Origin of the sequence: Catellatospora sp. NPDC049609 (assembly GCF_040675365.1) — a bacterium.
Taxonomy (GTDB): Bacteria; Actinomycetota; Actinomycetes; order Mycobacteriales; family Micromonosporaceae; genus Catellatospora.
In genome coordinates, this window is sequence record NZ_JBFAOU010000054.1 from 1 (window position 1) to 45,873 (window position 45,873).

Sequence of the window (45,873 nt, forward strand, 5' to 3'; positions counted from 1 at the left end):
GCGGGTCCACCCGGACCCGCCGCACCGGCCTCAGCAGGCCACCCCTCGGAGTAGAGATGACTGTGGTTGACAAATCCGCTCAGCTGACCCAGAAGGACCGCGGCCGCCACGCCGACCGGGTCTTCTGGGCCGTGTGCGTTCTCGCGGGCCTCGCGGTGCTGATCATTCTGGCGCTGATCCTGGTCACGATGGTGAACGAGGCGTTCCCCGCGCTCTCCGCGGACTTCTTCACCAGCACGGACTGGATCCCGAACGACCCGGACGGCGACGGCCCGCGCGGCCCTGTCTACGGCACGCTCGCCTTCCTCTTCGGCACGCTCGTGGTGTCCGCGATCGCCGTGGTGGTGGCCGTGCCGGTGTCGATCGGCATCGCACTGTTCCTGACCGAGCTCGCCCCGCCGAAGGTGCGCGCCGCGATCGTGACGCTGATCGACATGCTGGCCGCGGTGCCGTCGGTGGTCTTCGGCCTGTGGGGCATCCTGGTCATGGCGCCCGCCATCGTGCCGGTGTACCAGGGGATCCACGATCTCTTGGGCGGCGTGCCGGTGCTGGGCGCGCTGTTCGGCGAGCCGCGCAGCAGCGGCCGGACCTTCATGACCGCGGGCCTGATCCTCGCCGTCATGATCATCCCGATCATCACCTCCATCTCGCGCGAGGTCTTCGCGACCGTCCCCGACGCCGACAAGCAGGCGGCCTGGGCGCTCGGCGCCACTCGCTGGGAGATGATCAAGGGAGCGGTGCTCCCGCACAGCTTCGGCGGCGTGGTCGGCGCGGTCATCCTCGGCCTCGGCCGGGCGATGGGCGAGACCATCGCGGTCGCCCTGGTCATCGGCAGCTCCGTGCAGATCACCGCGAACCTGTTCGACAGCGGGTACGCGCTGCCGGCCATCATCGTCGACCAGTGGGGCGAGTCCACCGGCGACTTCCGGGCGGCCCTGATCGGCATGGGCGTGGTCCTGTTCGTGATCACCGTTCTCATCAACCTCCTGGCCCGGTTCGTCGTGCGCCGCGCGGAGATCCGCATGAAGGGAGCCCCGGCATGACCACCACCACCACCGCCGCCCGCGTCGCGGGGGCCGCCCCGGTCCCGGCGGACCTGCGCCGCTCCGCGCTGCCGCTGCGCCGCCGGTTCACCGACGGCTTCGCCAAGGGGCTCATGGGGCTCGCGCTGCTGGTGGCGCTGGTGCCGCTGGGCCTGGTCATCTACAAGGTGCTGCAGGCCGGTGCGGGCGTCATGAGCTGGGAGTTCCTCGTCGAGGACATCCCCAACTCGGCCCGCCGGGCCGGTGGCGGCATGGGCCCCGCGGTGGCCGGCACCCTGGTCATCACCGGCGCCGCCGCCGCCATGTCCATCCCGCTCGGCGTGCTCGGCGCGATCTACCTCAACGAGTACGGCAAGCAGAACGCGCTGGCCCGGCTCATCCGGACCATGTCGGACGTGATGACCGGCGTGCCCTCGGTGGTCATGGGCCTGTTCGTGTACGTGGCGTGGGTGCTGATCGTCAAGGAGCAGTCCGGCTTCGCGGCGGCGCTCGCCCTGGGCTGCCTCATGCTGCCGATCATCATCCGCAGCACGGAGGAGATGCTCCGGCTCGTCCCGGACGAGCTGCGCCAGGCCAGCGCGGCGCTGGGCGCCCGGCGCTGGAAGACCACGGTCTCCGTGGTGCTGCCCGCCGCCATCTCCGGCATCGTCAGCGGCGTCATGCTGGCGATCGCGCGCGCCGCGGGCGAGACCGCGCCCGTCGTGCTGGTCGCGGGCACCACGTTCGCCACGAACTGGAGCCTGTCCGGGGACAACACGACGCTGGCGGCGCAGATCTTCAAGAACGCCGGCGAACCCTTCCTGCCCGCGCAGGACCGGGCCTGGGGCGCGGCGCTCACCCTGATGGTGATCGTGCTGCTGTTCACCGTCGCCGCCCGGATGATCTCCAGCCGCTTCGCCATCAAGGAACGTTGAGGATGACCATGAGCACCGACTTCACCCTGTCCACCCTTCTTCCGGGAGCCGTGCCCGCCATGCCTGTCGCATCAGCACAGCCGGTGATGCAGCTGGAGAACGTCAGCGTCTTCTACGGCGACTACGAGGCCGTCCGCGGCACCACGATGGCGATCCGCGAGCACCAGATCACCGCGCTGATCGGGCCGTCGGGCTGCGGCAAGAGCACCGTACTGCGCTCGCTGAACCGCATGAACGACCTGGTGCCGGGTGCCCGGGTGGCCGGGAAGATCACCTTCCACGGGCAGGACCTCTACGCCGCCGACGTGGACCCGATCCAGGTGCGCCGCCGGATCGGCATGGTGTTCCAGAAGCCGAACCCGTTCCCGAAGTCCATCTACGAGAACGTGGCGTACGGGCTGAAGATCAACGGGATCAAGGACGACATGGACGACCGCGTCGAGCAGGCGCTGCGCGGCGCGGCCCTGTGGGACGAGGTCAAGGGCAAGCTGAAGTCGAGCGGTCTGGCCCTGTCCGGCGGCCAGCAGCAGCGGCTGTGCATCGCGCGCGCGATCGCGGTCAAGCCCGAGGTGATCCTGATGGACGAGCCGTGCTCGGCGCTCGACCCGATCGCCACCGGCAAGATCGAGGACCTGATGCACGATCTGGCGGGCACGTACACCATCGTGATCGTCACCCACAACATGCAGCAGGCGGCGCGGGTCAGCCACCACACCGCGTTCTTCACCGCCGAGCTGGACGAGGCGGGCGTCCGCCACGGCCGGCTGGTCGAGTTCAACGACACCGGCCGCATCTTCACCAACCCGGCCGACAAGCGCACCGAGGACTACATCACCGGCCGCTTCGGCTGACCCCGCCCGCCGCCGCCGCGCCCCACCGCGTGACAACTCTTGAAGACTTGCGGCCTCACGAGTTCCTGAGGCCGCAAGTCTTCAAGAGTTGCGGCATATGGCGGCGGGGCGGCGCGCGGGTCAGAGGGTGGGCATGTACGGGGTGGTGACGTCGCGGTGGGTCGTCAGCATGTCGGCGACCGACGGGTACTCCGCCAGCTCGCGCAGGGTGACCAGGGTGGGCGGGAGCATGGGCAGGTCGCCGGCGGCGTGCTCGGTGATCGCCTGCTCGGGCGTCACCCAGCGGGCCCGGTCGGCCTCGAACTCGGGCAGCGCCGCGTCCTGGCCGTCGGGCATGGCCGCCAGAAAGAACCAGGTGTCGAAGCGGCGCGGCTCGAACACCGGGGTCAGCCAGCGGTGCCAGGGCGTCAGCGCGGCCGGGAGCAGGGTCACCCCCGTCTCCTCCGCGATCTCGCGCACGGCGGCGTCCGCCGGGGTCTCGCCGGGCTCCAGCGAGCCGCCGGGGAACGCCCACATCCCGCCGAACGCCATGGCGCGCATCCGGCGGATCAGGAAGATCGTGCGGTCCGGCCGGATCAGCACCACGGTCGACGCCTCGCGCGGCGCCGCGGGCTGCCGGCCGGACTCGGCGAACTCGCGAGCCAGCCGCTCGAAGCGGGCCCGCTGCTCGGGCGGGAGCAGGTCGAACGGGTTACTCGACATGCACCAGCACCGCCTGTCCCTGCCCGACGCCGATGCACGCCGCCGCGATGCCGTACCCGCCGCCGCGGGCGCGCAGCGTGTGGCACAGGTCGACGACGACCCGGGGCGCGGACGCGCCGAGGGGGTGGCCGTACGCGATCGCGCCGCCGTCGACGTTGACCAGCTCGGGGTCGATCTCGGGCAGCTCGTGCAGGCAGCTGAGGACCATCGCGGCGAACGCCTCGTTCAGCTCCCAGGCGGCGATGTCGCCGAAGCCGAGCTTCGCCTTGGCCAGCAGGGCCCGGATCGCGGGGACCGGTCCGGTGGAGAAGCGCTCCGGCGAGACGCCCGCGACGGTGCTCGCCACGATGCGGCCCAGCGGCCGTACGCCGAGGCGGGCCACGGCGGCGGCGGAGCCGACCAGGGTGGCGGCGGCGCCGTCGTTGACGGGGGAGGAGTTGCCCGCGGTGACCGCGCCGTCCGGGGTGAACGCCGGGCGCAGCCTGGCCAGCGCCGCGGCGCTGGTGTCGGCGCGCACCGACTCGTCGCGGGTCACCCCGGCGACCTCGACCACCCGGTCGTCGAAGCGGCCCTGCGCCCACGCGGCGGCGGCGCGCTGGTGCGAGCGCAGCGCCCAGGCGTCCTGCGCCTCGCGGCCGATGCCGAACCCGGCGGCGACCTGCTGCGCGGCGACGCCCAGCGGCACCGTCCAGTCGTCGGGGAACAGCGGGTTGACCATGCGCCAGCCGAGCTGGGTGTTCCACAGCCTGGCCTCGCCCGGGAAGGCGACGTCGGGCTTGGCCATGACGAACGGGGCGCGGGTCATGCTCTCCACGCCGCCCGCGACGACCAGATCCAGGTCTCCGGCGCGGACCGCGCGGGAGGCCTGCACGATCGACTCCGCGCCGGACGCGCAGAGCCGGTTCACGGTCACTCCGGGCACCGTGACCGGTAGGCCGGCCAGCAGCGCCGCCATCCGGGCCACGTTGCGGTTGTCCTCGCCCGCGCCGTTGGCGTCGCCGAGGATGACGTCCTCGATCAGGGCCGGGTCCAGTTCCGGGTGCCGCTTGAGCAGCGCGACGAGCGGTGCGGCGGCGAGGTCGTCGGTGCGTACGCCGGACAGCCCGCCCTTGTGGCGGCCGAACGGGGTGCGGACCGCGTCGATGAGATACGCCTGCGAGGTCATGCCCGCAGGCTACGTCAACTGAGGGATCGTTCAGTAACCCAGGTTGGTGAAGCCGAGGAAGCCGCGCAGCTTCTCGGTGTGCGGGGACGCCGGCAGCGGGGTGCCGTCGATCGAGCGGAGCTCGGCCACGCCGCGCACGCTGGACAGCAGCCACACGCCGTCCGCGGCGGTCAGCTCGGCCGGGGTGACCATCCGCTCGGCGGCGGTCAGGCCCAGGTCGGCCGCGTTGTCCAGCAGGTGCCGGGCCGTCGTGCCGGGCAGGATGCCGGTCGTCTCCACGGGCACCGTGCTCAGCGTGTCGCCGGTGCGCCAGACCAGCGTCGACGTCGGGCCCTCCAGGGCGTACCCGTCCTCGGAGATCCACAGCGCGTCGTCGACGCCCTGCGCCTGCGCCCAGCGCTGCGAGGCCATGTTGATCGCGTACGACAGCGATTTCACGCCCCCGAGCAGCCACGGCGCGGCGGTGCGCGCGTCGGCGGGGTAACCCAGCGAGATGGTGGCGACGGAGATGCCGTCGCGGCGCGCGGCCAGCGTGGCCGCGCCGATCGGGTTCAGGGTGGCGAAGCAGGTCACCGGGCCGCCGGTGGCGGCGGTCGCCTCCGCGCCACGGGTGCAGACCAGGCGCAGCGCGCCCTCGACGTCGGTGGGCCACTGCGCGCAGGCCAGCGCGGCCAGCTCGCGCAGCGCCGCCTCGCCGGGCAGGGCCAGCTCCATGCGCGCCGCCGAGCGGGCCATCCGGGCCAGGTGCTCGTCGATCAGCCAGGGCGTGACGCCGCCGCGGCCGTCGGGGCGTACGTGCATCGTCTCGAAGACCCCGTCGCCGCGCAGCACGCCGAGATCGTCGGCACGGAGCACGGGAGTGTCGGCCGCCACCACGCCACGGCCCTGGATCACGAGAACTGGCTGCACCACGGCCGGAATGCTACGCGTCCCCCTCCCCTGGTTAGGAAGGGCACCTTCTACACCGACGTCCGTTAACAAGGTGCCCTTCCTTACCCCCAAGCGGCGGGGGAGGGCGGGGGCGGGCCGAACTATGATCGGACGATGCCCGAACAAGGCTCCGCTGAGCTGGCCGACCTCCTGCGTGATCGCGGCCTGCGGCTCACCCCCCAACGCCAGCTCGTGCTCGACGCGGTGCGTCAGCTCGTCCACGCCACCCCCGAGCAGGTGCACGCGGCGGTCTGCGAGGTCGCCTCTGGGGTCAACATCACGACCGTCTACCGGACCCTGGAGCTGCTCGAGGAGCTCGGGTTGGTGACCCACGTGCACCTGTCGCACGGCGCGCCGACGTACCACGACGCGGCCGTGGTGCAGCACGTGCACCTGGTCTGCCGCAGCTGCGACACGGTCACCGAGCTGGAGCAGAGCGAGCTGGCCCCGCTCGCCGAGCGGTTGCTGAGCACCCGCGGCTTCCGGATGGACATCGGGCATGTGGCGCTGTTCGGACTGTGCGGAGGATGTGCGTGATGGGTACGCCGGTGCTGGTCGGTCACTTCGATCCCGAGTCCGCTGACGCGCCCGTCGCGGCGCACCACGGCGATCCGCTGCGCGAGCAGCGCACGCTGCTGACCGCCGCGGGGCTGGTGGACCGCTCGCACCGCGGGGTGCTGGCGCTGACCGGCCCGGAGCGGCTGAGCTTCCTGCACAACCTCACCACCCAGCACCTGACCGACCTCGCCGACGGCCAGGGCACCCGCACGCTGGTGCTCTCCCCGCACGGGCACATCGAGCACGAGTTGTGGGTGTCCGAGCTCGACGGGACGCTGTTCGCCGACGTCGAGCCGGGCACCGTCGACGCGGTGACCGCGTTCCTGACGAAGATGCGCTTCTTCACCCAGGTCGAGATCAAGCCGGTCGAGTACGCGGTGCACAGCCTGGTCGGGCCGGGTGCGCTCGCCGCCGCCGGGCGGCTGGGCGTGGCCGTGCCCGCCGCGCCGGACGTGCTGCCCGTGCCGGAGCCGAAGTTCCACACCGGGGCCGTCCCGCCCCGCCCGACCACGGTGTACGCGCTGACCCCGCTGCCCGGCGGCGGCTTCGTCCGGCGGCACGCGCTCGGCGACGTGCCCGTGCTCGACCTCGTGCTGCCGCGGGAGAGCGCCGCGCAGACCCTGGCGTCGCTGGAACTGCCCCCGGCGGGGCTGTGGGCGTACGAGGCGCTGCGCGCGGCCGCGCAGCAGGCACGGGTGGGCGTGGACACCGACCACCGCACCCTGCCGTCGGAGGTGGACCTGACCGCTGCCGCGGTGCACCTGGAGAAGGGCTGCTACCGGGGCCAGGAGACAGTGGCCCGCGTCCACCACCTGGGCCGGCCGCCGCGCGCGCTGCGCCTGCTGCACCTGGACGGCATCGCCACCGACGAGCTTCCGGCGCGTGGCACCGAGATCAGGGCCGATGGCCGTACCGTCGGATTCATCGGCACCGCGGCCCGCCACGTGGAACTCGGGCCGATCGCCCTGGCCGTCCTCAAGCGCAATATTTCCGGCGACACCCCCCTCACCGCGGGAGAATCAACGGCCGCTATCGACCCTGACTGAAAATATGACAGGATGCGCCCATGACGAACGGCACTCTGATCACCGTCGCGCCCACCGGCGCGGAATCCGCCAAGGCTGACGTCCCGGCGCTGCCGGTGACGCTGGACGAGCTGGTCGCCACCGCCAAGGAGTGCGAGGCCGTCGGGGCGAGCGTGATCCACGTGCACATCCGCGACGAGCAGGCCCGGCCCAGTCTGGACCCGGTCCGGCTGCGCGAGACCGTCGCCGCGCTGCGGTCGAGCACCGACCTGATCGTGCAGCTGTCGTCCGGCGGCTCGGTGCACGACCCGGAGTCCGCCCGCCTCGCCGTGCTGGACGCCGGCCCCGACATGGCCAGCTGCACCATGGGCACCGTCAACTTCGGCGACGACGTGTTCCTGAACCGCTGGGAGTTCATCGTCGACCTGCACACCCGCATGCAGGAGCGCGGCGTCGTGCCCGAGTACGAGATCTTTGACCTGGGTCACCTCTGGGCGCTGCAGCGCCTGCTCGACAAGTACGGCCTGCCCGCCGGCGGGCACGTGCACGTCGACTTCGTCATGGGCGTGCCGGGCGGCATGCCGGGCACCGCCGCCGCGCTCGTCGCCTGCCAGCAGGCCCTGCGCGAGCTGCCCGAGGGCACCACGTTCTCGGCCACCGGCATCGGCCGGTTCACCCTGCCGGTGCTGCTCACCTCGCTCGGCTCCGGCGGCCACCTGCGCGTCGGCATGGAGGACACCGTCACGTACGCCAAGGGCCAGCCGGTCGAGTCCAACGCTCAGCTGGTGGCGCGCGCGTCCGCGTTCGCCCGGCTCGCGCAGCGCCCGCCGCTGACCGCGGGTGAGGCACGCAACCTCCTGGGCATCCCCGCGCGCTGAAATGTGAAACCCCGGTAGCGTTCCTTACCATGGGCAAGGTTTACGAGGGCGGCGTGCCGCTCGTCGAGGTGGAACGCAGCGGGTTCGTCGAGGGCGGTCACCGCGGCTCGGTGATCGTCCTGGACGCGACGGGCGCGCCGGTCGCGTCGGCGGGTGACGTCACGGGACCGATCTTCCCGCGCTCGTCCAACAAGCCCATGCAGGCCATCGGCATGCTGCGCGCCGGGCTGCGCCTGGCCGACCCGGCCGACCTGGCCCTGGTCGCCGCCAGCCACTACGGCGAGGACTTCCACGTCGCCCGGGTACGCGCCCTGCTGCGCAGCGGCGGCCTGTCCGAGGCGGCCCTGCGCTGCCCGCCCGACCTGCCGCTCGACGACGGCGCGAAGATCGCCAGCGGCGGCACCCCGCTGCGCGTCTACATGAACTGCTCCGGCAAGCACTCCGGCATGCTGCTCACCTGCCGCGCCGCCGGCTGGGCCGTGGAGGACTACTTCCAGCCCGACCACCCGCTGCAGCAGATCCTCGGCGAGACGATCGAGGAGTTCGCCGGCGAGTCGGCCGCCGCGACCGGCGTCGACGGCTGCGGCGCGCCCGTGCTCGCGATGTCGCTGACCGGGCTGGCCACCGCGTTCCGGCGGATCGCCGAGGGCGTGCCCGGCTCGCTGGAGCGCTCGGTGGCCGACGCGATGCGGGCGTACCCGGAGCTGGTCAGCGGCACCAACCGCGAGGACGCCCAGCTGATGCGCGCCGTGCCCGGCCTGGTCAGCAAGGTCGGCGCCGAGGGCGTGTGGGCCGCCGCCGTGCCCGGCAAGGGCGCGGTCGCCGTCAAGATCGACGACGGCGCCGCCCGCGCCCGCGGCCCCGTCATGGTCACCGCCCTGCGCCGCCTCGGCATCGAGGCCGCCGTACCCGCCCTGGCCACCCCCGCCCTCCTCGGCGCCGGCCGCCGAGTCGGCGCCCTCCACCCCCTCTGGTAACCCACCCCGCCATCCCCACCGGGTCCCCCCGCCGGGCGCCCGGCGTCCTCCCGTGCCCGGCGTCCCGCGTGCCCCGCGCCCCCCGCGCCCCCGCCTCGCTGCGTTGATCATGAACTTATGGCACGGCTCGGCGGCGTGTCGTGGCCCTAAGTTCCTGATCGTCGGCGTGGTCGGTGGGAGATCGCTGTCTCGTGTCAGAAGGTGTGGTGGCACTGCACTTTCCGACCCGAATCAACGATCATCGCGCGCGGTCTCGCGGTCTCGCGGTCTCGCGGTCTCGCGGTCTCGCGGTCACCCGGTCACCCGGTCACGCGGTCTCGCGGTCGCGCGGTCCGCGCGGTCCGCGCGGTCCGCGCGCCAGGGCGACCGGCGCGGTCCACGCGGGCGACGGCGGAGACCTGGGCGGCGGGTCGGACCGGGTGGTCCGGGTGGGGTGGGTGCGCGGGGTGATGGGGTGGTTTGCGGCGTGGCGTGAATCGCTAGCTGATTGTTAGCACTATGCTTGCAACTGCTAGCGGGCGTGGGTAGCTTGGTGGGCGTGCAGAGTCCCGATATCGGCGCGTTCATCAAGGATCTGCGGGAAAACGCCCGCATCTCCCTGCGTCAGCTGGCTGAGCAGGCCAACATCAGCAACCCGTACCTGAGCCAGATCGAGCGGGGACTGCGCAAGCCGTCCGCGGAGGTGCTGGCCCAGCTGGCGGCGGCGCTGCGGGTCTCCACCCCGGCCATGTACCTCAAGGCCGGGCTGCTCGGCTCTGACGACCACCAGAGCGTGCCGACCGCGATCGCGGCCGACCCGCTGCTGACGGTCGCGCAGAAACAGTCCCTCACGCAGATCTACGAGACGTTCGTTCGCGAGAACGCACGTGCCGAATCGGCAGCCGAAGCCGAGCCGGCCGCGTCCGCCCCGGCCACCGCGGCCGCGGAGCGGACAGGTCCGGGCGGGGCGGAGCAGGCCGCAGCGAAGGCGACGAAGCCCGCGGTCAAGAAGGCCGTCAAGAAGGCCGTGCGCAAGCAGGCACAGGAGGAACAGTGACCATGACCCAGACGTCGAGCAAGTCCGAGGACCGCACCTACCCGAGCGCGTTCTACGCCGCCGCCGGAGTCGGCGAGATGGCGTACGAGCAGCTGCGCAAGCTGCCCGAGCTGGCCGACAAGCTGCGCGTCAAGGCGTCGGAGCTCGCCGACCAGGCGTCGGCCACCGACGTGCCGCAGTGGAAGGCCAAGGCCAACGAGTACGGCGCGTTCGCCACCAGCAAGGCCGCCGAGTTCACCTCGAAGGTCGACGCCGCGGGCATCCGCGACTCGATCGTGGCCGGCACGCAGACCGCCGCCGAGAAGGCGTCGAAGCTCTACGACGCCCTGGTCGCCCGTGGCGAGCAGGCGTTCGCCGAGCAGCAGGCCGACGCGAAGGCCGCCGCGGAGCAGCCGGCCGCGACCGCCACGGCCGAGGCCAAGGCGGAGGACGTGCCGCCGGCCGCCAAGCCCGCCGCGAAGAAGCCGCCGCGCGCGGCCAAGTGACCCCTGTCCCGTCGCGGCGTGCCGGTTTCCGAGCCGGTACGCCGCGACGAGACGTATCAGGCATCGTCAGCGCTGGGATGCCGGGGCTGCGAGGTTCTAAGCTGTCACCCATGGTCCTTCTGGTCACCGAGGTGATAGCGCTCGCTCTCTGGTTCGCGTTCCTCGCGCTGCTGCTGTGGGCGTTCGTGGACTGCGTGTTCCGCCGCAAGGACGCCTTCGGCGCGATCGGGACCATGCCGAAGGGCGGCTGGCTGATCGTGCTGCCCGTGGCCGTGCTCGTGGTCTACATCTTCACGTGGCAGAGCGAGTTCATCGCCATGGCCGGCGGCGGCCTCGCCCTGTACTACCTCCTCGACGTCCGCCGCGGACTGCGCGAGGTCGCCGAGGGACACTGGTGACCTTGTGATCAACGATCTGCGCTGGCCGCCCCCGCCGGACGGATTCCCCCGACGCCTCGGCAAGCCGCGCAACTCCGCCCCCAACACCGGCCGCCCCGCGCCGCCCGCGCTGCCCACCGAGGTCGTGGACACCCCGCACGGCGTGCAGCTGGAGCGGCTCATGACCGGCGTCGGCACGCCGGTCACCGTGTTCGCGCACGGGCTGGGGCACGGCATCGCCGAGACGCGGCCGCTGGGCAGCGCCGTCGCCGGCAAGCGGGTGTTCTTCCAGTTCCGGGGCCACGGCGAGTCCAGCTCCCCGCGCGGCGCCTGGGACTACGGCGACCTGGCCCGCGACCTGCGCGCCGTCGCCGACATGACCGGTGCGACCCGCGCGCTCGGGGTCAGCCTCGGTGCCGGTGCGCTGTGCCGGCTGCTGGCCGAGACCCCGGACCGGTTCGAGAAGGTCGTCATGTTCCTGCCCGCGGTGCTCGACCGGCCGCGCCCCGAGGCGGCCCGGCGGCGCCTGGTCAACCTGCTGGAGGCGATCAACAGCGGGGACCTGCCGACCGTGGCCAACGCCGTGGTCGAGGAGATCCCGCCGTCGGCCCGCAACGGCGCCTCCGGCTGGGCGTACGTGCGCCAGCGCCTCAACACCCTGATGAACACCGGCCTGAGCAGCGGCCTGCTGACCCTGCCCGACCAGGTGCCGGTGCCCGACGTCAACCTGCTGCGCGACGTCAGCGCGCAGGTGCTGGTGATCGGCTGCATCGGCGACGACCTGCACCCGTCCTCGGTCGCCGAGCAGCTCGCCGCGGTGCTGCCCGATGTGCGGCTGCACATCTACAACCGGCCCGCCGTGCTCTGGCACGAGCGCGCCGACCTGCGCGAACGGATCTCGGCCTTCCTGAACGCGTAACGCCGCCGGGCGAGGCTGTCCCATCGGTTGACGTTGCCGCTAGGCTGCCGATTCGTGGCAGGTCAAGCAGTATCGGAGTTCTTCCTCGGCGTACGGCTGCTCCTACGCGGCATCCGGCGCTACGTACGCAGCCCGAAGCTGCTCTTGCTCGGGCTCATCCCGGCCGTGCTCAGCCTGCTGCTCTTCATCGGGCTGTTCTGGCTGCTGCTGCACTACATCGAGGACGTGTCGGCCGCGGCCACCTGGTTCGCCGACGACTGGTCGGAGGATCTGCGCTCGTCGGTGCGCCTGCTCGCGGGCGTCGCCATCGTCGGGGCGAGCGGGCTGCTGGCCGTGGTGTCGTACACCGCGGTGACGCTGCTGATCGGCGACCCGTTCTACGAAGCGATCGGCGAGGCGGTCGAGAAGGACTTCGGCGGCGTGCCCGACGCGGTGGACCTGCCCTGGTACAAGGAGCTGCGGCGCAGTGTCTTCGACGCGCTCCGGCTGCTCCTGGTGTCCGCGATGATCGCCATCCCGCTGTTCGCGGGCGGGTTCATCCCGGTGATCGGGCAGACCGTGATCCCGGTGATCGGCGCCGTCGTCGGCGGCTGGTTCCTGGCCCTGGAGCTGGTGGCGGTCGCGTTCAACCGGCGCGGCCTGCGGCTGCCGGACCGGCGGGTGGCGCTGCGCCGGCAGCGGGCGTGCGCGCTCGGCTTCGGCGTGGCCGTCTTCTGCTGCTTTTTGATCCCGTTCGGCGCGGTCCTGATCATGCCGGCCGCGGTCGCGGGCGGCACCCTGCTGGCCCGCCGGTCCCTCGGCCTGCCCATCGAATGAGGTAGCCACGTTGTCCCACCACCCCTCGCCGGCCGACACGGCCCCGGCTGAAGACGACCGGCCGGCTGTGCCCCGCGAGTCCGCGGCAAGCGGTGCGGCCACGATGACCAGCGCACCTGCGGTAAGCGGCAAGTCCGCTGAAGACGGCTCGGCTGCTGAAGACGGCTCGTCGGCCGTAGTCGGTCCGGCGAGCCTGCGTCCGGCGGGCGCCGTCGGGGTGGCCGGTAGCCCCTCCTCCTGGCAGCTCCGTGCGCTCGTCGCGCTGCTGTTCGCCGTCACGGTCCAGCTGCTGCGCGCCTGCGGGCCGCTGCTGGACCAGGTGGCCGGGCCGGTGGGGATCGTCAACGCGGCGCTGATCGCGCTCGCCGTCTTCGCGGTGCCCGGTCTGCTGCTGACAGTTCTCGGCCGGGCCGGGCTGCCACGCGCCCTTCCCATGATCGTGCTGGCGCTGGTGGGGTTGTGGGGTGCGGGTGGTCTGCTCGGCCGGTCGCTGCCGTTGACAGCGGCGGGCGCCGTGGTCGGCATGGTCGCGCTGGCGCTCGCGGTGCGGCAGCTGGGCGACCCGGTCTCCGCCGCCGTGGCGCTGCTCGCAGGCGGAGCACTGGACCTCGCCTTCCGCTCGATCACGGTGACGTGGGACCCGTTCTGGGGTGGGGAGTGGTCCGTCCTCCTCGGCGGTGTCATCGTCCTGGCCGTGGCCTACCTGGCGTTGCGCCGGCCCTCGGCCGTGGCGCCCGTGCGGCAGGGCCGCGTCTGGGCGCTGGGCGGCTATCTCGCCCTGTGGACGACGACGCTCGGCAACCCGGCCTTCGCCGCCTCGCAGTCCGGCGTCGCGCTGCAGCTGTGCCTGGTCGTGCTGATCGGCACCCTGACGGTCGCGATCGAGGTGGTACGCCGCCTGACGCTGGCCGGGGGCACGCACGCGATCCCGGAGCCGGACCACTGGATCGCCGGCTCGGCGGCACTGGCCGGGCTGGTGGGCGGCCTCGCGCTGGCCTGGTGGGGCAGCGGGCCGGCGGTGCTGCTCGGCCTCGTCCTCGCCCAGCTGTCGGCCGCCGTGGCCGTCGCGCGGGCGCTGGCCGCTCCGGGCAGCCGGGGCGACCTGGCGTACGGGCTGGTCTGGGTGCTGCCGGTGCTGCTGTTCCAGGTGCACTACGACATGCCGCTGCCGTTCGACAACCGGTGGCTGCCGATCGTGCTCGCGGTGGCCGTCGGGCTCGCCGGGATGGGCCGCCGCCCCGACCACCCGGGTGGCTGGCGCGTGGAGCTGCGCGGGCTCGCCGCCCGCCCCGCCCCGGTCGCCGGGGTCGTCGCGCTGGCGCTGGCCGTGCCGGTGCTGATGCACCTGACGCAGCCCGACGACGGCACGGCCAACACGAGCGCCGCGAGCGTCACCGTGCTGAGCTGGAACGTCAAGTACGGCCGTGACGACGCGACCGGTCAGGCGGACCCGCGACAGCTCGCCCGCGCGATCCAGCAAGCGAACCCGGACGTGGTCGTGCTGCAGGAGGTCAGCCGCGGCTGGGCCATCGGCGGCGGGGTCGACGTGGCCGAGTACCTGTCCCGCGAGCTGCGGATGCCGTACTGGTGGGCGCCTGCGGCGGACGGGCAGTTCGGCAACCTGCTGCTGACCCGGCTGCCGGTCAGCGCCGTCAGCACCGGCCTGCTGCCGTACGGGCAGGGACCGATGCACCGGTCGTACCTGAAGGCGACGGTCAGCCTGCACTTCGGGGAGAAGTCCCTGGACGTGGTCACCGCGCACCTGACGCACCGCAAGCCGAACACGCCGACCCGGCTGGCGCAGATCGACACGATGTTGGCCCGGGTCGACCCGGCCCGCCCGACGGTGGTCGCGGGCGACTTCAACTTCTGGCCGAGCTGGCCGGAGACGCGGTCGTTCACGGATGGGGGCTGGGTGTCGGCGCAGGACGTGACCGGCCACGGCGCCGCGTGGACGTCGCCCACCGACCGCCCCACCAACCGGGTGGACTGGGTCTTCGGCTCCCGGTCCGTCGCCTTCACCGACTTCCAGGTCCTCGACCAGGTCACCGCCAGCGACCACTTCCCGGTCCTGGCCACCCTGGCGCTGCGCTGACCCGCTGGCGGGATAGGGCGTTAAGAAGGGCACCTTCATCTACGCGAAGCGTTAAGAAGGTGCCCTTCCTTACCGTGAGGCGCGGTTTCTACGTCGTGCCGCGGATGACGAGCTCGGTGGGGAGGATGACCTTGTCGGCGATGGCTTCGCCGGCGGCCAGGCGCAGCAGCTGGCGGGCCATCTCGCGGCCCTGGCCGACGATGGGCTGGCGGACCGTGCTCAGCGGCGGCTCGGTGTAGCGGGCCAGCGCGATGTCGTCGAAACCGATCACGGCGACGTCGTCGGGGACGCGGCGGCCGGCGGCCTGCAGGGCCTGGAGCGCGCCGTGGGCCATCAGGTCGGAGGCGACGAAGACGGCGTCGAGGTCGGGGTCGTCCTCCAGGAGCTGGCGCATGGCGACGGCGCCCGAGTCGCGGGTGAAGTCGCCGACCGCGACGATCGAGCGCCGGTCGGAGCCGCGCAGCTCCTCGCGGTAGCCGGTGAGCCGGTCGATGCCGGCGACCATGTCCTGCGGGCCGGCGATGGTGGCGATCCGGGTGCGGCCGGTCTCCAGCAGGTGGCGCACGGCCGTGCGGGCCCCGGTGACGTTGTCGACCTCGACGTACGGCACGCGCACCTGGCCGAGCGGGCGGCCGCCGCACAGCACCGGGATGCCCATCCGGGCCAGCGTGCCGGGCAGCGGGTCGGCGCCGTGCATGGAGGCGATCAGCACGCCGTCGATGTGCCGGGCGAGCGCGTACCGCTCGATCCGGTCGTGGCTGGCCTGCGAGCCCGCGACCATCAGCACCAGCTGCTTGTCGGCGGAGTCGAGCTCCTGGCTGACGCCCCGGATGATGCCGGGGAAGAACTGGTCGTCGGAGAACACCCGGGACGGGCTCTCCGGCAGGATCAGCGCGTACGAGTCGGTGCGCTGGGTGACCAGGCTGCGCGCGGCCTGGTTGGGCACGTACCCGAGCTCGTCGATGGCGCGGCGCACGGCGGCGCGGATGGACTCGGCGACGGTCGGGGAGTCGTTGACCACGCGCGAGACGGTGGCCCGGGAGACCCCCGCCCGCTGCGCGACCTGCTCCAGGGTCGGTCGGGGCATGGCGGGCCCCGCTCAGCCGGTGCGCAGCGAGGCCAGCAGCGACTCGTCGCCGCTCACCTCGAGCGTGTCGAAGCCGATCCGGCCCCACAGCGCGAGCATCAGGTCGCTGGCCGGGCCGGACGCGTGCACGCGGGTGTCCGGGCCGTCGGCGTCGAGCAGGGTGTCCGTGTCGAGCAGCGCGATGCCCTCGCCGCGCAGCCGGACGAACCACTCCTGGCCCTCCTCGGGCGCGGTGAGCTGGACGACGCCGTACCGGTCGGTGGGGCCCTTGCGCTTGCCCGCGGGCAGCCAGCTGTCCAGCACCTCGGTGATGCCGTCCACGGCGAGGTGGTCGTCGAGCGGCTCGGCCATGCCCTGCGACATCTGGATGTCCCAGCGGTGCACCGCGGTCTCGTGCGCCATCCGGCGGTGCCAGAACAGGGCGATCTTGGCCTGGGGCGCCCAGTTCCACGCCGGCATGTTGGGGTCGAGCGCGTCGAGCAGCTCGATCAGGCCCTTGGCCTCCTCGTCGAACCAGGCCAGGGTCTCGTCGGCACCCGGGTAGTCGTGCCGCCGGGTCGCCGGATCGGGCGCGCTGGTGACGCCGCGGCTGGCGTGGCTGCGCACCCAGCGGTACACCCCGCCGAGGTGGTGGACCAGGTTGAGCACGGTCCAGTCCGGACAGGTGGGCACGACGGCCGTCAGGTCGGCCTCGCCGGCGACGGCGCGGAACGCGGCCGCGTCGGCACGCAGCGCGTCGAGCCAAAGTTCCTTGGTGCCGTGCGCTCTCATGGCCTCGTCCTCATCGCGTCTTCCCCACCTGGTCATTCGGGAACTGTGGCGGCACTAGTGTGGTGACGTGTCTGACAATAGCCTCGCCCGCCCCGCACTCGCCGACCTGACCACCCTAGGGCTGGGTGGCCCGGCCGGCAGGCTGGTCACCGCCGGTTCCGCGGACGAGATCGTGGCCTGCGTGCAGGACGCGACCCGGTCCGGCGAACCGCTGCTGCTGCTGTCCGGGGGCAGCAACGTCGTCGTCGGCGACGCGGGCTTCCCCGGCACCGTCCTGCTCATCCGCTCCTCCGGCGTCGACGTGGTCGGTGAGGAGGGCGACGACGTGTCGGTCCGCGTCGCCGCGGGCCACCCGTGGGACGACTTCGTGATGCGTACCGTCGCCGACGGGTTCTCCGGCGTGGAGTGCCTGTCCGGCATCCCGGGCGCCACCGGCGCCACGCCGATCCAGAACGTCGGGGCCTACGGCCAGGACGTCTCGCAGACGATCGAGTCGGTGACGGTGTACGACCGCACCGAGGGCGAGGTGCAGGTGTTCGCCCCCGAGGACTGCCGCTTCGAGTACCGGCACAGCATCTTCAAGTACACCGACCGCTGGGTGGTGCTCGACGTGACGTTCCGGCTGCGCCGGGACGCGAAGTCCGGCCCGGTCGCGTACGCGGAGCTGGCCCGCGCCCTCGGCGTGGCGGAGGGCGACCGGGTGTCGCTGGCCGACGCCCGCGAGGCCGTGCTCGGGCTGCGCCGCGGCAAGGGCATGGTGCTCGACCCGGGCGACCCGGACACCCGCTCCGTCGGCTCGTTCTTCACCAACCCGGTGCTCAGCGCCGCGGCGTACGCGGAACTGAACCGGCGCACCGTCGACGCCGAGCCCCCGGCCTGGCCCGGCGCGGACGGCGTGATGAAGGTCAGCGCGGCCTGGCTGATCGAGCGCGCCGGGTTCGCCAAGGGCTACACCCGCGGCCCCGTGGCGATCTCGTCCAAGCACACCCTGGCTCTCACCCACCCCGGCGGCGGCACCACGCACGACCTGCTCGCCCTGGCCGAGGAGATCCGCGACGGCGTCCACGACCGCTTCGGCGTCACCCTCCGCCCCGAACCCGTCCTGGTCAACTGCGAGCTCTAGCCCGCAAGGAAGGGCACCTTCTTCACTCTCCCGGTAGAGGAAGGGCACCTTCCTAACGCCGGTCAGTGGTCGCGGCGGCGGAGGCCGCCGGTCAGCCAGCCGAGGCCGCCGCAGACGGTGAAGAGCAGCAGGAGGCGGATCAGCTCGCCGCGGTTCATTCGGCCGACCGCCGGGCCACGACGACGGCCAGGACCAGCAGGAACACGCCGAGTAGGAGCAGCCCGAAGCCGAGCAGGACGGCCGGGCCCAGGCGCAGGCCGTTGAGCTGGTGCCCGTAGGCGAGCAACGCGGAGAATTCCGCATTCAGGTTCATAACGGACGTAACGACCGTCGGTCCCGGGAGGGATCAACACCGCGTAGTCGAAACTCCGTCCCGCCTGCGACAACGGCTCGGACGGGGCCTGCTCATGACGCAGGAGGGGCGGCGGGCCAGGGCAGCGTGACCTCGCCGAGCCGCCAGCGCGCCGGGCCGTCCAGCACCGGCCAGCCCGCCGCGCGCAGCCGCGACACGGCGTCCAGCCAGCGCTGGCGGGGACCGAACACGGCCAGCGGCGCCGCGTGCCGCCACGCCTCGTCGAACGCCTGGAGCAGGTCGTACACCGGCTCGCCCGGCACGTTGCGGTGGATCAGGGCCTTCGGCAGGCGCTCGGCGAAGGTGGCCGGCGACTCCAGGGTGGCCAGCTTCGCCGCCAGGGTGAGTGAGACCGGGGTGGCCGACCCGGCCGGCAGGGCCGCCCAGCTGCCGAGCCGGCCCAGCTCGTCGCAGGTGCCCTCGATCAGCCAGCCGCCCGGGGCGAGGTTCGCCGTCATCGTGGTCCAGGCGGCGGCGACGGCGCTCTCGTCGTACTGCCGCAGCACGTTGCAGGCCCGGACCACCACGGGCCGCAGCCCGGCCAGCTCGAACCCGCCCCGCGCGAAGGTCAGGCCGGGCGGGTCCGCGGCGGGCTGGGCCGCCGCGACCCGCGCCGGATCGATCTCCAACCCCACGACCCTGACATCCGGGCGTACGCGCGCCAGCCGCGCCCGCAGCTCCACCGCCGTGATCGGCGTGGCGCCGTACCCCAGGTCCACCACCAGCGGCTCCCCGGCCGCCGCCAGCGCGTCCTCGCACCACCACGCGATCCACCGATCCACCCGCCGCAGCCGGTTCGGATTGGTGGTCCCCCTGGTGATCTCCCCCTGCGGCTTCACCGCCTGCCCCCTCCCGCCGCGTCGATCATGAAGTTATGCCGGCGACACGCCGTCGAACCGTGCCATAAGTTCATGATCAACCCAAAAAAGGGGGGTTAGGGGGTGGGGGTGCGGTGGACTTTGTGTTGGGCGGCTTGGGCCAGGGGGCGGACGACCATGCGGTCGATGTTGACGTGGTGGGGGAGTTGGGCGGTCCAGGTGATGCAGGCGGCGATGTCGTCGGCGGTGAGGGGGTGGTCGACGCCGGCGTAGACGGAGGCGGCGCGGGCGGCGTCGCCGGCGAAGCGGTTGAGGGCGAACTCGTCGGTCTTGACCATGCCGGGGTCGATCTCGACGACGCGGACGGGGTCGCCGCACAGTTCGAGGCGCAGGGTTTCGACCAGGGCGGTCTGGGCGTGCTTGGCGGCGGCGTAGCCGCCACCGCCCTCGTAGACGATGAGGCCGGCGGTGGAGCTGACGGTGACGACGGTGCCCGCGCCGGAGGCGATCAGGGCGGGCAGGAGGGCCTTGGTGAGGCGGAGGGTGCCCAGCACGTTCACGTCGTACATCGCCTGCCAGTCGGCGACGCTCGCGCTGGCGACGGGGTCCGCGCCGATCGCGCCGCCCGCGTTGTTGACCAGCAGGTCCAGCCGGTCCACCGTGGCCGCGTACTCCGCGACGGCGTAGTCGTCGGTGACGTCGCAGGTCACGGCCGTGCCGCCGATCTCCTTGGCGAGCGCCTCGACCCGGTCGGTGCGGCGGGCCAGGGCATGCACGTGGTAGCCGGCGGCGGCCAGGCGCCGGGCGGTGGCGGCGCCGATGCCGCTCGACGCGCCGGAGACGACTGCGATCTTCTGGTCTGACATGAGCAGAATCCTAAGCGCCGTGACGTCCCGGATCGTGGGCTGCGACGCTCGTCACGCCCGCAGCGGGAAGAGTCACGGCCCGGCGGATGTTGATCGACCTGTGAGCACTCGTACCCTCCCCCGCGAGCTGCCAAGGCGAATCGCCACGCTCTCCGTGCACACGTCTCCGCTGCACCAGCCGGGCACCGGGGACGCGGGCGGCATGAACGTGTACATCGTCGAGGTCTCCAAACGCCTGGCCCAGGCGGGTGTGGAGATCGAGATCTTCACCCGCACCACGGGCGGGGACCTGCCGCCGCGCGCCGAGCTGGCGCCCGGCGTGACGGTCCGGCACATCAGCGCGGGGCCGTTCGAGGGCCTGGCCAAGGAGGACCTGCCGGCGCAGCTGTGCGCGTTCACGCACGGCGTGCTCGGTGTCGAGGCGTCCCGCCCACCCGGCCACTACGACCTGCTGGCCTCCCACTACTGGCTGTCCGGCCAGGTCGGCTGGCTGGCCAAGGACCGCTGGGGCGTGCCGCTGGTGCACACCGCGCACACCCTCGCCAAGGTCAAGAACCTGCAGCTCGCCGAGGGCGACCGCGCCGAGCCGATGGGCCGCGTGGTCGGCGAGGAGCAGGTCGTCGAGCAGTCCGACCGGCTCATCGCGAACACCCCGACCGAGGCCCGCGAGCTGATCGACCTCTACGGCGCGCCGCTGGAGCGGGTCGCCGTGATCGCCCCGGGCGTGGACCTCGACCGCTTCCAGCCCGCCGACCGGGCGGCCGCCCGCACCCGGCTGGGCCTGCCGCAGCGTGCCAAGATCGTGGCTTTCGTCGGCCGGATCCAGCCGCTCAAGGCCCCCGACGTGCTCATCCGGGCGCTGGCCGAGCTGTCCGACCCCGACGCCGTCGCGCTGATCGTGGGCGGGCCGAGCGGCTCCGGGCTGGACCGCCCCACCTCGCTCATCGAGCTGGCCGAGGCGCTGGGCGTACGCGACCGGGTGCGCTTCCTGCCGCCGCAGGCCGGCGACCGGCTCGCCGACGTGTACCGGGCCGCCGACCTGGTCGCGGTGCCCTCGCACAACGAGTCGTTCGGGCTGGTCGCGCTGGAGGCGCAGGCCTGCGGCACGCCGGTGGTCGCGGCCGCGCGCGGCGGCCTGGTCACCGCGGTGCGCGACGAGATCAGCGGCGTGCTCGTCGACGGGCACGGCGCCGCCGACTGGGCCCGGGTGCTGGACCGGCTGCTCGCCGAGCCCGCCCGCCGCGCGGAGCTGTCGGCGGGCGCGGTCAAGCACGCGTACGACTTCTCCTGGGACCACACGGCCGCCCGGCTGCTCGACGTCTATGGTGAGGCGATGACCGAGCACCGGTCCCGCCGGCACCTGGAACTCGCCGGCTGCGGCCGGTGGTGACGACCCCGCGAGGAGCCCGATGACGACGGTCGCCGAGGCCTGTGCGCTGATCGAGCAGGCGTGTGCCGAGCTGCCCCTGGACCGCACCGGCCCGCACTCGTACGTGGTGACCCTGCCGGGCACACACAAGCTCAAGACGAACGTGAACCTCATCGTCGGCGAGCACGCCCTGCGGGTGGAGGCGTTCGTGGTGCGCCAGCCCGACGAGAACCGCGAGGCGGTCTGGGCGTGGCTGCTGCGCCGCAACGCGAAGCTCTACGGCGTCGCGTTCACCATCGACGCGGTCGGCGACGTCTACCTGACCGGGCGGCTGCCGCTGGACGCGGTCACCCCGCAGGAGCTGGACCGGCTGCTCGGCGCGGCGCTGGCCGCCGCCGACGAGTCCTTCGACACGCTGCTCGAGCTCGGCTTCAGCACCGCCATCAAGCGCGAGTGGCGCTGGCGGATCAGCCGCGGCGAGCCCACCGACAACCTGCGCGCCTTCCGCCACCTCATGGACTCACCCGACGCGGCGGGCGCCGAAGCCCCTGCCCCGGCACCGTCCGGCGACGGTCCCGCCGTGCCCGGCGGCACGGCGGTGCTGGACACCGGCACCGACGTGCTCCCGGAACCGGGCCGTGACCCGCGGGCGGGCTGAGCGCCGCGCCGCCCGCCGGGCCGACGCGCTCGGGCTGCTCACCGGGGTCGCGCTGGACGCCGCGTTCGGCGACCCGCGCCGGCTGCACCCGGTGGCCGGGTTCGGCAACTTCGCGCAGGTCGTCGAGCGGTACACGTACGCCGACTCGCGCCGGGCCGGGGCCGTGTTCGCCGCGCTCGCGGTCGGCGTGCCCGTCGCGGCGGCGGTGCTCGCCCAGCGCGCCACCCGGCACCGGCCGGTGCTGCGTACGGCGCTGGTGGCCGCGTCGACCTGGGCCGTGCTGGGCGGGCGCAGCCTGCGCCGGGAGGGCGGCATCCTGGCCGGAGCGCTGGAGCGCGGCGACCTGGCCGCCGCCCGCGCCCGGCTGCCGCACCTGTGCGGCCGCGACCCGTCCCGCCTGGACGAGACCGGCCTGGCCCGCGCCACCGTCGAGTCGGTCGCCGAGAACTCCTCCGACGCCGAGGTCGCGCCGCTGGTCTGGGGCGCGCTCGCCGGGCTGCCCGGCCTGGTCGGCTACCGCGCCGTCAACACGCTCGACGCGATGGTGGGGCACCGCTCGCCGCGCTACGCCCGGTTCGGCACCGCCTCGGCGCGCCTGGACGACGCCGCCAACCTGCTGCCGTCCCGGCTGACCGCCGCGCTGGCCGCGGCCACCTCACCGCTGGTGGCGGGCTCGCCCCGGCGCACCGCCCGGATCTGGCGCCGCGACGGCGCCGCCCACCCCAGCCCCAACTCGGGCCAGTGCGAGTCGGCGTTCGCCGGTGCGCTCGGCGTACGCCTCGGCGGCGTCAACGTCTACTTCGGCCGCTCCGAGACCCGCCCCGAGCTCGGCGACGGCCCCCGCCCCCGCGCCCGCGACATCCGCCGCGCCACGGCCCTGTCCGCCGCGGTCGGCCTGTCCGCCGCCGCCCTCGCCATCCTGGTAAGGAAGGGCACCTTCTTAACGCCACACGTAGAGGAAGGGCACCTTCTTAACCGGAGGCGCGGATGACGGCCTACGACCTCGGGCACCACGGGGACGTGGAGGTCGCGTCCGGGCTGGTCGACCTCGCGGTGAACGTGCGGCAGGCGACGCTGCCGGGCTGGCTGGCCGGGCCGATCCATGACTCGCTGACCAGGCTGGACGCGTACCCCGACGGCACCGCCGCGCGGGCCGCGGTCGCCGCCCGGCACGGCCGCGAGCCGGGCGAGGTGCTGCTCACCGCGGGCGCGGCGCAGGCGTTCACGCTGCTCGCCCAGGCCCTGCGCGACGCCGCCCACCCCGTGGTGGTGCATCCGCAGTTCACCGAGCCGGAGGCCGCGCTGCTGGCGGCCGGGCACCGGGTCGAGCGGGTGCTGCTGCCCGAGCCGTACACCCTCGACCCGGCCCTGGTGCCCGACGACGCCGACCTGGTGCTGCTCGGCAACCCGACCAACCCGACGTCGGTGGCGCACCCCGCCGAGGCGGTGGCGAAGCTGGCCCGGCCCGGCCGGGTGCTGGTGGTGGACGAGGCGTTCGCCGACACGATCCCCGGCGAGCCGCTCTCCCTGGCCGCGCGGCGCGACCTGCCCGGCCTGGTCGTGGTGCGCAGCCTCACCAAGACCTGGGCACTGGCCGGGTTGCGCGTCGGCTACCTGCTGGCCGCGCCGGAGCTGGTGCGCCGGCTCGCCGCCGTGCAGCCATTGTGGCCGGTGTCGACCCCGGCGCTGGCCGCCGCCGCGGCCTGCGCGGCCCCGCGGGCGGTGGCCGCCGAGGAGGAGATCGCCCACGAGCTGGCGGTACGCCGGGAACACCTGCTCGCCGGGCTTCGGGGCATCCCCGGCGTGCACGTGGCGGGCACCCCGGCCAGCTCGTTCGTGCTGATCCGGGTGCGCGACGGCCTGGGCGTGCGCGAGCGCCTGCGCGGACTCGGCTACGCGGTCCGCCGCGGCGACACGTTCCCCGGCCTCGGCCCGGACTGGCTGCGGGTGGCCGTACGCGCCGAGCCGGTCACCGACGCGTTCCTGGCCGCCCTGGCCGCCGCCCTGCACGACGCTCCCGCCTGAACCGAGACCGCCCGCCCCGAGCCGGGCGTTCAGCCGCGGACGGAGCGGGCGGTCTCGTAGGTGGGGGCGTCGAAGAGGACCAGGGTGGCCTGCTCGACGGAGGTCTCGGCGGTGTCCAGCACGGCCAGGGCCTGGCGGACGGCGTCGTCGGCCGGCCAGCGGTAGACGCCGGAGGAGATGAGCGGGAACGCGATCGTCCGCGCGCCGAGGTCCCCGGCGACGCGCAGCGCGTTGCGGTAGCAGTCGCGCAGCAGCTCCGAACGGTCCTCGGCGGCGCTGTACACGGGACCGACGGTGTGCACCACCCAGCGCGCGGGCAGGTTGCCCGCCGTGGTCGCGACCGCCTGGCCGGTGGCCAGGCCGCGGCCGTAATGGGAGGCGCGCAGCGCCCGGCACTCGGCGAGGATCTCCGGCCCGCCCCGGCGGTGGATCGCGCCGTCCACGCCGCCCCCGCCGAGCAGCGAGGAGTTGGCCGCGTTGACGATCACGTCGACGTCCTGCCGCGTGATGTCGCCCTGGATCAGGGTGGTGTGCATGATCGGCCTTTCCGGTCAGGAGGTGAGGTCCCGCCTCACATCCTGACCGGATACGGCGGTCACTTACAGGCGTAGGTGAACTTCGTCGAGGCTTCGAGGACTTGGGGGCGGAGGATGCGGAGGGTGGCGGTGGCGTTGAGGGAGCCCTGGCCCTTGAAGCGCCAGTAGAGGTGGACCTGGGTGGTCCGCTCGCCCTTCTTGATCGCCTGTTCCAGGGCGCCGGAGCTCTGGCCGTCGCTGCGCAGCCACTCGTACGTGACGATGCCGGCGCTGCCGTCGGTCTCGATCGTGCCGACCACGTCCACCTGCACGTCGCACACCGTGGTCGGCGGCTGCACCGCGGTCACCGCGATCTTGACCACCTTCACCGCGTTGGTGCGCTCCTGCCACCAGTTCCACGCCACGTACCCGGCGATCACCAGCAGCACGACGGTGGTCAGCGCGCTGAGGAACGCCATGAGCCGCTTGGTGAACGACTTCTTGCGCGGCCGCTGCGGCGCCGCCTGGGCCGCGGCGATCTGCCAGGCCGGCGGCGCGGGCGGCACACCCTGGCCGAAGCGCAGGTTCACGTCCTGCTGCGGTCCCGGCGGGACCGCCCGGCCCTGCTGGTACGCCCCGGACTTGCGCTGGTCCTCGGCGGCGCGGCTGCCCAGCCGGGTGGCGCCGTCCGGCGCGACGGCGGGCATGACCGCGGTCGGCGGCGCCGGGCGCTGACCCGGCGGCGCCTGGGCCGGCACGACCGGCGGGCCGGAGTGCGAACCCTCGGCGAGCTGCACCGTCTCCTCGCCGGTCGGCGTGACCCCGGGCGGGAACGCCGGAGCGGGCGCGGGGAACGCCGGAGCCGTTGCCGGGAAGGCGGGCACGGTGTCGTCGGAGACGGGAGCGTGCGGCGCGGCGGACACCGGCGCGGCGGGAGGCTGCGGCGGCGGCGCGGGCGCGGGCGGCGCGGACACCGGGCGCGGCACGGCGGGCTGCAGGCGGGTGGCCAGGGCCTTCACCCCGGCGCGGTCACCGAAGCCGGGCACGCGGTGTGTGTCGGCGCTCAGCCCGGTCAGCGCGGCGGTCAGGCCGGCGCTGCCGCCCACCGCCTCCACCTGCTGCGCGGCCTGCCGCAGCACGTGCTGCGTGTCGGCGTGCGCGCAGGAGTCGGCGAGCCGGTTCAGCAACCTGGCCCAGCCGGCCGCGTCGTGGCCCGGACCGGCCGCGGTGCCCGCGACGGCGTGGGACCAGCCCGGCTCGGCCAGCAGCGCCGCGCCGGAGGCGCTCAGCACCACCGACTCGGGGCTCACGTCACCGTGCGCCTGCTGCGCCTGGTGCAGGCGCAGCAGCGTCTGCGCGGTGTCGGTGGCGATCAGCGCGGCCACGGCGGGGTCGAGGGCCGTGCCGGCGGCGAGTGCCTGCGCGACGGTGGGGGAGGGCGCGGCGTTGGTGATCAGCCAGGTGCGCCCGCTGTCCACCACCTGGTCGATGACGCTGAGCAGGCCCGGCAGCCGCAGCCCGTTGACCGCGCGCACCGAGTCGGCGAGGCGCCTGGCCGCGGCCGCGTCGGTGAGGCGCTGGTCCTCCAGCCGCAGCCCGCCCCGCCGCTTGCCGTCCACGGTGGACACGGTGTGCCAGGTGCCCAGGCGTCCCGGACGCCCCTCACCCAGCACCGTGTACTTGTCCCCGATCGAGGTGCTCATTCGACGATGATCCCGCAGTAGATCGACTTCGTGTCCGACATGACAGTCCTGCCTCCGACGACCATCCAGGCCTTCACGATCGAGTAATAGTAGGCACCGTTGGCATCGCGGGCGCAGGCCTGACTTATCGGCATCGAGGTGCTGTAGTTGTACGGGCTGTCGCTGGGAATCGTGAACTCCTTGGACGTCGCATTCGCCGCCGACCCGCCCTGGTTCTTGCCGTCGTTCGACTGGAAGAACTGGATGTAGAGCCGCGCCGTGCCGGTCCCCGAAGCCCGGAACGTGGCGCCGGCAGCAATGTACTGGGTGCAGGCCTTGAGCGCACAGATCGTCTGGCGGTCCAGATTCAGGACGAGCACCGAGATGGTCGGCGTCGGCGATGGGGACGGTGATGGGGACGGCTTCGGGGAGGGCTTCTTGCTGGGGCTCGGCTGCGGGTCGTCCGACGGGGAGGGGCTCGGCGACGGCGACTCGCTCGGCGACGGCGACGGGCTGGGCGACAGGGAGGGCGACGGCGACGCCTCGGCCGTCGGGGACACGTCCGCGGTGGCGCTGGGCAGCGGCGTGGGCAGCGAGGCGGGCTCCGGCCACAGCGCCGCGGCGCCGACCCCGCCTAGGATCAGCACCAGCGTGATCGTGGTGGCGGCGAGCACGGTGAACGCCTTGCGGGACAGGCCGAGGATCGTGGTGCCCACCGCGGTCGCGTTCGCCTGCACCGCCGCGAGCGGGAACAGCAGCGCCAGCAGCAGCGCCCGGCGGGCCAGCTTGCTGCGGCCCTCCTCCTCCCACTCGGGGCCGTACCCGGCTCCGGCGACCGCCTCCAGCTCGCGCAGGAACGTCGTGGCGTCCTTGGGCCGCTGCTTGGCGTCCTTGGCCAGGCCCCGGCGCACCAGGCCGCGGATGGCCTCCGGCACCAGGTCCGCGGGGATCGGCGCCTGCTCGTGCTGCAGCCGCAGGCCCTGCAGGTCACCGGGCGCGCGGTACGGCGGCTGCCCGACCAGGCATTCGAAGAACGTCGCGGTGGCGGCGTAGATGTCGGTGGACGGGCTGGCGGGCGCGCCGGCCCACTGCTCGGGTGCCATGTACGACGGCGTGCCGGCCAGCGGGCCCTGCCGGCCGCTGCGGGCGGCGATGCCGAAGTCGGCGAGCTTGCTCTGGCCCTCGCCGTTGACCAGCACGTTCTCCGGCTTGTAGTCGCGGTGGACCACCCCGCGCTCGTGCGCGGCGGCCAGGCCGAGCAGCGAGCCCTTCAGCACCACCAGGGCCGCCTCGGGCTCGGTGGGGCCCTGCTCGCGCAGGATCGCGCGCAGCGCGACGCCGTCGACCAGCTCCATCACGATGGCCGCGCCACCGGGCGCCTCGACGTACTCGTAGAGCCGGGCGACCTGCGGCGAGTCCACCTCGGACATGACGCGCGCCTCGGCGCGGAACGCCCGGATGAACGTCTCGTCGCCGCGCAGGTGGACGGCGAGGTACTTGATGGCGACCTGCACCCCGGTCGTGTCGTGCTGGGCCAGCACGACCGTGCCCGAGGCACCGCGCCCCAGCTCACGGATCTCCGTGTAGCCAGGAACGACCCACTCCTGCTCGTTCACGCGGTCACCTCCGCCGTCGCGGCCGTACGCCGGGATTTGATGAGACTGATCAGCTTGCGGCCCAACCGGTACCAGATCGGGAACATGATCAGCCCGATGGCCAGCACGATGACCAGCACGTCGATACCGGGCGGCAGGTACTCCTCGACGAGCCCGCCCAGGCGGTCGCGCCAGGCCAGGAAGGCCAGCAGCACGAACAGGCCGGTGCCGACGACGGCGGTGAAGCCGTACGCCGCCATGCCGAGCTGCTTGATGCCCGGCCGGCGCCCGGCCTTGAGATCGGACCAGATGCCCTTGGTGAAGTACGCCGAGGCCTCCTCGCGCAGGCGCGGCAGCCGCAGCCCGTCGGCGAGCGCCTGGTAGCCGTCCAGCGGCATCAGCGGGTTGAGGTTGTAGAGCGTGTTCAGGTACAGGCCGAACGCCAGCTGGTACGCCACACCGGAGACCTGTGGCTGCGGCACGTACGCCGCGACGGCCGCGCAGATCCCGGCGACGCCCGCGGTCGACAGCGGCCCGGACAGCGTCACCACGATGCGCGACCAGCGCGTGCCGAACCACATGTCCGACGTGTCGACGAAGGCGAACGGCATGCCCATCATCAGCATGAACCCGCCACGGGTGACCGTGCGGCCGTACGACTTCACCGCCAGCGCATGCGCCGACTCGTGGATGACCAGCGCGACGAGGTAGCCGACCGCGATCGCGGCCGCCCCCGCGAACCCGGCCCCGTTGAGGTCGAACAGGTTCTGGTGTCCACTCGCGACGGCCATCGTGTAGATCCCGCCGACGATCAGCACCCAGAGCCCGAACACGCCGGTACGCGTGAAGAAGCGCCAGCCGAAGCCGCGGTACATCCGGCCGAACAGGCCGTCCAGGCCGCCGACCGACACCTCCATGCGCAGCAGCGTCTTCAGCACCGCCCGGCCGATCCGCTTCATCAGCGGGGGCTTCTCCGCCTCGCGCTGCCCGTGCACGCCGCGCACCAGCTCCAGCGCCGCGAACGTGCGCAGGGTGCGCTCGATGCGCGGCAGGGCCAGCTCGCCGTACTTCTGCGCGTACGCGAAGAGCAGGTCGCGGACGGTGTTCTCGCCGTCGAGCTGGTGCCACAGGAACACGTCGCGCTCGTCGAGCTGCAGGTACTGGCCCGTACGCGTGTTGCGCAGCACCCACTGCTGCTCGCCGCGCATGTCCGGCACCTGCTTGAGCGCCCAGCCGCTGCGCCGGCGCGGGCGCGCGCTGAGCGGCCCGGTCGCGGTCGGCGCCTGGTCGGCGGGCTGCGCCTCGGGCAGCAGGATGCTGTGCTCGACGCCGCGCACCATGGTCTTCGAGCCGATCGCGGCCGATCGCGGCTGCGCGAACCGCAGCGGCACGTCACCGACGTGCAGCTCTGACTCGTCGGGCAGCGGCCGCCAGTCCCCGTGGAACACCCGCCCGGCGACCGCGGAGCCGTTGAAGGAGTTCAGGTCTTCGAGGTGGAAGCCGTCGGCGGTGCGTACCACCCGGGCATGCTGGCGGGAGACGCTCGCGTCGTTGATCACGATGTCGTTGTCGGTGCTGCGGCCGATCGTGGTGACCGGTTTGACCAGCGGGAGCACCCGCTCGCCCCCGGCGTCCGCCCAGCGCAGCTCCGGCGCGGCGAACGTGTCCACTTTGGCGCCCTTGCGCAGCGTGCCGCAGTGCAGGCAGTACGGGTAGTCCCGCCGCAGGTGCACGTGGCATGCGTGGCACAGCATCGTTCGGCCTTTCAAGGGGTGGGTGGCCATGCGGCGAGCCGAATCATAGGCGGCCGATCGGCCGCATGCTCTCAGCTGACTGCTTTACGACGGTGATCCGATCATCCGTATCGGCCGACGTCGGCCGGGTGGCCGGCGGGATGTGTGGCACCATGTCCGCCGGCCGCCCGTCCGGGCGTCGGTCAGGCTGCGGCAGGGCCGCCCGCGACCGTGTCGTCATCGGACTTCCCGCTCAGCGATCGGCCTGCCACGGCACCGGCGACGCCGCCCGCGACCACGCCCGCCGCCAGGCCGGCACCGCCGATGAGCAGCTCCTGCGCGCCGATGGCGTCGGCTGCCGCGGCCTCCGCGGCGGGCGGTGCCACGGCGACGCCGGTGGTGGCTGCCGGCTGGCCGGCCTGCTCGGCCGGGTCCGGCGTGACCTGGATGACCGCGACCCCCGCGGGCTGCTCGCCCGCCGCGGGTCCGGCCGGAGCCACCCCGACGGGACCTGCCGCGCCGCCGGCCGGGCTGGTGCCACCGGAGGTGCCGCCGCCCGTCTCACCGCCGCCGGACGGTGTACCCCCACCGGTCCCGCCACCCGGCGGTGTGCCGCCGGGAGTCGTTCCGCCGCCGGTCTCACCGCCGCTGGGAGGCGTGCCCCCGCCGCTTTCGGCGCCGCCGGTCTCGCCGCCCGGGGGCGTGGCACCGCCGGTCGCGCCACCCGGGGGTGTGCCGCCGGGAGGCGTCGCGCCGCCGGTCTCGCCGCCGGGTGGGGTGCCCCCGGTCTCTCCGCCGGGCGGGGTGAGGATGCCGTCGGGAATCCGGTCGAAGATGCTCGGGTCGAGAACGTCGAGGATGCCCGGAACCAGGACCGGGTTGCCGTTCGGCGTCGGGTCCGACACGTTCGGGACGCCGTCGCGATCGTTGTCGCCGAGCGGCTCTGCGGTGGTGTCCGGGTTCTCGTCGTTGTTGTCCATGTCGTTGGGGATGCCGTCACGGTCGAGGTCACCGAACGGCAGGCTCTCCCAGAGGTAGTCGCGGCCGAACGAGCCGGCCGGCTCGCCCTCGCCGGATTCGCCGTCGCCCGGCACGGGCGGCAGGCCGAGACCGGTCCAGTCGATGCCGGGGATGAGCTCGATGGCGCCTGGCGGCGGCACGACCGGTTCGTGCGCGTCGGGGATGCCGTCGCCGTCGGTGTCCTGCAGGATGGGCGGGACTCCGACCGACGGGTCGTTGTCGTCGACGTCGATCGCCTGCGGCACGCCGTCGCCGTCCTCGTCCGACAGCGGGCCGGTCAGGCCCAGGACGACCGGTTGGACGTCCGCCGGGACGCCGTCGCCGGGCGAGGGCAGCGGCAGGGGCGGCAGGTCCGGACCGAGGTCGCCGTCGGGCAGCTCGGGCAGCTCGGGCAGCTCGGGCAGCTCCAGGCTCATCGGCTGAGGCATCGGCGGCACGCCGGGCCCGTCGTCGGGTCCGCTGGGGCCGTCCGGGTCGAAGCCGAAGAGCTCCGGCGGCGCGATGATCTCGTTCTGTCTGGGGGGCAGCAGCAGGCCGGGGCCGGTCGACCCGTCGCCGGGACCGCCGCCCGGCCCGCCCGGTCCGGTGCCGGGCCCGTCGTCGGGTCCGCTGGGCCCGTCGGGACCGAACTCGAACAGCTGCGGCGGTGGCGCGGGATCGTCCTGCTTGGGCCCGATCTCCAGCCCCTGCGGCGGGGGCGCCGGGTCGTCCTGCTTGGGCCCGATCTCCTCGGTGCCGTTGCCGCCGTCGGGGCCGCCGCCGGGCACGGTGCCCGGCCCGTCGTCGGGCCCGCTCGGCCCGTCGTCGGATCCGAGCTGGGTGAGCTGTGGCGGCGGCGCCGGGTCGTCCTGCTTCGGGCCGATCTCCTCGACCCCGCCGGGCCCGCCGCCGTCCGGAGTGTCATCGCCGGTGGGCAGGTCCAGGGCGGGCAGGTCGGTCGGGCTGATCAGGCCGGCCAGGCCGCCGGTGCCGATGCCGGACCGGGACAGGCGCGGGCCGAGCGCGGTCGGACCCGCGCCCGCCGCCGCGTCGGTCAGGCCGCGCAGCTGCTCGGTCTCGTCCGGGGTGAGGCCGTGGCGGGCGGCCGCGGCGTCGACGTCGGCCCGGACGAGCCGGGCGAACCCGGGGTCCGCCGCCATCCTGGCGACCAGGTCGGGGAACTGGGACATCGCACTGACTCCCTTGCACTGGGTGGGGGGTGACCATCAGTGCGCGGGTCGCTCGTGCAGCGCTGTCCCGCGCGGCCGGCCGGTCGGGTGACGCGGGCCGGGATGGTGAGCGGATCCGGTGGGAGGCTGCCGGGCAGCGGGGATGCGACGGGGGTGCACACCCCCGGCTGCCCGGCAGGTTCAGGGACGGGATCAGGCGGTGGCGGGGCCGCCCGCCTGGTCCTCGTCGGACTTGAAGATCTTGCCCGCGACCGCGCCGGCGATGCCGCCGGCGGCAGCGCCCGCGGCCAGCCCGGCGCCACCGATCAGCAGCTCCGTGCCGCCGATGCCGTCCTCGCTCGCAGCCTCGCCGGCCTGGGCCGCGTCGGCGCCTGCCGCAGGCCCGGTGGCCTCGCCGGACTGCACCACCACGACGACCGGGCCGGACTGCTCGGCGTCGGGGGTGACCGGCGCGGGGTCCGCGTCGGGCGCGGGCGACGCGGGCGCGGGGTCCGGGTTGATGACCGGAGCAGGAGCCGGCGCCGGGTCGGCCGGCTCCGCGGGCGCTGCGGGCTCCGCAGGTTCGGCGGGCTCCGCCGGCTCGGCGGGTTCGGCGGGTTCGGCCGGGTCGGCGGGGTCCACCGGGTCGAAGTCCGGCAGCTCGAAGATCGGGAAGTCGGGCAGGTCGTACGGCGGGTCGTACGGCGGCAGCGGCGGGTCCGGGTCCGGGTCGACCGGCGGCAGGTCCGGGAAGTCGTACGGCGGTTCGAGCACGTCGAGCCCGCCCGGGAACGGGTTGTCCGGGTGCAGCTGCAGGTCCGGGATTTTGATCAGGTCTAGGGCCGGGGGCGGCGGCGCGGGGTCGTCGTCGGCGGGCATCAGGTCGATCGGATCGAGCGGCAGCACCTCCAGCGGGGCGGTCGGCTCGTCCGCACCGGTCGGCAGCAGGTCGGTCGGGTCCAGCGGCGGGGTCGGCGTCTCGCCGGGCAGCAGGTCGGTCGGGTCCGGCAGGTCCGGGGTGAGGTCGGAGACCAGGCCGGCCAGGCCGCCCGCGCCGAAGCCGGACTTGGAGAGCCGGGCGCCCAGCGAGGTCGGGCCGGACGAGGCGGAGGCGTCGGCCAGGCCGCGCAGCTGCTCGGTCTCGTCGGGGGTGAGACCGTACTGGGCTGCGACCGCGTCCGGGTGCGCCCGCGCGTGCCGGGCGAACTCCGGGTCGATCGCCATCCTGGCGATGAGATCGCGGAACTGGGACATTGCAGGACTCCCTTTCGCTGGGATGTCGCGCGGGGGCGGTGGTGCCATCACGCTAGGTCGGCCGGGGGAGTGCGCACATCGCGGCGAGTACGTAACTTTGCCGCGGGGGTTGCTGCGTACCGACCCGGAGACAGGAGGCGGTCGTGGACCATCAACAGGCCGCTGAGCTGCTGCGGCAGCGAGCCGGGCGGCCCGTGGCGCCGCGGCTCGTGGAGCAGCTGCTGCGGCGTACCGACGCGGACCCGACAGTTCTGGACGCGATTCTGGACCAGGTGGACACCGACGCGGACGGACTGCACAGGGTGCCGCTGCGGTGGCCGGACGAGCTGGCCGACCCGGCGCGGGTGTCCATGCTGTCGCTGAGCCCGGACAGCCGCGCCGTGGTCGGCGCGGCCGCGGTGATCGGGCGCGAGTTCGACCTGTCCATCCTCGAGGGCGTGTGCGGCGACCGGGACGTCCTGGGCGGCCTGGACGACGGCGTGATGGCGGGCCTGATCCGTGAGCAGGGCCCGCAGGTGTACGCGTTCGTCCGCGCGCTGGGCCGCGAGGTCTGCTACGACACGCTGGGCGCCCGGCAGCGGGCCGAGCTGCACGAGCGCGTCGCGCAGGTGCTGGCCCGGCTGGGTGCGCTGGGCGGCGTCCGCGCGACCACCGTGCAGGAGCTGGCGTACCACGCCGCCGAGGCGGCCGCGCTGGGCGGGCGGGAGCGGCTGGACGCCGCCGTCGCCGCCGCCGCGTCGGCCGCCGCGGCCGCGCTGGAGGACGCCGCCTACGACCTGGCCGCGGGGTACTTCGCCCAGGCGGCGCTGTTCGCGGGCCGGGCGGGCTGGGATCCGGCGCAGTCGGGCCGGCTGCTCGCCGCGGCGGGCGCGGCCCGGCTGCGGGGCGCGACCGGCGCCGGGGCGCGCGACGCGGGGCGGGCCTCGCTCACCGGCGCGCTCCGGTTGGGGCTGCGCGCCGCCGACCCGGGGCTGGTCGCCGCGGCCGCGCTGGGCCTGGGGCCGCGGCCGAGCCTGGGTGCGCTGGCCGGGGACGCCGTGCCGCCGCCCGATCCGGTGCGGGTGGCCGCGCTGCGCGACGCCTGCGCGACCCTGCCGGCCACCGGCCTGCCGCCCGACCAGCACTCCTCGGCGGCGCGCCTGATGTCGCGGCTGGCGGACGAGACCGGCCGGACTGACCTGGCGCGGCGCGCGCTGGAGCTGGCCCGCACCGGCGGCGACCCGCGCGCGGTGGCCGAGGCGCTGCTGGTCGTCGGCGACGAGCTGGACCAGGTGGTACGCGAGGCGGTCGCGCTGGGCGACGAGGAGCTGCTGGCGCGGGCGTACGACGTGGCGGCGGTGGACGCGGTCCGGCGCGGGCAGCACGGCCGCGCGACGGCGCTGCTGGAGCGGCTCGCCGCCCTCGGCGAGGTCCGGCCGACCGCCCTGGTGCGCTGGTACGCGCTGCGGGCCGCGGCGGAGCTGGCCACGCTGCGCGGGGTGCCGGATGCCGCGGCGGCCGGCCGGGCGCTGGCGGCCGGGCAGGCGGTCGACCCGGCCACCGCCGACGCCGCCGACCGCGCGCTGCGGGGCTGGACGGGCGCGGCCGCGGCCCGCCCCGGCCCGGCGGCCGGGCTCACCGCCCGCGAGCGCGAAGTGCTGGTCTGGGCGCTGCGCGGGTCCCCCGCCCGCGAGATCGCCAACGCGCTGGTGCTGGGCGAGCGGACCGTGGAGACCCACCTGGCGAGCATCTACCGCAAGCTCGGCGTGCGTACCCGGCTCGAACTGATCCGGAAGCTGGGAGACGGTAGCAATCTGTAGTGGAGACAGTCACCCACTGTTGCGAATGAGGTTCGCAAATGACTGGACGGCTACTTGACCAGCGGCGTAGCGTCTTCTTCAAGCGCATCGCTCGATGAAACCCGGGGGATGGCCCAGCTGATCATTTATCGGTTGTGGCGCCGAGTGATGCGCCGGGGGATGGGTGGCACATCGCCGTTGGGGGACGGCCCGCCACCTGAGACCGGTCGGCCGGCCGGCGACGCTAACGGGGGTGAGCGTCGCCGCCGGCCACCGGCATGTCTGCCCCCGTGTCACCCGCCAAGATCGCCCGACTTGCCTGGCACCCGTGCGTATCTTGGGGCCGCTAAGCCCCATGTGCCAGGCAAGTCGGATGATCTAGGGGTCAGCGGCCCTGGTTGGCCACGGCGGCGGCGGCTTCGGCGGCGGCTTCGGGGTCGAGGTAGGTGCCGCCCTTGGTGACGGGGCGCAGGTTCTCGTCCAGGTCGTAGCGCAGCGGGATGCCGGTCGGGATGTTCAGCTTGGCGATCGCCTCGTCGGAGATGCCGTCCAGGTGCTTGACCAGCGCGCGCAGCGAGTTGCCGTGCGCGACCACGAGCACCGTCCGGCCCGCGTGCAGGTCCGGGATGATCGCGTCGTACCAGTACGGCAGCATCCGGGCGACGACGTCCTTGAGGCACTCGGTCCGCGGCCGCAGCTCGTCCGGCAGCAGCGCGTACCGCGCGTCGCTCACCTGCGAGAACTCGTCGTCGTCGGCGATCGGCGGCGGCGGGGTGTCGTACGAGCGGCGCCACAGCATGAACTGCTCCTCGCCGTACGCCTCCAGGGTCTGCTTCTTGTCCTTGCCCTGCAGGGCGCCGTAGTGGCGCTCGTTGAGCCGCCAGCTGCGGGCGACCGGGATCCAGGACCGGTCCGCGGCGTTGAGCGCGATCTCGGAGGTACGGATGGCGCGCCGCAGCACGCTGGTGTGCACCACGTCGGGCAGCAGTCCGTGTTCCTTGAGCAGCTCGCCGCCGCGGCGCGCCTCGGCCTCACCCTGCGCGTTCAGGTCGACGTCGACCCAGCCGGTGAAGAGGTTCTTGGCGTTCCATTCGCTGTAGCCGTGCCGCAGCAGCACCAGTGTTCCAACCATGCCTGACATCCTCCCCGATGCCGGTCAAGTGCCTGTGACCAGCCCCTCGCGGCGAACGACTGCGCAGCGCAGCGGAGCGGGCGCCGAGCCGCCGTGTGGCGCCAGGGGCGAACGACTGCGCAGCGCAGCGGAGCGGGCGCCGAGCCGCCGGTGCGGCACCGTGATGACCAACACTTGATATTCGAGGTGACTTCCGTCGTACCGCACCCCTAGGTTGTAAGGCACTGGGGCGATCCGAATCATTACAGGGGTGCGGCGTGCGGGGCTGGTTGGCGCAGACGGCGGGTGGACTACCGAAGACCTTCTGGTATCTGTGGACCGGCACGCTGATCAACCGCACCGGCGCGTTCGTCATGCTGTACCTCGAGATCCACATGGTGGTCGAGTACGGCTTCTCCGCCACCTTCGCCGGTCTGGTGCTCGGCCTGTTCGGCGGTGGCATGGCGCTGGGCTCGCTGGTCGGCGGGGTGCTGGCCGACCGCTGGGGCCGCCGCGCGAGCCTGCTGCTGTCCAACGTCGCGCTGGCCGCCACCGCGATCGCGCTCGGTTTCGTGTTCGACCGGTTCACCGTCGCGGTGCTGGCCGCGGTGTACGGCTTCTGGAACGGCCTGGGCCGCCCGGCCTTCTCCGCGACCATGGTCGACGTGCTCGGGCCGACCATGCGGCTGCGCGGCATGAACCTCAACTACTGGGCGATCAACCTGGGCTTCTCGTTCGCCGCGGTGCTGGCCGGCGTGCTGTCGCGCACCCCGCACCTGACGGTGTTCCTGCTGAACGCGGCCGCGCAGCTGGTGATGGCGGCGATCGTGTTCTGGCGGGTGCCGGAGACGCAGCCGGTCAGGGCCGTCGTGCCCGGCCTCGCCGGCGCGGGTGGCGCGGCGGCCGCAGCGCCGCGCATCGCGACCGTTCCCCACCGGGCCCCGGTCGAGGGCAGCATCATGATGGTCCTGCGGGACCGGGTGTTCATGCTGTTCGTGCTGCTCAACCTCGGTCTGTGGATCATCATCGAGGCCTGCAAGCTGATCCCGATCGCGATGCACCAGCGCGGTTTGGAGGCCGCCGACTACGGCACCGTGATCGCGGTCAACGGCATCATGATCGTCGCCTTCCAGCTGTTCGTGCCCAAGCTGATCGCCGGGCGCAACCGCAGCCGGGTGCTCGCGCTGTCGGCGCTGCTGGTGGGCCTGGGCATGGGCGCGGTCTCCATCGCGGGCACGGTCCCGGCGCTGATGCTGACCGTGGTGGTGTGGACCGCGGGCGAGATGCTCAACGCTCCCGTCAACGGCACCCTCATCGCCGACCTGTCCCGGCCCGAGATGCGCGGGCGCTACCAGGGCGTCGCCTCGATGGGCTTCACCGCCGCCAACTTCGTCGCGCCGATCTTCGGCGGCCTGCTGCTCGACCACGCCCCGCCCGCCACGCTGTGGCTGGTGCTGGCCGCGCTCGGCGTCGCCGTCGCGATCGGCCAGCTGCTCAGCGGCCCCGTCCGCGAGCGCCGCGCCCGCGCCCTGCAGGACCCCAAGACCACCGAGGGAGCGACCCTTGCCACCGCAACCGCGTGACACCGCGGCCGACCCCGGTCCGGCTGCGGGCCGCGCCGGGGTGGGCGGCTGGCTCAGGGAGACGGCCGGGGGGCTGCCCGCGACGTTCTGGTATCTGTGGGTCGGCACGCTGATCAACCGGGCCGGCGGGTTCGTGGTCATCTACCTGACCATCTACCTGACCACGGTGCAGGGGTTCAGCCCGTCGCAGTCGGGCCTGGTGCTCGGGCTGTGGGCGGCGGGCGGTGCGGTGGGCACGCTGGTCGGCGGGGTCGCCGCGGACCGGATCGGGCGGCGGCCGACGCTGCTGGTGGCCCACCTGGGCGCGGTGGCGCTGCTGGCGTCGCTGGCGTTCGCGCAGGGCTTCTGGGTGATCGCGCCGCTGACGTTCCTGTTCGGCGTGGTCGCCGAGAGCGCCCGGCCCGCGTTCCAGGCGCTGATGGTCGACGTGGTGCCCGAGCGCGACCGGCTGCGCGCGTTCACGCTCAACTACTGGGCCGTCAACGTGGGCTTCGCCGTCGCGGCGATGCTGGCGGGCCTGGTCGCCTCGGCCGACCCGAAGCTGATCTTCCTGCTGGACGCGGCGAGCGCGCTGGCGCCGTTCCTGTTCATCCTGCTCAAGGTGCGCGAGCCGCGCCGGGCCCGGCCCGCGGCGGCGCCGCACGCGCCGGTCGAGCGGGTGGGGCTGGGCATGGTGCTGCGCGACCGGGTCTTCCTCGGCTTCGTCGCGCTGAACGTGCTGATCTCCTTCGTGTTCATGCAGCACCTGTCGACGCTGCCCATCGCGATGACCGGCGACGGCATCCCGGCGCAGCAGTACGGCCTGGTCATCGCGCTCAACGGGATCCTGATCGTCGGCGGGCAGCTGTTCATCCCCAAACTGATCAGGTCGTACGACCGCTCGAAGGTGCTCGCCGCGGCCTCCCTGATCATCGGGTTGGGCTTCAGCCTCACCGCGTTCGCCGACACGGCCGCGTTCTACGCGGTGACGGTGCTGGTCTGGACGGTGGGCGAGATGCTGAACTCACCCTCGAACTCCACGCTGATCGCGGCCCTGTCCCCGGCCGCGATGCGCGGGCGCTACCAGGGCGTGATGTCGCTGTCCTGGTCGGTGGCCGGATTCGCCGCGCCGGTGCTCGGCGGGTACGTGCAGCAGCATCTCGGTGACGAGGTGCTGTGGTTGAGCTGCGGCGCCATCGCCGTCGTCGCAGCGGCGGGACAGCTCTGGTCGGGTCCGGCCCGCGAGCGGCGGGCGGCGGCACTGCAGGCGATGTGAGGACGGCATGAGGTTCGTACGCCAGACCGTGGGCGGGCTGCCCCGCACCTTCTGGATGCTGTTCTCGGCGATGCTGGTGAACCGCGTCGGTGCGTTCGGCCTGCTGCTGCTCCCGACGTACCTGACCACGGCTCGGGGCACCACGCTGGCCGTGGCCGGCCTGGTGACGGGGGCGTACGGCGCGGGCGGCGCGGGCGGCACCCTGCTCGGCGGCGTGCTGGCCGACCGCTGGGGCCGCAAGGCCACCTACCTCGCGGGCACCAGCACGGCGGCGGTGCTGATGGTCGGGCTGGGCCTGGCCCGGCCGATCTGGCTGATCGCGGTACTGGCCGCGGCGACCGGGCTGGCCCACTCGCTGCCCGGCCCGGCGACGGTCGCGGCGGTGGTCGACGTGCTGCCCGAGGCGGACCGCTCGCGCGCGTTCAACCTGCAGTTCTGGGCGTTCAACATGGGCGGCGCCATCGCCGCCGCGCTGGCGGGCGTGATCGCCGAGTTCAGCTTCCTGGCGCTGTTCCTCATCGACGCGAGCATGACCGCGGTGACGGCGGTGCTGGTCTGGCGCCTGGTGCCGGAGACGCTGCGCCGCGAGCGCACCCCGGATGCGGGGCCGCGGCGGCTGTTTCCGATCAACCGGGCGCGGCCGGCCGGTGCGGAGCGGGGCGGGCTGGGCGTGGTGCTGCGCGACCGGGTGTTCCTGACCTTCGTCGGGCTGACCTTCGTCCTGGCCCTGCTCACCGTGCAGGGGCAGTCGATCCTGCAGCTGGCGATGGAGGGCGACGGGCTGAGGCCGTCCGCGTACGGCATGGTCGTCTCGCTGGGCGGGGCGATGATCGTGGTGGGGCAGCTGTTCGTGCCGCGGCTGATCGGGGCGCGCCGCCACGCGGTCGTGCTGTCCGCCGCGTTCGTGCTGCTCGCCGTCGGGTACAGCACCGTCTTCCTGGCCGACCGGCTCTGGATCTACCTGGCCGCGGCGTCGGTGTGGACGGTCGGGCAGATGCTCGCCGCGCCGCCGAACGCATCGATCATCGCCGAGCTGGCGCCGACCGCGCTGCGCGGGCGCTACCAGGGCGTGTTCTTCCTGGTGTTTCCGGCGGCGGGGTTCGTCGCGCCGTCGGTGGGAGGCTGGAGCCTGCAGCACCTCGACGCCTGGCACTGGGTGGTGTGCGGCGCGCTGGGTCTGGCGGGCGCGGCCGGGCACCTGCTGGCGGCGCGGCGGCGTGAGGCGCGGGCCGCGCAGATCCGCCGGATGGCTCCCGCTCCACAAGCGACGCCCGAGCCCGCGCTCGCCTGACACGCCAACGCTTGCCGGCCGCATCGATTCTGATCGGCCGTTCTCTGATAACCGGGTGACATCGGCTCCACCGAATGGCTGATGGGTGGCTAATCCCATCGACCGATGTCGCAAAGTAACGGTTTGAAAACGTCCAACGTGACTGTTGACACAGCGCCAAATTAAGTAAGAATTCTTTCCACATACAGTTAACACTCCTTCCTAAAAGAGGTTGACGTCCGTGGAAAAAGGCGCGTACCAGACGGCAGGCACGGACAGCGTGCTGGCCCGTCTGCGCGCCAAGCTCCCGGAGTTCACCGGCGCCCTGCGGCGCGTGGCGGAACAGGTGCTGACCGACCCGGCCGGCGCCGCGCGGGCCACCATCGTCGAGCTCGCCGAGCGCTCGCACACCTCGCCCGCCACCATCACCCGGTTCTGCCGGGCGGTCGGCTTCGAGGGGTATGCCGACCTGCGCCTGGCCATCGCCGGGGAGACCGGCCGCGCCGCCCGCTCCGCGGGCTGGGTCGTCGACATCGGACGCGAGATCGAGCCCGGCGACCCGCTGGAGCGCGTACTCGGCCAGATCATGGCGGCCGACACCCGCGCGATGCAGGACACCGCCGCGATGACCGACCTGGCCGAGGTCGAGCGGGCCGCCGACGCGATCGCCGCCGCCGAGCGGGTCGACATCTACGGCGCCTCGGGCTCCGCGCTGGTCGGCGCCGAGATGCAGTTCTCCCTGCACCGCATCGGGATCGCCGCCTGGTCCTGGCCCGACGTGCACAACGGACTGGCCAGCGCCGCGCTGCTGCGCGCGGGCGACGTCGCGCTGGGCATCTCCCACTCCGGCCAGACCAGGGAGACCATCGAGATGGTCGCCGAGGCCGGCAGCCGCGGCGCGACCACGGTCGCGCTGACCAGCTTCCCCCGCTCGCCGCTGGCCGACGTCGCCGACGTCGTGCTGACCACGGCGACGCAGGCCACCACGTTCCGGCCGGACTCGCTGTCGGCCCGCCACCCGCAGCTGGTGGTCCTCGACCTGCTCTACATCGCCGTCGCGCAGCGCACCCACGAGCGTGCGCACGCGGCGTTCCAGCGCACCGCCCAGGCGGTCGCGGGCCACCGCCTCCGGGAGGTGGTGTGAGTGCTCTCCACCCTGACGGCCCCCGGCCGTCCCACAGGTTCCGGCGCAGCTGCGCCGGTTGACGCGGCGACGTCACGCGACGCAACGCTGCGGCATCTGGTCACGCCCGCGGGCGTGACGTTTCCCGGGTCGACCGGGGAGGCGCAACACCAGATCCAAGAGCAGCGACGCGCCGGATGGGCCCGACGCGCCGCGATATCTCGTACGAGGAGATTGTCATGACCGTAACCCCCGACAGCCCGTCGGAGCTGAACCGTCGCACCCTGCTGCGCCGGGCGGCTGCCGCCGGTCTGCTCGCCGCCCCCGCCGTCAGCGCCCTGGCCGCCTGCGCCAGCGAGGACGGCGAGGGTGGCACCACCGGCGAGAAGACCGAGGCCAACCCGTTCGGCGTCGGTGACAAGCAGCCGCTCGAGGTCGCGTTCTTCAACGGCGGCTTCGGCGAGGAGTACGCCAAGTTCGACGTGGCGGCCTATGAGAAGAAGTTCCCGGGCAGCAAGGTCGAGCTGAAGTTCTCCAAGACCATCCTGACCGACTACCAGCCGCGCTTCTACGGTGGCAACCCGCCGGACGTGCTGAACAACTCGTCGCCGGAGACCATCCCGGTCGGCCCGGTGGTGCAGGGCGGCCAGCTGACCGACCTCACCCAGCTGCTGGACGCCGGCAGCTTCGACGACCCGAAGACCAAGGTGCGCGACACCCTGGTGGCCGGCGTCGTCGAGGAGGGCACGTTCAACGGCAAGATGTACACGCTGAACTACGCGTACTCCATCTACGGCCACTGGTACGACGAGGCGCTGTTCGCCAAGAACGGCTGGACCGTGCCGAAGACGTGGGAGGAGTTCACCACGCTGGCCGAGGCCGCCAAGGCCAAGGGCATCGCGGCGTACACCTTCCAGGGCATCCACCCCTGGTACATCCACAACGTGATCTCGGAGTGGATCTACAAGGTCGGCGGCAAGGAGGCGATCCTCAAGATCGACAACCTGGAGCCGAACGCGTGGAAGCAGGACGCGGTCAAGGTCGCCGCCGAGCGCATCGCCGAGATGGCGAGCAAGGGCTGGATCCAGGCCGGTGCCGCGGGTCTCGACCACACCACCACCCAGCAGGCCGTGCTCGACGGCAAGGCCCTGTTCATCTGGTGCGGCTCCTGGCTCGAGGGCGAGATGGCCAAGACCCTGCCCGCGTCGGTCAAGCTGGCCGTCGCCCCGCCGTGGGACCTGACCAGCTCGGACAAGGCCAAGTACGGCGCCGTGCACGCGGCCCCCGGTGAGGGCTTCGTCGTCCCCACCAAGGCCAAGAACCAGGCCGGTGGCCTCGAGTTCCTGCGCATGATGCTGGGCAAGGAGCAGGCCCGCAAGTTCGCCGAGCTCACCAAGTCGCTGCCCGTGGTGAAGGGTGCGGCCGACGGCCTCACCATCTCCAGCGCCCTGACGTCGGCCTCCAAGGTCGCCGCCGCGGCCACCGAGGTCATCAACTGGCGTTACGGCGGCTGGTACACCCCGCTGCAGAACGCGGTGTTCGCGGCCGCGACCGACCTGGCCGCCGGCAAGAGCAGCGCCGAGAAGTTCATGGACGCCGTGCAGAAGGCCGCCGACGAGGTGGCGAAGGACGACAAGATCGTGAAGCAGAAGGCTTCCTGATCTCGCGTCCGGGCCGCCGGCAACGGCGGACCAGCGTGATCGGGCGGGGCCGGACCACCGGCCCCGCCCAACCCTTCCGAAGTCGCCGGCAAAGGACTACCGCCATGTCGTTCGGCAGAGCCCGTTTCATCACAGGGTTCCTCTTCGCCCCGATCCTGCTGTACGCGGTGTACGTGCTCTACCCGTACGCCCAGACGGCGTACTACTCCGTCACCGATTTCTCGGGCTTCAGCCCGGACTTCTCGTACGTCGGATTCGGCAACTACGTCGAGCTCTTCGGAGACGACGTGTTCCTGAAGGCGCTCGGCCACAACGTCGTGGTGCTGACGGTCTACCCGGTCGTCACGATCCTGCTGGCGCTGTTCTTCGCCTTCATGCTCAACGTCGGCGGCCGCGGCGACAAGGCCGGCGTGCGCGGCGTGCGCGGCTCCTCGGTCTACAAGTTCATCTTCTTCTTCCCGCAGGTGCTCTCCATCGCCATCGTCGCCGTCATCTGGCGCCGGGTGTTCCAGAGCAACGACGGCGGCCTCATCAACTCCCTGCTGATGGAGCTGGGCCTGGTCGAGCGGGACAAGCCGCTGATGTTCCTGGCCGAGGGCGAGTCCGTCTTCCCGCCGATCACCATCGGCAACTTCACCTTCGAGGCGCCCGTCGTCCTGGTCTGCCTGATCCTCATCGCGATCTGGGGCGGCGTCGGCTTCTACCTCGTCCTGTTCTCCGCCGCGATGCAGTCGATCCCCAAGGACATCTTCGAGGCGGCCACGCTCGACGGCGCCACCCGCGTGCAGACGTTCTTCCGGGTCACCCTGCCCCTGCTGCGCGAGCACGTCTCCGTCGCCTGGGTGTACCTCGGCATCGCCGCGCTCGACTTCTACGCCCTCGTGGTCGGCATGACGCCCGGCCCCGGCGGCGGCGGCCCGAACGACGCCAGCCAGGTGATGAGCTCGTACATGATGTCGAACGCCTTCCGGCCGTCGCGGTTCGACTCCTTCGCGTTCGCCTGCGCCATGGGCGTCTCCATCGCCATCCTGACCCTGCTGCTCGCCGCGGTGCAGCTGCGGGTCACCCGCAGCCGCGACAAGCTCGAGTTCTGAGGGGCAACGCCATGTCTCACCTCGCGACCACCGAAGCGCCCGCGACGCCCGAACCCCCCGCCGCGCCCCCCAGGGCGGCGAGCGAGGCCAAGCCGCCCAAGGAGGAAGGCCGGGTCTTCAACGTCTTCTCGCACGGCTTCCTGTTCCTCTGGGGCGCGCTGGTCACCATCCCGCTGATCTGGGCCGTCATCCAGTCGTTCAAGACCGACACCGAGATCATCAACGACCCGCTGGGCCTGCCCGAGCAGTGGCTCTGGGGCGCCTTCGGCCGGGCCTGGACCAAGGGCAACATCGGCGAGTTCTTCATCAACACCGTCGTCGTGCTCATCGGCGGCGTCAGCCTCACCATGCTGCTCGGCTCCATGGCCGCGTACGTGCTCGCCCGCTACCCGTTCCGCGGCAACCGGGCGGTGTACTGGCTGTTCGTCGCCGGCCTGACCATGCCGATCTACCTCGGCATCCTGCCGCTCTACCTGACCGTCGACAAGGTCGCCAAGGGGCTCGGGCTCACCGAGGTCATCGGCCTGAGCACCCACCTCGGCCTGATCCTGGTGTACGTGGCGTACTCGCTGCCGTTCACGATCTTCTTCCTGCACGCGTTCTTCCGTACGCTGCCCAGCAGCATCGCGGAGGCGGCGTCGGTGGACGGCGCCGGGCACGTGCGGCTGTTCTTCCAGGTGATGATGCCGATGGCGAAGCCTGGTCTGATCGGCATCGGGATCTTCAACGTGATCGGGCAGTGGAACCAGTTCATCCTGCCCACGGTGATCATGAAGGACGAGGACAAGCGGCTGCTGACGCAGGGGCTGCTGGAGCTGGCGACGAACGCGCGGTACGAGACGGACTTCGCGCGGCTGTTCGCGGGCATGACGATCGCGATGCTGCCGATCCTCGCGGTGTACCTCGTGTTCCACCGCCAGGTCCAGGCCGGGCTGACGGGGGCGACGCTGAAGTAGCGCGTACGCCGGCCGCGTGTCCCGTGCGCGCCGCACCGAACCCGTTTTTTAATAGACGTTGGCCTATCTGGATGACTTCGATCTCGAATTCGTCATCCAGATAGGCCAACGTCGTTCGAAGGGCGGGGCGGGTCTGTGGACAGATCGGCGTGTCGTCCACAGGTTGGCGGGCGGCTGTGGATCCGAGCGGATCCGGCGGTGAGGCTGCCGGGATGCGCCCAGCCCTCCGGGATGTCCTGAACGCCGGCGACGGCGTCGTCACACGCACGGCGGCCGAATGCCACGAAGCCGTCGACCGCAACGGGCTCGCGTACGCCGTGCGCGCCGGACACGTGCTGCGGCCCCTTCCGCGCACATTCCTCCTGCCGGAGTTGCTGGAAGACCCGCACGCCGTGCTGCGCGCCGCCCTGGCGTACGCGGACGGTCCGGTCGCCGCGAGCCATCTGTCCGCGCTGCGTGTCTGGGGACTGCCGGTGCCGGGCGACGTGTGGACGCACCTGATGACCGGCGAGACGCGGCATGTGCGCGGTGCGCCGGGTGTGCTGGTCCACCGACGCGCCGGGTTCGTCGCCGAGCCGCCTGATGTGCTCGAGCGCGAGGGTGTGCCGGTCACGCGATTGGAGGCCGCGATCGTGGACAGCTGGCCGCTGCTCGACGGCGAGGCCAAGCGGGCTCCGGCGATCATGGCTGTGAACAACCGTATGACGACCCCCGCCCGCCTCACTGAGGAGCTGGCGCGAGCCCCGCGGCTGGCGGGCCGGCGTCACCTCGTACACCTGGTGGACCGTCTTGAGGCGGGATGCCGCAGTCCGCTGGAACTCTGGGGATACGACCGGGTTTTTCGAGGGCGGGCGTTCGCCGGGCTGAAGTGGCAGGTGCCGGTGCGCCTCGACGGCCGCACGGTGATCCTCGACGTCCTGGATGAGGCGACGGGGGTGAACGTGGAGCTGGACGGATTGGCGCACCACTCGTCGCGGCAGGACCGCGAGTGGGACATGCGGCGGGATGCGGCGCTGAGTGCGCTCGGTTACACGGTCGTGCGGTACAGCGGTGCGCGGCTGCTGCGAGAGCCCGACGCGGTGCGCGCCGAGGTGCTCCGGACGCTCTCCACCCATCGCCTCCGACGCTGACCGGCGGCCGGAGCGGGCGCGAGTGACTCCCGGGCCCGTTTTTTCATAGACGTTGGCCTATCTGGATGAAGTTTTTGTTTTAGTATTGATACAGATATGGGAACCTGGATGTTAAGAGGGAGGCG

At 73.0% G+C, this 45,873-nt stretch carries 42 protein-coding genes; 27 read left to right on the forward strand and 15 right to left on the reverse strand.

Annotation, left to right across the window (positions count from 1 at the left end; translation table 11 throughout):
- Positions 1–56: 56 nt before the first annotated feature.
- The 3 genes from pstC to pstB are packed head-to-tail and all read left to right on the forward strand — an operon-like array spanning position 57 to position 2,808.
- Positions 57–1,043 (forward strand): phosphate ABC transporter permease subunit PstC, encoded by a 987-nt coding sequence (gene pstC, locus AB0J67_RS17235; protein WP_363483052.1) that lies wholly within the window; start codon positions 57–59, stop codon positions 1,041–1,043.
- Entirely contained in the window at positions 1,040–1,957 is a 918-nt protein-coding gene (gene pstA / locus AB0J67_RS17240) for a phosphate ABC transporter permease PstA (protein ID WP_363483055.1), read from the forward strand. Before pstC ends, pstA begins: the two co-directional genes overlap by 4 nt.
- 59 nt (positions 1,958–2,016) lie before the next feature.
- Entirely contained in the window at positions 2,017–2,808 is a 792-nt protein-coding gene (gene pstB / locus AB0J67_RS17245; protein WP_363483166.1) for a phosphate ABC transporter ATP-binding protein PstB, read from the forward strand.
- A gap of 120 nt (positions 2,809–2,928) precedes the next feature.
- Here pstB and AB0J67_RS17250 read toward each other — a convergent pair whose 3' ends face one another.
- Genes AB0J67_RS17250 through AB0J67_RS17260 form a run of 3 tightly spaced genes read right to left on the reverse strand, consistent with a single transcriptional unit; the run spans position 2,929 to position 5,587 of the window.
- Positions 2,929–3,510: an NUDIX hydrolase gene (locus AB0J67_RS17250; RefSeq protein ID WP_363483058.1), complete on the reverse strand. Its 582-nt coding sequence runs from the start codon at positions 3,508–3,510 to the stop codon at positions 2,929–2,931.
- Positions 3,500–4,675 (reverse strand): thiolase family protein, encoded by a 1,176-nt coding sequence (locus AB0J67_RS17255; RefSeq protein WP_363483061.1) that lies wholly within the window; start codon positions 4,673–4,675, stop codon positions 3,500–3,502. The genes AB0J67_RS17250 and AB0J67_RS17255 overlap by 11 nt, the downstream gene beginning before the upstream one ends.
- A 30-nt stretch (positions 4,676–4,705) precedes the next feature.
- A complete protein-coding gene (locus AB0J67_RS17260; protein ID WP_363483064.1) occupies positions 4,706–5,587 on the reverse strand; it encodes an aminotransferase class IV in 882 nt (293 codons plus the stop codon).
- 132 nt (positions 5,588–5,719) lie between these two features.
- On the opposite strand from AB0J67_RS17260, the gene AB0J67_RS17265 reads away from it, so the two are divergent.
- The 10 genes from AB0J67_RS17265 to AB0J67_RS17310 all read left to right on the forward strand — a co-directional run bounded on the left by AB0J67_RS17265 (position 5,720) and on the right by AB0J67_RS17310 (position 14,771).
- Positions 5,720–6,142 carry a transcriptional repressor gene (locus tag AB0J67_RS17265; RefSeq protein WP_203742036.1) on the forward strand — a complete coding sequence of 141 codons (423 nt, stop codon included), beginning with the start codon at positions 5,720–5,722 and terminating at the stop codon, positions 6,140–6,142.
- Positions 6,142–7,209 (forward strand): folate-binding protein, encoded by a 1,068-nt coding sequence (locus AB0J67_RS17270; RefSeq protein WP_363483068.1) that lies wholly within the window; start codon positions 6,142–6,144, stop codon positions 7,207–7,209. The genes AB0J67_RS17265 and AB0J67_RS17270 overlap by 1 nt, the downstream gene beginning before the upstream one ends.
- Before the next feature lie 20 nt (positions 7,210–7,229).
- Positions 7,230–8,066, forward strand: coding sequence for a 3-keto-5-aminohexanoate cleavage protein (locus tag AB0J67_RS17275; RefSeq protein ID WP_363483071.1), 837 nt, complete (start codon positions 7,230–7,232; stop codon positions 8,064–8,066).
- Positions 8,067–8,095: 29 nt separating this feature from the next.
- Positions 8,096–9,043 (forward strand): asparaginase, encoded by a 948-nt coding sequence (locus AB0J67_RS17280; protein ID WP_363483074.1) that lies wholly within the window; start codon positions 8,096–8,098, stop codon positions 9,041–9,043.
- A 532-nt stretch (positions 9,044–9,575) separates the two neighbouring features.
- On the forward strand, positions 9,576–10,079 hold the full coding sequence (locus AB0J67_RS17285; protein WP_363483077.1) for a helix-turn-helix transcriptional regulator: 504 nt from the start codon (positions 9,576–9,578) through the stop codon (positions 10,077–10,079).
- Positions 10,076–10,564, forward strand: coding sequence for a hypothetical protein (locus AB0J67_RS17290; RefSeq protein WP_363483080.1), 489 nt, complete (start codon positions 10,076–10,078; stop codon positions 10,562–10,564). The genes AB0J67_RS17285 and AB0J67_RS17290 overlap by 4 nt, the downstream gene beginning before the upstream one ends.
- 110 nt (positions 10,565–10,674) lie before the next feature.
- Positions 10,675–10,962, forward strand: a complete 288-nt coding sequence (locus AB0J67_RS17295; RefSeq protein WP_363483083.1) for a DUF2516 family protein — start codon at positions 10,675–10,677, stop codon at positions 10,960–10,962.
- A 7-nt stretch (positions 10,963–10,969) separates the two neighbouring features.
- Complete coding sequence (locus AB0J67_RS17300) at positions 10,970–11,860, forward strand: alpha/beta hydrolase (protein ID WP_363483169.1); 891 nt, start codon at positions 10,970–10,972, stop codon at positions 11,858–11,860.
- Positions 11,861–11,914: 54 nt separating this feature from the next.
- The gene (locus tag AB0J67_RS17305) at positions 11,915–12,676 is read left to right on the forward strand and encodes an EI24 domain-containing protein (protein WP_363483086.1); all 762 of its coding nucleotides are present in this window, start codon (positions 11,915–11,917) and stop codon (positions 12,674–12,676) included.
- Positions 12,677–12,779: 103 nt separating this feature from the next.
- Entirely contained in the window at positions 12,780–14,771 is a 1,992-nt protein-coding gene (locus AB0J67_RS17310; RefSeq protein ID WP_363483089.1) for an endonuclease/exonuclease/phosphatase family protein, read from the forward strand.
- Positions 14,772–14,859: 88 nt separating this feature from the next.
- Here AB0J67_RS17310 and AB0J67_RS17315 read toward each other — a convergent pair whose 3' ends face one another.
- Together AB0J67_RS17315 and AB0J67_RS17320 are read right to left on the reverse strand one after the other, a co-directional pair.
- Entirely contained in the window at positions 14,860–15,858 is a 999-nt protein-coding gene (locus tag AB0J67_RS17315) for a LacI family DNA-binding transcriptional regulator (protein WP_363483092.1), read from the reverse strand.
- Positions 15,859–15,870: 12 nt separating this feature from the next.
- Entirely contained in the window at positions 15,871–16,629 is a 759-nt protein-coding gene (locus AB0J67_RS17320) for a maleylpyruvate isomerase family mycothiol-dependent enzyme (RefSeq protein ID WP_363483095.1), read from the reverse strand.
- A 67-nt stretch (positions 16,630–16,696) separates the two neighbouring features.
- Between AB0J67_RS17320 and AB0J67_RS17325 the strand changes: the two genes are divergently transcribed.
- Positions 16,697–17,752, forward strand: a complete 1,056-nt coding sequence (locus tag AB0J67_RS17325; protein WP_363483098.1) for a UDP-N-acetylmuramate dehydrogenase — start codon at positions 16,697–16,699, stop codon at positions 17,750–17,752.
- Between the two features lie 154 nt (positions 17,753–17,906).
- Here AB0J67_RS17325 and AB0J67_RS17330 read toward each other — a convergent pair whose 3' ends face one another.
- From AB0J67_RS17330 to AB0J67_RS17340, 3 genes are all read right to left on the reverse strand, one after another.
- Positions 17,907–18,065, reverse strand: coding sequence for a hypothetical protein (locus AB0J67_RS17330; protein WP_363483100.1), 159 nt, complete (start codon positions 18,063–18,065; stop codon positions 17,907–17,909).
- Positions 18,066–18,157: 92 nt separating this feature from the next.
- Positions 18,158–18,943 (reverse strand): class I SAM-dependent methyltransferase, encoded by a 786-nt coding sequence (locus tag AB0J67_RS17335; RefSeq protein ID WP_363483103.1) that lies wholly within the window; start codon positions 18,941–18,943, stop codon positions 18,158–18,160.
- Between the two features lie 95 nt (positions 18,944–19,038).
- Entirely contained in the window at positions 19,039–19,788 is a 750-nt protein-coding gene (locus AB0J67_RS17340) for an SDR family oxidoreductase (RefSeq protein WP_363483106.1), read from the reverse strand.
- A 100-nt stretch (positions 19,789–19,888) separates the two neighbouring features.
- Between AB0J67_RS17340 and mshA the strand changes: the two genes are divergently transcribed.
- From mshA to cobC, 4 genes are read left to right on the forward strand one after another with little or no spacing between them, the layout of a single operon-like run.
- Positions 19,889–21,178, forward strand: coding sequence for a D-inositol-3-phosphate glycosyltransferase (gene mshA / locus AB0J67_RS17345; protein ID WP_363483109.1), 1,290 nt, complete (start codon positions 19,889–19,891; stop codon positions 21,176–21,178).
- 19 nt (positions 21,179–21,197) lie between these two features.
- Positions 21,198–21,815, forward strand: a complete 618-nt coding sequence (locus AB0J67_RS17350; protein WP_363483112.1) for a YbjN domain-containing protein — start codon at positions 21,198–21,200, stop codon at positions 21,813–21,815.
- Positions 21,796–22,806: a cobalamin biosynthesis protein gene (locus tag AB0J67_RS17355; RefSeq protein ID WP_363483115.1), complete on the forward strand. Its 1,011-nt coding sequence runs from the start codon at positions 21,796–21,798 to the stop codon at positions 22,804–22,806. Before AB0J67_RS17350 ends, AB0J67_RS17355 begins: the two co-directional genes overlap by 20 nt.
- Positions 22,803–23,840, forward strand: coding sequence for an Rv2231c family pyridoxal phosphate-dependent protein CobC (gene cobC / locus AB0J67_RS17360; RefSeq protein WP_363483118.1), 1,038 nt, complete (start codon positions 22,803–22,805; stop codon positions 23,838–23,840). Before AB0J67_RS17355 ends, cobC begins: the two co-directional genes overlap by 4 nt.
- A gap of 29 nt (positions 23,841–23,869) precedes the next feature.
- On the opposite strand, the gene AB0J67_RS17365 is transcribed toward cobC, so the two are convergent.
- The 6 genes from AB0J67_RS17365 to AB0J67_RS17390 form a co-directional block, all read right to left on the reverse strand.
- Entirely contained in the window at positions 23,870–24,376 is a 507-nt protein-coding gene (locus AB0J67_RS17365) for an O-acetyl-ADP-ribose deacetylase (protein ID WP_363483121.1), read from the reverse strand.
- 59 nt (positions 24,377–24,435) lie between these two features.
- Entirely contained in the window at positions 24,436–26,058 is a 1,623-nt protein-coding gene (locus tag AB0J67_RS17370) for a hypothetical protein (protein ID WP_363483124.1), read from the reverse strand.
- Positions 26,055–27,653 carry a serine/threonine-protein kinase gene (locus AB0J67_RS17375; protein ID WP_363483127.1) on the reverse strand — a complete coding sequence of 533 codons (1,599 nt, stop codon included), beginning with the start codon at positions 27,651–27,653 and terminating at the stop codon, positions 26,055–26,057. Before AB0J67_RS17375 ends, AB0J67_RS17370 begins: the two co-directional genes overlap by 4 nt.
- Positions 27,650–29,386: an FHA domain-containing protein gene (locus AB0J67_RS17380; protein ID WP_363483129.1), complete on the reverse strand. Its 1,737-nt coding sequence runs from the start codon at positions 29,384–29,386 to the stop codon at positions 27,650–27,652. Before AB0J67_RS17380 ends, AB0J67_RS17375 begins: the two co-directional genes overlap by 4 nt.
- A 182-nt stretch (positions 29,387–29,568) precedes the next feature.
- Positions 29,569–31,554, reverse strand: a complete 1,986-nt coding sequence (locus AB0J67_RS17385; RefSeq protein WP_363483132.1) for a hypothetical protein — start codon at positions 31,552–31,554, stop codon at positions 29,569–29,571.
- Between the two features lie 192 nt (positions 31,555–31,746).
- Entirely contained in the window at positions 31,747–32,787 is a 1,041-nt protein-coding gene (locus AB0J67_RS17390; protein ID WP_363483135.1) for a hypothetical protein, read from the reverse strand.
- Positions 32,788–32,930: 143 nt separating this feature from the next.
- Between AB0J67_RS17390 and AB0J67_RS17395 the strand changes: the two genes are divergently transcribed.
- Complete coding sequence (locus AB0J67_RS17395; RefSeq protein WP_363483138.1) at positions 32,931–34,586, forward strand: LuxR C-terminal-related transcriptional regulator; 1,656 nt, start codon at positions 32,931–32,933, stop codon at positions 34,584–34,586.
- A gap of 364 nt (positions 34,587–34,950) precedes the next feature.
- On the opposite strand, the gene AB0J67_RS17400 is transcribed toward AB0J67_RS17395, so the two are convergent.
- Entirely contained in the window at positions 34,951–35,697 is a 747-nt protein-coding gene (locus tag AB0J67_RS17400; RefSeq protein WP_363483141.1) for a phosphoglyceromutase, read from the reverse strand.
- A 257-nt stretch (positions 35,698–35,954) separates the two neighbouring features.
- Here AB0J67_RS17400 and AB0J67_RS17405 point away from each other — a divergent pair, with 257 nt between their 5' ends.
- The 8 genes from AB0J67_RS17405 (at position 35,955) to AB0J67_RS17440 (ending at position 45,748) form a co-directional block, all read left to right on the forward strand.
- Complete coding sequence (locus tag AB0J67_RS17405; RefSeq protein ID WP_363483144.1) at positions 35,955–37,259, forward strand: MFS transporter; 1,305 nt, start codon at positions 35,955–35,957, stop codon at positions 37,257–37,259.
- 40 nt (positions 37,260–37,299) lie between these two features.
- Positions 37,300–38,514, forward strand: coding sequence for an MFS transporter (locus AB0J67_RS17410; RefSeq protein ID WP_363483172.1), 1,215 nt, complete (start codon positions 37,300–37,302; stop codon positions 38,512–38,514).
- A 7-nt stretch (positions 38,515–38,521) separates the two neighbouring features.
- The gene (locus tag AB0J67_RS17415) at positions 38,522–39,805 is read left to right on the forward strand and encodes an MFS transporter (RefSeq protein WP_363483147.1); all 1,284 of its coding nucleotides are present in this window, start codon (positions 38,522–38,524) and stop codon (positions 39,803–39,805) included.
- Positions 39,806–40,025: 220 nt separating this feature from the next.
- Entirely contained in the window at positions 40,026–40,928 is a 903-nt protein-coding gene (locus tag AB0J67_RS17420; RefSeq protein WP_363483150.1) for a MurR/RpiR family transcriptional regulator, read from the forward strand.
- Between the two features lie 218 nt (positions 40,929–41,146).
- Positions 41,147–42,568 carry an N-acetylglucosamine/diacetylchitobiose ABC transporter substrate-binding protein gene (ngcE, locus tag AB0J67_RS17425; RefSeq protein WP_363483153.1) on the forward strand — a complete coding sequence of 474 codons (1,422 nt, stop codon included), beginning with the start codon at positions 41,147–41,149 and terminating at the stop codon, positions 42,566–42,568.
- A gap of 104 nt (positions 42,569–42,672) precedes the next feature.
- On the forward strand, positions 42,673–43,662 hold the full coding sequence (locus AB0J67_RS17430) for a sugar ABC transporter permease (protein ID WP_363483157.1): 990 nt from the start codon (positions 42,673–42,675) through the stop codon (positions 43,660–43,662).
- An 11-nt stretch (positions 43,663–43,673) separates the two neighbouring features.
- Entirely contained in the window at positions 43,674–44,618 is a 945-nt protein-coding gene (locus AB0J67_RS17435) for a carbohydrate ABC transporter permease (RefSeq protein WP_363483160.1), read from the forward strand.
- Positions 44,619–44,830: 212 nt separating this feature from the next.
- Positions 44,831–45,748, forward strand: a complete 918-nt coding sequence (locus tag AB0J67_RS17440; RefSeq protein ID WP_363483163.1) for a DUF559 domain-containing protein — start codon at positions 44,831–44,833, stop codon at positions 45,746–45,748.
- Positions 45,749–45,873: the final 125 nt, after the last annotated feature.

What these genes read in the sequence shown, in the direction of transcription:
- pstC (WP_363483052.1), top strand. Translation starts at nt 57, where the DNA reads ATGACTGTGGTTGACAAATCCGCTCAGCTGACCCAGAAGGACCGCGGC.
- pstA (WP_363483055.1), top strand. Translation starts at nt 1,040, where the DNA reads ATGACCACCACCACCACCGCCGCCCGCGTCGCGGGGGCCGCCCCGGTC.
- pstB (WP_363483166.1), top strand. Translation starts at nt 2,017, where the DNA reads ATGCCTGTCGCATCAGCACAGCCGGTGATGCAGCTGGAGAACGTCAGC.
- AB0J67_RS17250 (WP_363483058.1), bottom strand. Translation starts at nt 3,510, where the DNA reads ATGTCGAGTAACCCGTTCGACCTGCTCCCGCCCGAGCAGCGGGCCCGC.
- AB0J67_RS17255 (WP_363483061.1), bottom strand. Translation starts at nt 4,675, where the DNA reads ATGACCTCGCAGGCGTATCTCATCGACGCGGTCCGCACCCCGTTCGGC.
- AB0J67_RS17265 (WP_203742036.1), top strand. Translation starts at nt 5,720, where the DNA reads ATGCCCGAACAAGGCTCCGCTGAGCTGGCCGACCTCCTGCGTGATCGC.
- AB0J67_RS17270 (WP_363483068.1), top strand. Translation starts at nt 6,142, where the DNA reads ATGGGTACGCCGGTGCTGGTCGGTCACTTCGATCCCGAGTCCGCTGAC.
- AB0J67_RS17275 (WP_363483071.1), top strand. Translation starts at nt 7,230, where the DNA reads ATGACGAACGGCACTCTGATCACCGTCGCGCCCACCGGCGCGGAATCC.
- AB0J67_RS17280 (WP_363483074.1), top strand. Translation starts at nt 8,096, where the DNA reads ATGGGCAAGGTTTACGAGGGCGGCGTGCCGCTCGTCGAGGTGGAACGC.
- AB0J67_RS17295 (WP_363483083.1), top strand. Translation starts at nt 10,675, where the DNA reads ATGGTCCTTCTGGTCACCGAGGTGATAGCGCTCGCTCTCTGGTTCGCG.
- AB0J67_RS17310 (WP_363483089.1), top strand. Translation starts at nt 12,780, where the DNA reads ATGACCAGCGCACCTGCGGTAAGCGGCAAGTCCGCTGAAGACGGCTCG.
- AB0J67_RS17315 (WP_363483092.1), bottom strand. Translation starts at nt 15,858, where the DNA reads ATGCCCCGACCGACCCTGGAGCAGGTCGCGCAGCGGGCGGGGGTCTCC.
- AB0J67_RS17320 (WP_363483095.1), bottom strand. Translation starts at nt 16,629, where the DNA reads ATGAGAGCGCACGGCACCAAGGAACTTTGGCTCGACGCGCTGCGTGCC.
- AB0J67_RS17330 (WP_363483100.1), bottom strand. Translation starts at nt 18,065, where the DNA reads ATGAACCTGAATGCGGAATTCTCCGCGTTGCTCGCCTACGGGCACCAG.
- AB0J67_RS17340 (WP_363483106.1), bottom strand. Translation starts at nt 19,788, where the DNA reads ATGTCAGACCAGAAGATCGCAGTCGTCTCCGGCGCGTCGAGCGGCATC.
- AB0J67_RS17350 (WP_363483112.1), top strand. Translation starts at nt 21,198, where the DNA reads ATGACGACGGTCGCCGAGGCCTGTGCGCTGATCGAGCAGGCGTGTGCC.
- cobC (WP_363483118.1), top strand. Translation starts at nt 22,803, where the DNA reads ATGACGGCCTACGACCTCGGGCACCACGGGGACGTGGAGGTCGCGTCC.
- AB0J67_RS17365 (WP_363483121.1), bottom strand. Translation starts at nt 24,376, where the DNA reads ATGCACACCACCCTGATCCAGGGCGACATCACGCGGCAGGACGTCGAC.
- AB0J67_RS17370 (WP_363483124.1), bottom strand. Translation starts at nt 26,058, where the DNA reads ATGAGCACCTCGATCGGGGACAAGTACACGGTGCTGGGTGAGGGGCGT.
- AB0J67_RS17380 (WP_363483129.1), bottom strand. Translation starts at nt 29,386, where the DNA reads ATGCTGTGCCACGCATGCCACGTGCACCTGCGGCGGGACTACCCGTAC.
- AB0J67_RS17385 (WP_363483132.1), bottom strand. Translation starts at nt 31,554, where the DNA reads ATGTCCCAGTTCCCCGACCTGGTCGCCAGGATGGCGGCGGACCCCGGG.
- AB0J67_RS17390 (WP_363483135.1), bottom strand. Translation starts at nt 32,787, where the DNA reads ATGTCCCAGTTCCGCGATCTCATCGCCAGGATGGCGATCGACCCGGAG.
- AB0J67_RS17400 (WP_363483141.1), bottom strand. Translation starts at nt 35,697, where the DNA reads ATGGTTGGAACACTGGTGCTGCTGCGGCACGGCTACAGCGAATGGAAC.
- AB0J67_RS17415 (WP_363483147.1), top strand. Translation starts at nt 38,522, where the DNA reads ATGAGGTTCGTACGCCAGACCGTGGGCGGGCTGCCCCGCACCTTCTGG.
- ngcE (WP_363483153.1), top strand. Translation starts at nt 41,147, where the DNA reads ATGACCGTAACCCCCGACAGCCCGTCGGAGCTGAACCGTCGCACCCTG.
- AB0J67_RS17430 (WP_363483157.1), top strand. Translation starts at nt 42,673, where the DNA reads ATGTCGTTCGGCAGAGCCCGTTTCATCACAGGGTTCCTCTTCGCCCCG.
- AB0J67_RS17435 (WP_363483160.1), top strand. Translation starts at nt 43,674, where the DNA reads ATGTCTCACCTCGCGACCACCGAAGCGCCCGCGACGCCCGAACCCCCC.
- AB0J67_RS17440 (WP_363483163.1), top strand. Translation starts at nt 44,831, where the DNA reads ATGCGCCCAGCCCTCCGGGATGTCCTGAACGCCGGCGACGGCGTCGTC.